Raw genomic sequence first — 50,256 nt, forward strand, 5'->3', positions numbered from 1 at the left:
GACCGGCCGGGGCAGGGCACGCTGGGCGACGAGGTGGAAGCCGGCGCTGAACGCGTTCGCGATCGCATTCGAAGGCCGTATCAACTAATGACCGCCAGACCAGATCCACCGTTTATCGGACACACCCGGCTCAGGCCTGCGAATCGGCGAAGTGTTCGCGCTCCGCCACTCCGATATCGACTTCGAACAGGGCGTCATCAAAGTGCGCGCGACACTGGCCGACGGCGGGACCTTGGGGACAACGCGGCAGCCGAAACTCGTGGCCCGCACCCGAGCGCGCCGTGTGCTGCTCTTACCGTTCGCACTCGCTGCGCTCGCGGAGGCGAAGGATGCCGCGGACGACCGAAGCCGTCGCGCCCCTGCGATTCAGAGCCGCGACGGTAGCTGGGTCGGCACACACACCTTCCGCCGTCAGTTGCGCGAGGTGCGGGTCGCCCCGACAGTGCGCGAAAGTCTCGCCCAGACTGGCCTCGACCCGAAGAAGCTCACCCCGCTAATGCTCAGCAGGACCGCGAGCACCCTCGGCGCGTGCAAACCAGGCCGCCTAAGGGACGCCCGGAGTCTCCTCGGCCACTCCGACGTCAACACCACCCGCCGACGCTACGCCGGAGTCGCCTCGATGACGGTGGACGAGTTGAGAATATTCGAGGCGCTCTTCGGCCAAGACACCGCCGTCGGCGCCCAGGACTGACAGACGTCCCCGCGGGGGCAACTCCCCAACCTGCGGGACAGCGCGACGGTACCCGTCGCGCTGTCCCGCAGGTTCACTTCCACGATTGAGAACTGAACTCCGGTCGAGCATCGCGGCGGCCACAATGCTCAATGGTCGACCAGTGATCACGCATCTCCGGAAACCGCGCAGAGAGTGGGCACGACCATGAACAAGCTCGTACCCCTGTCCGCCCTGCTGACGCCCGAGGCTCTGAGCGAAATGCTTGAGATGCCGGTCCGAACCTAAGAAGATCGGCACCGACGCAGGAGTTCGAATCGGCCCACGGCCGTTCGCCTTCAGCTCTGACGATAAGTGCTGCCTGAATGAGCCGATGCGATTCGCTATCCCGGCGAGCCTGCCGGGCGCTCGATCAGGGCCGCCGGGTAGAACCTACAATGCAAGGGCCGATGCCTCTCGGAGGAAGAGTTCGACCGACGTGGGCCTCGTGACAAGGCCGAACGCCGCCACCTTGCCGAGCGTCGATCACATCGCATCCGCGAGAGCCGGGACTGACCAGTAGCAACCGGTAGAGCGATTGGGCCCCGCACGGCCAACTGCCATTTTTGGCCCATTTATGGCCACAGACACCTCAGGACGCCTGATCGGAGAGGGTGGCGATTCCGCGAGATCCGCGTAATTTCGCAGGATTCGGAGGAAGAAACTGTAGCGGGAGCGGGGCTTGAACCCGCGACCTCACGAGTCTCAACCGGTGTATCCCTACTCATCCCGGCTTTGCTCTCTTATGCCGTCTGATCAGCCTCGAACGCGCGCACTGATGCTCGGTTCTTCCCTGTGATCGGTGTTACTTCCCTCTGATTCCGATGGGTATCCGATGGCCGCGCCCCCATCGCCTCCAGCAGATCGCGGACGTCGGGCGCGAGGGTTGTTCGCGGCAGGTAGTGCGCCTTGGTCACCCGTGAGTCGGCATGCCCCAGCAGCCCAGCGGCAAGCTCAGGATCCTTCACCAGCGCGGCTGCAGTCTTCCGGAACACGTGCGGGTGCACCCACTCGTACCCGGCCCGCATCTTGAAAGCGTCCCACCCCTTGCGGAAGTTGTTCGGGTCGCGGACCTTGGCTCGCGCTGACGCGAAGACGAGATCCGGATGCCGCGCCTCCAACTTCCGGATGCGAAGGCTCCGAGCGACGAACTCTGGCAGCGGAACCACGCGGCGAGACGAGGACGTCTTCGGGTGCTCCTGGATGATCATCCCGCGGCCCTTGACGAAGATCACTGTCGCGCGAATCGAGACGGTGGGCACTGGCGCGTCGAGGTCAAGATCGCGCCATCGGATCGCGAGCGCTTCCCCGATGCGCGCGCTCGTTCCGAGCATGAAGTCGACGCCGTGCGGGATGTCCCTAGCGACTGCATCCGCATCGGCGTACAGCTGCACGCGCATCGCCTGAACTGCGCTGAGGCTGAGCGCCTCGACCTCCTTCCTTTGCACCCGCACCGGCGCGACGTCTCGGATCGGGTTGGCTCCGAGCGCTCCGAGACGAGTGGCGAGGCCGAGCACGCCGGAGAGCACTGTCTTTGCGTGCTTCGCCGCGGAGGGACCGTGCGAGTTGGCGGTCGTCTTCAGGAATCGGTCGCACCGCGCGACGGAGACCTCTCTGAGTGCCAGCATGCCCATTCCCGGCAAGACCATGAGGTCGAGCACTTCTCGGTAGCGGCGCTCAGTGTTGTACGCCTTCGCGCCGGCGATCTCGTCCTGGAACCACTGCTCTGCGACAGTCTTGACCCGCGAGTCTGCATTGATGTCATCGCCGTGCACTCTCGCTCGCTCGAGCAGGGCTTCCTTGAGAGTGGTCTCCGCCTTAGCGCCAGAGGCGCCGGCACGCTCCACGATCCGCGTCACGCCGTCGTAATCGCGGAATCGCGCGTAGGCGACCCATTGCCGCGATGAGACTTCTTTTCGGCGGATGGCGCCCCAGGTGCCGATCGGCAGCGGCGGGCGAGCCATCATGCCACCTGCTCTCGATGCGCCCACTGGCCGGCACCCATCCGCGGACGTAGGTAGACCGTGTCGTCGATGCGCTGCAGCGTGCGTTGATAGGCCTCAACAAGCTCGAGCAAGACGTTGAGCTCCACCGCCATCGCCTCGGAGTGACCGTGATGGATGACCTCGGCGCGCTTGTACGACTCAATGTCGATCAGGTGGAGGGCAGCCCATTCGTCCGCACGTCGCTCCTGCTTGCGATTGACCGGCCCGAACATGCTAGGCACGTCGGCAAAGACAGCGTGAGCGCATTCGTGCGCCAGCACGGAACGGTGGGCGCGCTCCGGCAGTCCCATCTGCACTCGAATGAGCTGTCGACGATGGTCGTACTCGCCATCGCGATCCGGTGGCATCTGGACGTACTTGACCTTCACTCCCAGCGCGTCAAGCACCGCAAACGTCTGATTGGTCACGGCTCCTCCGGCAGGTGTCCATCGTCGCGCTTCGATCTTCTGTGCGCGGCCATCGCATTCTCACCGGAGGCAGGGACAGTGAAGTCCACCGCGACCACGTTGTTTGGGGTCTCAAGTGCGGCGCGCGTTCTCCGAGCCAGTTCGTACATCAGGTCTTTACCCGACCATCCGCTAACAAGCGAGGCGAGTGCGTCGACATCGTTTGTGTCGACGGCGCGCTTCCCGTTCGAGCGCTCGGATACGTAGCCCTCGTTCCGGCCGAGTCGCGTCGCCAGTTCAGCGCCCGTCACCTTGTTGGCTTTCATGAAGCCTCGGAACTCAGCGGAGAAGGCAACGGCGAAGTCGCTCATAGGTGGGAACTTGTCTGCCATAGCCATGATCTTGGCATATTCGCAACACTCTAGGCAATTGCCAATTCTTTGTTGCGGAGAACCTTGGGTTATGCAAAGCTTTGGATATGCCAAGCTCTCAGGATTCAGCGACGAAGTCGATCCGGCTACACCTCGCGGCACGCAATCGGCCCGCCTCCTGGCTGGCTGAGCGCCTCGGCGTTTCGCCGTTTTGGGTCAGCCGGCGGATGTCGGGCGCCACGACCTGGGATGTGGATGATCTCGACCGAATCGCAATCGTCTTCGAGACCTCGCTCGACGGGCTGTTGGCCGACGCAGAGGCCGTGGCGTGATGGGCCGACTTCTCAGCGTCACAGACATGGCCGCGCTGCTCGGCGTGTCCGTGAAGACCGTGTACCAGTGGCGTTCCCGGCCGATCCCCTACGGGCCGCCGGCGATCAAGGTCGGCAAGTACCTCCGCTGGAAGCCCGAGGTCGTCGAGGCATGGATCGACGCTCAGGAGCCGGAATCCAACGTCACCCCGATCCGACGGGGTGCCTGACAAAAGGACACGGCCCGGGGGCAACCGGGCCGCATCACACAAGAAAGGAGCCAACACCGTGGCTCAGAAGACAACGATACCCGCTGACACGCGAGCGACAGTGGTCGACTCGCTCCGCCTGGCCAGGGGCCGGGTGGAATCGGCCGAGTGGTACACGACCCACACCGAGTACAACGACCCGGTGATGGTCCGCTCTCTCGCACAGACCGCGATCTTCGCCCTCGAGGCCGTGATCGAGGCGATGCGAGAGCTGCCGTCGCCGCTAGAGGCATGGAACCTCACGATCGAGAAGGCCGCCAGCGAGGCCGCGGAGATCGAGCGCGAGGCTCTGGCGAAGGTCCGTGAGCAGCTCACGAACGTGCACGAGATCCGTCGACCTCTCGACGTGACGGAGCGCATCGAGGCGGTGGAGCTGTGAGCGCCGAGGTTATCGTCGCCGTCCCCGCTCCCGTAGCGGCGGTGGATCACGCCGCGAACGGTCGCTCGATCCTCGACGCGATGGGCGGAGTGGTGGCGTCCAACGAGGCGGAGTCCCGCTTCTGGGCGAACCGCAGTCGGAAGAAGCAGAAGTCGCTCACGTGGAGCCGGATGTCAGCCGCTGGTCGCGCCGAGCACATCGACACCTGCCCGGACACCTGTCGCACCTGTGAGGATCACCGCGCGTTCGGCGAGTGCCGCTCGTGCGGTGGGCACACGGAAGCGCTCGGCCCGGATGAGCTGTCCCGCTGCTGTGGTTCGCGGACGCTTCTCTCGCCTGAGGATCGGGGTGCGGCATGATCCCCGCGGACGGCGGTCACTCGCCGATCCCGGTGCCGTCGTGCGCTCCTGGTGAGCAGCAGATGAAGCTGTCGACGCCAGAGATCATCTGCGTCAAGACGGGCGGTTACACGCCGACGACGCCTCCGGGTGAGCCGACGGAGATCGTCATCCCCGAATGCCCGGACGGCATCCTGTCGCAGGACGCCGAGACGCTGCAGGTTACCTGTCATCCGCTGCCGGATGAGATCGCGGAGACCGGGCCGGGACCAGAGCTGGGCGGCATCGCGTTCCTCGCGATCCTCGCGATCGCCGCCGGCATCGCACTGCTGTGGAGTCGTTACGGCGACGCGGTGAAGCAGAGCCCCCTTGGGATGCTCCTGCGCCGCGTGTGGCCGATCGTCCGTGTCGTCGTCGCCTGGCTCTGCTTCGTCGCCGGCGTGCTGTACATCGCCGCGGACATAGTCATCCCTCCGCTCGAGCCGACTGGGCTGTTCCTCACGGGGCTCGTCGCGCTGGGCGTCTGGCTCTGGGGCATCGGCGCATTCCGCAGCGAATTCTGGATCACCCCCGACCCCAACCCGACTCGAAAGGACATGTCATGAGCACCGGCTACACGGTCGTCAACGTGAAGCCCGACACTCCCGAGTGGGAGCGGGAGCGGCGGAAGTCGGTCGGCGCGTCCGAGGTCCCGGCGGTCATGGGTCTCTCGTCGTACGGCAACACGCCCCTCGACGTGTACAAGCACAAGCTGGGCGTCGACCGCGCGTTCGATCCGCTGCTCGGCTGGATCGGCCACCAGTCGGAGCCGATCATCGAAGCCTGGGTGCACGAGTTCTCCGGCCTCGACGTCGAGCTCGCCCCTGGCTTCATGGCCCGCTCCAACGAGCACCCGTATCTGCATGCATCGTTCGATCGGATCTCGGGACAGCCGTTCATGACGTGGCAGTTCAAGACCGCACACCACTACGCCGGCCACCACTGGGACGAGGGCATCCCGACAGACATCCGCGTGCAGGTGCAGGCAGAAATGGCGGTCGCCGGGACCCCGCGCGCCGCGGTCGTCGTGTGGATCGGAGGTCGGGAGTTCCGCCTGTTCTGGGAGCCCCGCGACGACCGGTTCATCAACGAGCACCTCCTCCCCGCGGTGCAGCAGTTCTGGGACGGGAACGTGCGCGCGCATGTCGCCCCCGAGCCGCACACCCTCTCGGAGCTCAACGAGGTGTACATCACCACCGAGGTTCCGATCGAAGCATCCGAAGCCGCCATGGAAGCCGTGGAGCGGCGCGCGATCCTCGAGTCCGACATCGAGGCGATGCGGCAGGAGGCCGACGCGCTGAAGCTCGCGATCGGCAACTACATGGGCACCGCCGACACCCTCACCCACAAGGGGCGGAAGGTCCTGACCTTCAAGACGCAGAAGGGCCGCCAGTCGTTCGACGCCGCGGCGCTCAAGCGCGAGCACCCCGACCTCGCGGCGGCGTACACGTCGCAGGGTTCCCCGTTCCGAGTCATGCGAACCATCAAGCCAAAGGAGACCAGCAAGTGAACCTCTACCAGAAGTACCTCGCCGCCGACATGGTCACGAAGCGCGTCGAAAGCGTGGGCCTCACCGTCACCTACGTCATGTTCCATGACGACTACGCCAATCGCGGCACCTCCGGAGCAGCGATCGACCTGTCGATCGATTATCGCGACGCCAACGGCAAGTGGATGTCTGACGCCGACCGCGAAGCGAAGGTCAACGCGTTCCTCGAGCGCTACCCCGACACGGCAGTCACACGCAAGGCGGAATACGGCGGCAAGCCCGAAATGCTCGCGCGCGGCGTCACGTCGACCGGGATCGCCTGGGAGATCAACTTCCACTCCGGAACATGCGAGCGCGTCCAGGTCGGCACGAAGAAGGTTGAGCGGTTCGAGCCCGAGGCGCTCGCGAACCTCAAGAAGGTCACCGTCGACGAGCCGATCTACGAGTACGTCTGCGCAGACCCGATCGTCGCGGCGGGGCTGGTGGCAGCATGACCGACCTCTCCCAGGCCGCCGTCGCGGCCAAGAAGAACCCGACGATGAAGGATCTCGTCGAGGCGCAGCTGCCCGCGATCGAGAAGCAGCTCGGCGGGGCGATGAACTCGGCCGCGTTCGTCCGTGCCGTGCTCTCGGAGATCGGGAAGTCTCCCGATCTCATGGCCGCCGACCCGAAGACGCTCCTCGGCGGTGTGATGCTCGCCGCGCAGCTGCGCCTCGAGATCGGGTCCGGGCTCGGTGAGTTCTACCTCACGCCGCGGAAGGACAAGGGCCGGCAGATCTGCCTCCCGATCATCGGATACCAGGGCTTCATCAAGCTCGCGCTCCGCTCCGAGTTCGTGTCGAACGTGCAGGCGTTCCTCGTCCGCCGTGGCGACCAGTTCTCCTACGGCGCGAACGCCGAGCGGGGCATGTTCTACGACTGGGTCCCGCAGGACTTCGAGGAGACCAGGGACTGGATCGGCGTCGTCGCGACCGCCAAGATGCGGGCCGGCGGCACGACCTGGGTCTACCTCACCCGCACACAGGTCATCGACCGCCGCCCGTCCTACTGGCAGTCGACCCCGTGGAAGACCAACGAAGACGAGATGGTCAAGAAGACTGCGGTTCGCGCGCTCGCGAAGTTCCTTCCAAAGTCGACCGACCTGGGACGCGCGCTCGAAGCCGACGAAGCGAAGGTGCAGCAGCTGAAGGGGCTCGACGAGGTCGAGATCACCCGCGTCGACGACGAGCCCGAAGTCGTCGTCGTCCAGGAGGGCGACCCGCTGCAGCAGACCCCCGAAGAGATCGCGGAGGGGAACCGATGAGCGACTACGCGCAGACGGCCACCCCGGGCGTCTCAGTGAAGGTGTCGATCGACTGGACCGAGCTCGGCGCGCACATCGCGGACGCGAGTTCAGAGGAGCAGGCGACCTTCCTCGAGGCGTGGGCAAACACGATGTCGGTCTGGTTCGACGACGCGTACGAGATGCAGCTCGGCTACGTCGGCAACGAGATGAACGACCCCGATGCCGACTACTCCCTGCCCCACATTCGGCGACTTCTCGAGGGGATTCTCACCCGGATCTCCTCCTGACATAGACGGGGCTGATCCGTCTTGCTCACGGATCAGCCCCTGCACATCACATTCGACACCCCACCGTTCAAGCGAAGGACCGACAGATGCACACCCAGAGTGCCGCAGACGAGCGGCAGATACCAACCGTCTACCCCGAATCCCCGAACGTCCGCCGGACTGACCCGCTGACGTCGCACATCGCCGCCGACCGCGCAGTGAAGCGCATCCCCACCCTCCAGGCGATCGAGAAGGCGCTGCATGCCGCCGGTGAGCCGCTGACGGCCGACGAGATCTGGACGCGCCTCCGCACCGAGCACGGCTTCTTCTGCTCGCACGAGCGGGTCCGCACGGTCCTCAACGAGGGCTCCGGGCAGTCGGTGCGGGAGTCGGTGCGTTCGCACACGTTCGTCCGCCTCGACGAGACCCGGCCGTCTGACCTCGGAAACCCCGCGCACCTGTGGACGCTCGCGGAGGCCGCGGCATGAGCCCCTCGGTGATGTTCCCTCCCGCGGACGACGCGAGCGAGCGCGAGCACAACGCCTACGACGCCTGGTACGAGGCGCAGGAGTCCAAGCGGAAGGACTACGACGCATGAACGCCTACATCGAAGCGCCGGCGTACCTGCAGGTCGAGCCGGACTACAACCGATGGACGCCGCAGAACCGCCGCGACACGGCCGATGCGATCCAGGGCGGCCGCGTGGTCGCGATGACGCAGAATCGTCCCGCGAAGCCGAAGCCCGGCACGGTCGTCGTGAAGGTCGTCCTCCGAATCCCGAAGGCCTCGTTCGTCCCGCTTCGCCCGGAAGCGGTCGTCACCATCCCCGAGTCGATGACTGACGGCATTCCCGTCGAGGTAGAGGTCGCCGACCCGAGCGAGGTCGACTGATGCCACTCTCGTTCCCTCAGATGCGTCTCGTCGTCGTCAATGGTCGCGCGAAGCACAACGCCTGGTGTCGCACCTGCGAGCAGTGGGTGTGCGAGGAGCCGCAGAGCGTGAAGGCCGCGGTCGAGGAAGCTCGCCGCGCCCATGGGCCGGAGAAACTCTGCAGGCGCGCGGTGTCGCTCCGTGAGCAGCTGCAGGAGTACACGGACACGACGGCCGCCTATCATCGCGGCGAGGACGTGATCCCCGGCGACTGCTGGCGCGCCTGCCTCGCGTCGCTGCTCGAGGTGCCGATCGCCGATGTGCCGCACTTCGCGCACCTCTATCCCACCGAGGGGACGCTCGAGTGGTGGGACGCGTCGGTCGCGTGGGTGCGCGAGACGCTGCCGGGCTGGACGCTCGGATGCTGGCGGCGTCCGGAGGAGGGCTGGTTCCAGCGGTTCTACTCGGCTGACGAAGCCGCAAACGCGCCCGACCGGGTGATCCTGACAGCCGCGAGCCCGCGCGGAGCGTGGAACCACTCGGTGCTGGTCTCCGTGCGGACCGGCGAGCTCGCACACGACCCCTTCCCCGGCGGGACCGGTGTCGGCGAGGGCCCGTGGGATGTTGTCGGCCTCGCGCGCCTGGAGTGGCTGTCATGACCGCCCCGATCGTCCTCGCCGGCACGACGGACTCCGGCCGCCGCTACGTGCAGTTCTGGACCGAGGGCGAGCGGATCGCCGGGCGCGACGTCGCCTTCTGCCTCGCCGAAATGAACCTCGCACCCGAGTACGCTCCCCCGTTCCTCGAGATCCAGCAGTCCTGCCCGCCCGACACTGTCGACCAGGTGCTCGCCGCGTTCGCGATGTTCCGGTTCGGCGGCGACGTTGAACCGACGCACACCGTCGAGTGGGCGTTCGGTAAGCCGACGTTCACCCCGATCCCGACACCGGAGCCCGAGCCGGGCCTTCTCGCACTGCTCGAGGAGACAGTATGAGCGCCGTCGGATACCGGATGCCGTCCGTTCCGTGGAACGGACTGACTGTGACCGACCTGTTCTGCGGCGCTGGGGGCTCGTCCTCGGGGCTCGTCGAGGCGGGCTACAGAGTCGTCATCGCCGCGAACCACTGGGCGACGGCGATCGAGTCTCACCAGATCAACCACCCCGACACGGACCACTCGCAGGCCGACATCTCGCAGGTCAACCCGGCGTACTTCCCGAAGACCCACGTCCTGTGGGGATCGCCGGAGTGCACGAACCACTCGATCGCGAAGGGCATCAAGCGTCAGCGCCAGCAGGATCAGGCACTGTTCGAGCTCGACGGCACCCGCCCGCTGCCCGACGAAGCCGCAAACCGCTCACGGGCGACGATGTGGGACATCCCGCGATTCGCTGAGCACCACCGCTACATGGCGATCATCCTCGAGAACGTCGTCGACGCGTACCGGTGGGATCAGTTCGAGGCGTGGCAGATGGCGATGCGCGCGCTCGGCTACCGGATGCAGTTCGTCTGGCTGAACAGCATGCACGCGCAGATCGGCGGCCTGCCGGCCCCGCAGTCCCGTGACCGCATGTACATCGTGATGTGGCGTGAGGACCTCGCATCCGCTGAGCGCCCGGGGCCGAACGTGGGGAAGTGGACGCGGCCGATGGCGGTGTGCCCGACGCACGGCGAGGTGCAGGCGGTGCAGGCGTTCAAGAAGGCCGAGCAGTGGGGCCGCTATCGCGCGCAGTACCTCTACCGGTGCCCGCAGTGCTGGCAGGTCATCGAGCCGGGCTGGCTCGCCGCCGAGTCGATCATCGACTGGTCGCTCCCGGCACCCCGCATCGGCGATCGCGCGAAGCCCCTGGCCGAGAAGACCCGCGAGCGGATCCGGCGCGGAATCGAACGTCACTGGAAGCCGTTCGTCGCGGCGGCCGCGGGCAACACGTACGACGGGGTCACGACCGGGTCGGGCTATCTCCGCGCGTGGCCGACCGATCAGCCTCTCCCACTGCAGACAGGCACCGCCGAGCACGGTCTCGCCGTCCCGCCGCTGATCGTGCGCGGAGAGGGGAACGTCACGCCCGCGAAGCCGAGCACGGAGGCGCTGGGCGCGCTCACGGCGTCGGGGTCGATGTTCGTGGCGCAGCCGCTCATCGTGAACAACGTCAGCGGAGCTGATGCCTCGCGGTCGGAGCCGGTGTCGGAGGTGTTGCCCTCGATCGTCGCGGGCGGCACTCACGCCTCACTCCTGATCCCTGTTGAGGGGCGCGAGGGAAAGTCCGCGGCATCCGTCGCGGACCCGCTGCGCACACAGTCGACCCGCAACGAGACCGGGCTACTCGTCCCGCTTCGCAATCACGGGGTCGCAAAGCCGACGTCGCACCCGATCGACACGGTCTCGGCTGAGGGCAATCACCATGCCCTCGTCATGCGGAACAACGAGGGCGGCGCGGAGATGTCGACACCCGTGACCGAGCCGCTGCGCACGCTCACCACGGGCGGGCATCAGTCCCTCATCGAGCCGGGGGTGCCGATCTCGCTGGACGTCGACGATGCAGGATTTCGGATGCTCGAGCCGCACGAGATCCAGCTCGGTATGGGCTTCGCCGCGGACTATCACCTCGTCGGGTCGAAGCGCGACAAGGTGAAGCAGGCGGGCAACGCGGTCACGCCGCCCGCAGCGCGCGACCTCGGGCACGCGGTCGCCGAGTTCCTGCTGGCGGTGGCGACATGAGCGACATGCCGGACGGCGGCTGGTCCTTCTCTGGCGAGAAGGGCTGGTCCCTCGACCCGTCACAGCAGGAACGGGTGCGCCAGGTGAACATCGCCGCGATGGCGCGCGCCGACGAGCTGCAGAAGGGCTCCCCCACGTGCGCACTGTGTGGGCAGCGTGCTCTCGAGCTCGATGAGTTCGGGCTCTGCTCGAAGAACCGTGGCGAGCACAAGGAGTGGCGTGACGACGCGCTCAAGGCGGTGAGCTTCCGATGAGCCTCCTGATCACCGATGGCTTCGCCGCATGGCGGGAGTGCCGGCAGGCGTACGACGAGGTGCTGTACGCGAAGTACGAGCGGGCCGCGGCTGCGACCAACGACCGCCTCGTGAACGCGGAGGGCCGCAAGAAGGGCATCGACCCTCTGTCGCTGTTCATGGGCCCCGCGATCCGCGCCTACCGGTGGGCGTCCGAGGAGCTCATCGAGCACTGGGCGGAGCACCCGCGGATGCCGTTCGTCGAGTTCGAGCGGCAGTGGGCCGCGCAGAGGGAAGCGGAGATGTACCGATGAGCGACCTCGTCCCCGTCACCTGCTACTTCACCGCCGAGAGCTACCGGCGACTCGCGAAGATCGCGGAGAAGAACGGCACGCAGGTGCACCGCCTAATCGAACGCGACGTCGACCGCGCGCTGAATGGCGGACCCCGGCCGCCCGATGCGCCCCGCAAGTACCGGCAGCACTACTCCGAGGACATGCTCGAGGCGATACGCCACATGCACGCAGCGCAGATGACCGACGGGGCGATCGCGAAGAAGCTCGGCCTCAGTCAGGCGAACCTGTCTCGGCGGCTCCGAAAGATGGGGCTCCCGGCGCACGGCGCGAAGTCCGGCGGTCGCAAGAAGGCTGAGGCGGCGTCATGAGCGCGCCGTCCATCCAGGAGGAGCGGGAGATCACCCGCTTCGGGATGTTCGCCGCCGAAGAGCGCGAGACGTTCGACGAGCTCGTGAGCGACCTCGGCGACGTCGTGCCGTGCACTGCCGCGGCGTGCGAGTCACCCGCCCACTGGGCCGTCCTGATGCGGTGCTGCCGCCACCCGTTCCCGTTCTGCGACTTCCACGTCGCCGACCAAAAGCAGCGCGCGCTCGTGATCCTCGCCGCGATGAAGTCGCCGTACTGCGTGGAGTGCAAGACGTCGGTGAAGGGGAAGACCTACCGTGAGGTGTTCGAGGTGGTGCCGCTATGACCGCCCCGACTGCGAAGAACCGTGAGCTCATGTACGAGCGCGATCAGTTCTGCTGCGCCGCGTGCGGGCTGACCTACCAACTGACGCATCAGCATCGGCGGGCAACCGGCGCGGGCGGCTCGAAGGAACGCCCCACGCTCGACGACAGCCTCACGCTCTGCGCGACCTGCAACTGGAAGGCGGAGGCCGACGCGAAGTTCCAGCGACTCGCGCTGATCAACGGCTGGAAGGTCCGGAAGTGGGTCGACGACCCCGGACTTGTGCCGGTCTTCTACTCATTCGAGCAGGCCTGGTACCGGCTCGAAGGACCGCGGCGGGTGTGGATTCCCGCGGTCGTCGCCCTCGACATGATGCACGCCGTTTATGGCGAGCAGTACCTCGAATGGAGGAACAGCTGATGGTGTGGTTCAAGGTCGACGACGGGTTCCATGCGTCCCGCAAGGTCGTGTCGATCCCTCGCCGCCTCCGCTTCCCCGCGATCGGACTGTGGACCACCGCCGGTTCTTGGTCGGGCGCCGAGGAGCTCGACGGCCACGTGCCCGGCTACATGCTCGACGAGTGGGGTGCGACGCAGGAGCTCATCGACGCGCTGCTCGAGGCGGGGCTGTGGGAGGAAGCTGAGGACGGCATCCAGTTCGCGAACTGGGCCGAGTATCAGCCGACCCGCGAGGGGCTCGAGGAGAAGCGCGAGCAGGAGCGGCTCCGCAAGGCGGAGTGGCGTGCGAAGAAGGCCGCGAAAGAGGCCGCGCGTCCCGCTGGGACAGACGCGGGACAACCGCGTGACGCCTACGGGACGGACGTTCTTGTCCCGTCTATCCCGTCCCGACCCGACCCGACCCGTCCCGACCCGACCCTCTCTACCTCTGGCGAGGTAGAGAGCGCGCCGCCGGCGCCTCTCTCGCCGTTCTGCTCGAAGCACCCCCATGGCACCGAGAAGGCCTGCCGGGGCTGCGGGTCGGCGCGCATGGCATTCGAGGCGGCCCGCGTCGCTGCGAAGAACAAGCCGACGCCGATCGTCCGTCGCGAGGCGACGTGCCCGACGCACCCTGAGTGGCCGATGCCGTGCGAGAAGTGCGCAGCGCTCGCCGCGGAGGTGGCGTGATGGATCTCGAACCGTGGGCCGAGCGCGAGCGGACGCACTGGCGACAGTTGCACACCTTCGGCGGTTTCCTGTGGCCGGCGTCTGCTCTAGACCTCGACGAGGACTTCGACGCTTCGATCATCGTGCTGCGCGCCGAGAAGGCGACGGAGAAGGCGATGTCGGTCGAGGAGACGCTGCAGGAGCTCGAGTGGTTGCTGGACGGCGGCGTGCCGGCGGGGTTGGCGCTCGAGCAGGTGCACGGCTCGCTCGAGGCGCTGCAGAGGGCAGCGGAGCGCCGCGGCCGCCACGACCTCTCCCGGCGCATCGCACGGTCGACGGTGTCCGCGTGGGAGCTCCGCTGGGGTGCGAACGAGCGGAGGTCGGCGTGATCGAGTTCCTGGCTTCCACGGTCGCGTGCTTCCTCGGCACGGTCGGCCTTCTTCGGCTCGCGCATTGGGCGCTGAGCAACCCGAACAGCGAGAGGTGAACACCATGACAATTCCCGGACTCGAGAAGCCTGCGCCGAGGCGGACTGCGAAGGACATGCTCGACCTGCTCGACAAGCACTACGCGCCGCCGCCGTCGAAGCCTGCAGGTGGCCGGCTGATCTCCGAGATCCAGGCGCCGCACGGCCTGCGCCGTGCCGACGCGCTGTACCTGCCGATCACGACCGGCGGCCGGGGCACGATCATCGGTCACGAGATCAAGGTCAATCGAGCCGACGTGATGGCTGAGGTCGCCGACCCGCACAAGGCCGACGCGTGGATGCGGTACTGCAACCGCTGGTGGCTGGTGATCTCGAGCGCGTCGATCATCGAGGGCATCCCGATCCCGCCTGAGTGGGGCATCATGCTCCCGCCGAGCCGCAATCGATTCATGACGATCGTGCGGGACGCACCGAAGCTCGAGCCTGACCGCTCAATCCTCGCCGAGGCCTGGGGCACGATCTTCGCCCGTGTCGGGTACGCCGACGTCGCAGCCGAGGCGGACCGCGCGCACTGGCACAAGGAGGCCGATCGGCTCGGCGAGAAGGTTCGCGAGCAGTCGCGCGAGATCACTCGGCTCAGCCAGGTGCTCGGCGACGAGGGGCAGAGCGCGTACCGGTCGAACCGCTTGACAGTGACCAACGTGCTGACCGAGATCGACCGACTCGCCGAATACGGCGACGACACACCGAAGGCGTTCCGCGGGCTCGCATGGCAGCTCGACGCCGAGACCGTCGCCCGCGGCATACTCGCCGAGGTCGCAGGGCGTGATCGCCGCGACATCGCCGACGACATCGTGTCCGCGATACAGCGCGCCAACACTGTCGCAGAGCGCCTGAAGGCCGTGCTCGACGAGATCTCGACACCTCCGGGGGCCGCGGCATGACGATCCTCTGCATCACGAACACCGGCATCCCCGGCATCCGACGCTGCACGATCCGCGGCAAGCACGGCATCCTCTGCCCCGACCGGGAGGTGAACCGGGCGATCGCGGAGCATCAGGGTGCCGAGCTTGGCGAGCCGACATGCGGCGGATGCCTCCCCCGCAAGGCCGACCACGGCTTCCTCTGCAACTGGTGCTGGGAGCGTGTCGAGGCGGCGCAGCTGGAGTGGCCGCGGTTCGCTCGCCTCGTCGTCGAGACCGAGGGCCGCGCGGTGAGCGCCGAGGGCGGCGGCATCAAGGGCTCCACCCCGGACGGCTACACGAACCTGCCGCTGACGATGCTGCTGCTCGACGAGTGCACACGCCTCCTCCGCTCACGCGCCGGGGCGACACTCGACGCCTGGGTGCACACGGAGGCCGGCGCCCGCGACGCGATCATGTTCGCTCACTCCGCCGAGCGCGCATTCCGGTCCGTCGAGGTCGAGTCGAAGCCGCTGCAGCTCGAACGGGTTCGCTGCCCCCATTGCGGTCAACTCGCCCTCTTCGAGAACCGGAAGCGGAAGGTCCGCGGCGCGACGGTCGTCGAGTGCGAGAACTGCGGCGAGGAGCTCGACAAGATCCGCGACGACGCCGCCGAACGCTGGCACGGGTCGGAGGCGTGCGAGCACGGCCACCACGACCGCTGCCGGTCCCTGTCCTGCCCGTGCGACTGCCATCAGCGCACGAGCTCGCTGTACACCATCCAGACCCCCGCCCACCTCATCGAAAGGAACGCATCATGACCGCCAAGGTGATCCTCGAGCTCGCCGACGAAATCGCGAAGGGAGACTTCGAGGATCGTGGCTGGATGATCGACGCGCTCGATCGAGCTCGCGCAGCGCTCCTGACGATCGGAACCCCGCCCACGGGCGGGTGGGAGTACAGCATCGCCTATCCCCAGGGCGACGGCTGGACAACCGACGGTGCCGAGGTATTCGAAACGCACGACGCCGCCGAGGTAGAGCTCGATTCGGAGAGCTACCTCGCAGCCGACCGGATCGTCCGCCGTCGCCCCGCTGGCCCGTGGGAGGTGGTTCCCGATGGTCACGCAGGATGAGGACTACGCGATCCGCGAGGCGATCGACGCCGCGCGAGCGCGAGCAGCGACGCACGGTGGAGACGCCAACCACGCGGCAGAGGAGTGCCCTGAGTGCAAGGCAGGCGTCGACCTGCTCACCGAACGTGATGCCTACGATCTCGCTCAAGCGCTCTACCGCACGCTGTACGAAGCGGGTGTGTCGTTCGAATCGAACGATCTCATCCCGAAGCTCACTGCGACAGTCAGGGCTCTTGGCTTCCGTCGCGCTGGCCCCACCGCTGCGACCGAGTGGGAGTACGGCCGGACAGTCGAGGATCGGGTTGAGGTCTGGTCGAAGCTCGCGGATGCCGCGCACTTCGCGAACCTGTGGGGAGGAACGATCCTGCGCCGACGCAAGGCGGTCCCGGCTGGCGATTGGGAAACTGCGAGGGCCACCCTATGACCGCGTTCATGTGTGGCGGCACGCCGACGCCGGACGACCTCGCCAAGGTGCAGGAGTTCGCCGCCATCCTCTCGATCGAGGACGAGCACCTGCGCGCGCTCGCGACCATGGAATGGCAGGCCGACCAGTACCCCGAGTACCGGCGGGCGCTCGACGAGCACGCCAGCCGATGCTGCACGAAGTGCGGCACCCACTCGAACCCACACCAGGGATGCATCCTCCGATGAGCACCGACACCCTCGAAAAGACCACCACGACGACCGAGGCCGGCGAACACGACCTGTTCGCCCACTTTGCGAAGAAGACCGACATCGAACGCGCGGTCTTCGACGGAGTCGCCATCACAGCGCTATGCGGTAAGACGTGGCGACCGACCCGCGACTTCGCGAAGTTCCCCGTCTGCCCGACGTGCGCCGAGATCTACGGTTGCAACGCCTGCATGGTCAACGCCGGGAACCCGCGCTGCGCCGCACACGAGGGCCTGGTGCTGTGAAGGAATGGATCACGATCGCCGAGGCATCCGTGCTCGTCGGCCGCCACCGCTCCCGCATCTACGCCTGGATCGATCAGGGCCGCCTCGCGACCCGCGTGAACGCGCACGGCGTGACGGAGATTCTCGCGAAAGCAGTCCGGCGGATCGAGTCCGAAGTGAAGCGCGGACGGCCTCGCGGAACCCCGAATCGACGCTGAATCCCGTCCGCCGATATCTTCAGTGCATGGACTGGGGAATCTTCTGGGGTGCAGTCGGCGCCCTCGCTGCGGTTGCGAGCCTCGCGGGGCTCTACTTCGCCTGGCGGACCTACCGGCGGCAGTTCGCGAAGAGGGAGATTCGCTACACCGTCAAGTCAGTTCCACTCATCCGCGACGGCGCTGCTCACGCGAAGCTTCGAGTGATGCGCGGCGACGTCGAGCTCCAAGACCCGTACCTCCTCACAGTCGCGGTGGAGTCAGCGAGCCGCGCCGACATCGCCACATCCGCATTCGACGACGACAACCCGCTCGATTTCGAAGTGAACCCCCCAATGCTCGTCACTGACACGAGCACGACGACCAACTCAACTATCGGTTTCACGTGGGCAGATCAGGATATCGACGGCGGGGCCACGGTCGCCAGAATCGACCCCCAATTGATCCGAAAGCGCGCAACAGGAGCCTTCTCTGCGGTGACCGATGGGAGGCCGTCGGTAACGGTCCGCAGTCCGCTGATCGACATTCCTGTCGCCGAGATCAGAGCGGTGGATCGCACCGATCGCCGAGGCTTGGTAACCGTGGCTCTTATCGCCACGGCCCTTTCCCTCGCCCTGTCCGTTTCCGCCGTCGTGGCCGCGTTGCTCTAGCGCGAAACGCCGGCTGCGTCTTGGCGTTTATTCGCGAAACCCGCAACGATCATCTGTAGATGGTGGAGCACTGCGCCCACCCCGAGAACGTCAGAGCCCCGGCACCCTTCCCCCAGGCGCCGGGGCTCTTTCCGTCAGCGGATGGTGTCGAGCACGTCGACCTCTTCCTCATCCCACGTCTCCAGCAGCGCCGGAATCCCTGGGCCCGCGACGAACGTGATCCACTTCCCACCGCCAGCATTCAGCGAGATCGTCCCCGTCTCGTCCTCGATGCCTTCCAGTGCATCAGCCTGGTTCGCGGGAAGCTCGAACTTCTCGCCGCCATAGTGCAGCACCACGCGCTTTGCCATCTCAACCCCTCCTTCGCCGAGCCCCATGCGCGGGGCCTCCAGCCTATGGAGGGGCTCCGCCATTCTCCCGGCGTCTTCCCCAGGGCGCCGGGTCCTTCTGCCCCGCCGCCACACGCTCACAACTGACGCGCAAGCGCCGGCCCTCGCGGCACGGCCGTGCACTCGGAGCGACGATGGACGGCGGGCCACTCGTGAGAGGAGGTGCGCGATGACGCTCACCGCCAAGACCTGCGCATGCGGCGGTTCGATGATCCCCAGCCGGAACCCCGCGCTGCGCATCTGCACCCACTGCGACATGCCGGCGATCCACAAGGCAAGCACCTGCGAATCCTGCCGTCGCCTCAAGCTCACCCGCTGATGGCACTCGGCTTCCGCTGGCTCTGCATCGTCGGCATCCACTCCTGGCAGCAAGGCCTGGGCCCCGCCGTCAGCCCCTGGGCTCAACTGTGCCGCTACTGCAGAGAACCGAGACGCCGATGACCTGCGAACACTGCGGCTCCCGCACACTCCCCGGCCTCGTCTGCTGCGACGAACTCAGCAACGACCTCGACACCATCGACTGACACTCCGAACGCGGACAGGCGCCGCACGATCGAGGTGAACCATGGCCCAAGGTCGCCCGGTCGAGGCTGTCGTACGCGCACGCGCGATCAGGTTGATCGGCGAGGGCATGCCGCGGAACGCCATTGCCCGTGAGCTTGGTATCGCTCCGTCGTCGGTCTCCGGCATCGCGAAGGACGAGGGACTCACCTTCGATCGGGCCACTGCGACCGCGTCGGCGACGGCTGCTCGAGCACATGACCTGAAGGTCCGACGCCTCGAGCTCATCGACGAGCTGTTCGCGAAGGCCGCCGATCATCTGGTGGCGATCGATCAGCCGTTCCTGGCGTTCAACTTCGGCGGCAAAGAGAACACGTACGAGGAGCACACTCTCGACCGTGCGCCGACCGGTGACCTGCTGAACCTGCATCGAGCGGCGTCGCTCGCGCTCAAGGACGCCCGTGAGCTCATCCATGACGATGACGACGAGGGCGTCGCTGAGGCCGAGTCGATGCTGATGAACCTGATCCTCGAGCTCGGTCTGCACGAAGATGCCTAGCCCCACCGGAGCGATTGTCGGCCTGTACGTCGACTCACGACTGTTCGTCCTCGCCCCCGGCGACATGATCCGCACGCAGACCGGCCGATCGTACGAGGTCGTCGAAGCCCGCGTGCAGCAGCGCGGGAAGTGGGCAGGCATCCGCCAGCACCTTCGCGTCGTTGTCCTCGAGCACGACGCACCGGTCCGCGAAGACCAACGGGTGATGCCGATCAGGTGGTACCGCCGATGAGCGACGTCGACCAGGACGAGAAGTCCGACGTTCTCGGCCCGCAGCAGATGCGGTCGCTGCGTGAGTCGAAGGCTCGCGTGAACATCTTCGAGGGCGCGATCCGCTCGGGGAAGACGATCGTTAGCCTGCTGCGCTTCCTCATGGCGGTCCTGTTCGCCAAGGGCGGCGTGATCGTTGTGATCGCCCGCACACGCGACTCCGCGTACCGCAACGTGTTCGAGCCGCTGATGAATGCTGGCTTGTTCGGCCCGCTCGCTCGGCTCGTGCACTACACGGCCGGCGCTCCCACGGGCCGCATCCTCGGTCGCACTGTTCATGTGCTGGGCGCATCGGATGCGAAGTCCGAGAAGGTGCTCCGCGGTCTCACCGTCGCTCTCGCCTACGTCGACGAGGTCACGGTCATCCCGGAGGAGTTCTTCACCCAGCTGCTCGGCCGCATGAGCCCGCCCGGAGCGAAGCTCTTCGGCACCACGAACCCTGACAGCCCCGCACACTGGCTGAAGGTCAAGTTTCTCGACCGGATCGGCGCGGGTCTCGCCGGCTGGCGCTCCTGGCACTTCCAGCTCGACGACAACCCCGCACTCACCGAGGACTACAAGAACCAGATCAAGGCTGAGTTCACAGGCCTCTGGCACAAGCGGTTCGTTCAGGGCCTGTGGGTCGCCGCCGAGGGCGCCGTATTCGACATGTGGGACCCCGACATCCACACGATCCCGTGGGACAAGCTCCCCGAGATGCGCGAGCTGATCGCCGTCGCGCTCGACTACGGCACGACGAACCCGACCGCCGCGATCATCCTCGGCGTCTCGGCAGAGATCGACCGCCTCGGCCGCCCCACACCGCGCCTGTTCTTCGTCGACGAGTTCCGGCACGACTCGAAGGCTGCGCAGCAGAAGCTCACCGACGGCGAGCTCGGCCGTGCGTTCATGCTGTGGCTCAACGATCGACACCTGCCCGCCTCCACTCAGTCGAAGCTGGCGCCGCGGTTCACGATCATCGACCCGTCGGCCGCATCGTTCAAGGTGGAGCTGCGCAAGACGCACGGCATCACCTCGACCGACGCCGACAACGACGTGCTGTACGGTCTGCGCCTCATGGCATCCCTCATCGCCTCCGGCCACCTCCTCGTCGCCGCCCCGACCGACGCGAACCCGAACCGCGGATGCCCCGGCTTCATCAAGGAAGCACCCGGCTACGCGTGGGACCCGAAGGCCACCGAAAAGGGCGAAGACAAGCCGCTGAAGATCGCGGACCACAGCATCGACGCCGGCCGATACGACGTCACCACCACCGAGAACGTCTGGCGCCGCTACATCAAGCTCGCCGCCTGAGAGGAGCGTCATGGCTGACACCTGGCCTCCGGAACCGTTCGACATCGCGTTCGCTCGGTTCAAGGAGCTCGACGCCTGGTGGGCTGGTGACACGCAGACTCTCTCGGAGATCTACAGCGGCCGCGGCCCGCAGACGCACATCGTAAACGGGCGTTCGTTCCGTGGCGGCGTGCTCGGCACCCTGTCGAAGTGGTGGTGGGGTCAGCCTGTCGAGGTCGACGAGCAGCGCATGAAGATGCATCTGCCGCTCGCCGCCGACCTGTGCACGCTGTCTTCCGATCTGCTGTTCGGCGAGGCACCTCAGGTGCTTTTCCGTAAGCCGGACAGCGCGGAGACGCCGGCCGCTGACGCGGACGAGTCGAAGACGGTCACGAAGTGGCGTCACCAGGCTCAGGACCGTCTCGACGCGATCATCGGCACCGATGAGGCGCACGCTGAGATGCTGCTGCTCGGCGAGTACGCGGCTGCTCTCGGCGGCTCGTACTTCGCGGTCGCCTGGGACCCCACAGTCTCGGACCACGTCTTCCCGAAGGCGTACGCCGCAGACTGCGCGATCCCCACGTTCCGCTACGGTCGCCTCGCGTCTGTGCGCCTGTGGTCGGAGTATCGCGACGGCAACGAGGTGTTCCGTCTCGTCGAGACCCACGAGCCCGGCACGATCGAGTACGCACTGTACCGCGGCACGGAGAAGACGCTCGGCGCGCTCGTGCCGATCTCATCCCGCCCGGAGACGGCGCACTACGAGCAGCTGCGCAACGAGTCCGACCTCGCGGTGGCGATCGCCAACCCCGGCGCGCTGCCCCTGTCTGTGCGGATCGGTACCGGCTCGGACCGTCTCGCGGTCGTGTACATGCCGAACGCCCGCCCGGTGCGGGACTGGCGGAAGCTGGGCCCGCTCGCGAACCTCGGCCGCTCCGACCTCGACGGCATCCAGGATCTCCTGGACAAGGTCGACCAGGTGTGGTCGTCGCTGATGCGCGACGTCGACAACGGCCAGGGTCGTCTCATCATCGGTGAGGACGCGCTCGAGCTGTCCGGCAAGCCCGGCGAGGGCGCGAAGTTCGACACGTACCGTCAGGTGTTCACCGCTGTGGGTGCTGCGCTCGGGAAGTCGGCGGATGGTTCGGCCCTCGTCGACCAGGTGCAGTTCGACATTCGCGTGCAGGAGCACCTCGAGACGTTCGAGGGCCTGCTGCGCCGCATCGCCTCCACGATCGGCTACAGCGAATCGCACCTCGGCATTGACGACGGCCGCGGCGCCATGACCGCCACCGAAGTCACCGCAGACCTCAGCGACTCCGAGCGCACCCGCGACAAGAAGGCGCTGTACGCCCGCGCCGCACTGTCGAAGTGGGCTCTCGTCGCGCTGGAGATCGACAAGGCCGTGTTCGGCGGTGACGGTGACCTCGGCGACCTGACCGTCGCGCCCGACGTCGTCTTCGCTCCCGTGTCTCAGGCGGACCCGGAGAAGCTGACCCGCATCGCCGCGCTGCAGGAGGGCATCGCATCCCTCAAGGAGCGTGTCCGCACGATGCGCCCCGACTGGGATGAGGACGACCTCGACGCCGAGGTGAAGGCGATCCAGGACGAGAAGTCGGCAGCAGCCGCGCTCATCCCGGACCCCGGCACGTTCGACGGCGGCGACCAGAGCGACGACGAGATCGACCAGGCCAAGCAGTGAACGGTTCCGGCTCTCAGCGCTGGTACACGGACGCGCGCGGCCGCATCTGCACTGTCGCTTCGTTCGCTCACGGCGACTTCGACGAGTGTCCGCTATTCCGGGATCTCGCGCTCGCGCACAACGGACGGATCAGTTCGCAAGATCGGCGGTGAACCGTGGCGCTGTTCGTCCCGAACCCTGACGCGGAGTCCGTCGAGGAGATCATCGAGCAGCTGTCCGTCGAGCTCGCCCGCATGTACCGCGACGCTGAGGATGAGCTGATCCGCGAGATCGCGAAGCGCGCCGCCCGAGACATGCAGCTCGCATCGAAGCTGCCGACGGCGATCGCACCCGGCGGGCTGACGGTCGCCGAACGTCGCAGGCAGAACCGCATCCTCGCGGAACTCGCCGCACACCGCGCCGTCGCTGTCCGCGAGCTGCAGAGCCTCGCGGTCGCGACGCAGGAGCGTCTGCGCCTGTCGGGCATGGTGCAGCAGATCATCGAGCTCGCTGCCCGCGAGGGTGAAGCCGCGGCAGCCGCACAGCTCGGCTTCGCGTCTCGCGTGCCGGCGGCTGTTATTCCGCTGCCGTTCCTCGGCGGCGCTGCGGCGACGTCGGCGACGACACTCACCTCTGCAGGCTCGCAGGCGGTCGCCATGGTGGCTCTGTCGCTGCAGAACCGCCTCGATGTGCTGAACCAGCGGATCACCCGCTTCCCGCAGGACGCCTACCAGCGGATCATCGCCCTCCACTCGCCGAACACGCTCCTCGGCATCACGACGTCGCGCACGCAGCAGGCCGCCGCGGTGCAGCGGTTCCTCGCCGAGGGCATCCCCGCGTTCGTCGACCGCTCGGGCCGCCGCTGGACGATCGGCGCGTATGCGGAGATGGCCGGCCGGACGTCGGTGAACCGTGCGTACAACGACGCGGGTGTGTGGCGCATGCAGCAGTCGGGCGTGAACCTCGTCACTGTCGTACGCGGCCTCGACTCGTGCAAGAAGTGCGCGGCCTGGGCCGGGAAGATCCTCTCGACCGATGGCACACCCGCCGGGCCGGTGACGCTCCCCCACGCGACGAACGACAGCAGCGTGACCGTGCAGGTCGCCGCAACGGTCGACGGCGCCAGGAACGCAGGCTGGGGACATCCGAACTGCCGGTGTCGTCTCGTGCCGTACCTGCCCGGGCTCACCGTCCCGCAGGATGACACGACATACGACCCTGAGGCGGAGAAGGAACGCGCTGAGCAGCGTCGCCTCGAGCGGGAGATCCGCGCGGCGAAGCGCCTCGAAGCGACCGCACTCAACGACACCGACCGGGCACGCGCCGCCGCTGGTGTGCGCGAAGCGCAGGCGCAGATGCGGGAGTTCGTCCGCGACACCGGACGGCAGCGTCGCTCCTACCGCGAGCAGCTGCACTTCTCCGACGGCCGCGGCGGACCCATCCGCGCCACCCCAGCCCCGAAGCCGCCGGCACCGCGCACGAGCGTCGACATTCGCATCAAGAAGAACACCGACCTCGGCGCTGCTGTGTATGGTGCCCGCGCATCGATCGCCCGCGTCCACACGATCCCGACGGGCCTCCGGCATCTGCCCGTCGAGACGGCGCGACTCGCGCCCGGTGTGAACGGCGTCTATCGCGGTGGCGCATCACGCCTGCAGATGAGCATGAACGGCCCATCGCCGCGGCTGACGTTCGCGCACGAGATCGGCCACTACCTCGACCATCAGCTGCTGGGCACCACGACCCGCAACTTCGAGTCGCGGCTCATGACGGAGAACGTCACGCGCGATTGGCTCGCGAAGGTCACCGAGACCGCCTCGTATCGGGCGCTTGCGGCACTGAAGGCCGACCCGTTGACGCCGGCCGACATCGTCAAGCACATCGACTACCTGATGAGTCCCGTCGAGCTATGGGGCCGCTCGTACGCGCAGTACATCGCGACCCGCTCCGCCGACAAGGTGATGCTCGCGGAGCTCGCCGCGTTCCGCGCGAGCGAGTCGCCCTGGATCGTGTCGCGACAGTGGAGTACAACGGACTTCGAACCTGTCGCATCCGCGATCGACGAGATCTTCCGAGGGAAGGGGCTGCTGAAGTGATCACGCCGCTGTCCCTCGACGACGTCGAGACTGCCACCGATGCCGAGATCATCGCCGCCTTCATCCAGGACGGCGAGACCGAGGACAGCGCCCGCGCGCACCTCGCGGTGATCCGCGGCCAGCTTCCAGCCGACACGACCGTCGACTGATCCTCCCGCCCCGCGCTCCGCGGGGTCCACCTATGTCCGGGCGTCAACGCGGCTTCTGATCCACGGTTCACGGGGCCGTGGATGTGCTCCCCGCGAAGGCTGTCGATGACGTCCCCAGCGTCATGAGCGCGTGCACCTTTCCACGCGAGACACGACCTGCGCCCGGCCGCGACGCCACGTCACTCAACCGTGCCGCCTGGTAGCGCCGCCTCGAAGCGGTGAGTCAGACCGTCGCCCTCAATCCCCGTGTGCCGTCGACCCTGCGCGTCGGCACACGGCCCTCCGTCCTCACCGCAGGGGTGAGGCGCACCGATCCCGGCAGGCCCGGGGGAAGAAGCAGACCATGACCACCATCCAGCACACCGCGTTCGCGCGCCGCAACTGCGACGGCCTTGCGCTCACCCGACCGACCCGCTTCGACGTGGCCGGCATCCGATTCTTCGACGGTGAGAACGGCGCAGCGGGCGCCGGAGACGCCGCCGCACAAGCAGCGGCCGCGCAAGCAGCTGCAGCCGCGGCGAACGCCAACGCGAACAAGGACGGCGCGGCGAAGCCCCCGTGGGGTGACGACCCGACGAAGTTCGACCCCGACAAGGCGTGGAACCTGATCCAGAACGTCAAGGGCGACTTGGCGCAGGAGAAGGCGAAGCGCGACACGGCGATCGCCGACGCTGTCGCCGCGGCCGAGAAGAACATCCTCGGCAACATCGCGAAGGCGCTCGGCGGCGGCGAGCAGGTCGAGACCGACCCGGCGAAGCTGCAGGCGAGCGTCGCAGACCTCACATCGAAGGTCGGTGAGAAGGACACTGCTCTCACCGCAGCCGCCGCGCAGGTGAAGGCCGGTCAGGTCGCACTGCAGGTCGCGATCCTCGGCGCGCCGCTCGGCGCGAACATCCCACTTCTGCTCACCAACGAGCAGTTCAAGACCGCGATCGCGTCGGTAGAACCGACCGATCAGGCCGCCATCACGGCGGAGATCACCAAGGCGCTCCAGGCGAACGCCGCCCTCAAACAGCCCCCCGCCCGGTCAGGTGCCGGCGATCACACGGGCCCGACGGTGGAAACCCTCGAATCTCAGCTGAAGGCAGCCGAGGAAGCGAAGGACTTCTCCGCGACCATCCGCCTCAAGCGCGCCATCGCAGCGGCGAGACGCGCGCAAGGGGCATAGCCCGCCGCACCCGCGGCACAACCCAAGGAGGCCAGCATGGCTGGAATCACCGGGCAGGGGACCACCTACAACCTGCCCAACTTCGTCGGCGAGCTCTTCCAGGTGAGCCCGTCGGAGACGCCCATCCTCTCGACCATCGGTGGCCTCACCGGCGGCGAAGAGGTCAAGTCGGTCGAGTTCGAGTGGCAGGAGGAGGACCTCCGCAACTCGCAGGAGAACCGCTCCCGCCTCGAGGGCGCGAACGCCCAGACGTCGGACCACCGCGTCCGCCGCAACGTGAAGAACGTCGTCGAGATCCACCAGGAGACCGTCGAAGTGTCGTACACGAAGCAGGCGGCCACCGGCCAGACCTCGGGCGTGAACAACGACCAGACCAACCCGGTCACCAACGAGATGGACCACCAGCTCGAGCTCGCGCTCAAGGCGAAGGCCGTCGACATCGAGCTGTCGTTCCTCCTCGGGCGCAAGAACGTGCCCGTCGACAACACGACCGAGCGGCGCACCGGTGGCCTGATCGAGGCGATCTCCACCAACGTCATCGATCTCGGCACGGCGTACGCGTCGCTGTCGGCATCGACCGACACGGTCACGCACACGTCCACCCCGCTCGCGGACAACGACGCGATCCGCTTCACCTCGGTGGGCGCCTCGACGACCGTCCGCCTCGACCGGGTGTACTACGTCGTGCAGAAGTCGACGAACGCCTTCAAGGTCTCGGCCACGAAGGGCGGCGCGGCGATCACGATCGGCACCGCGACGGTCTCGGTGTCGAAGCTCATGGGTGGCGCCGCATCGGGTCCTGTGAAGGACACGTACGACGCGCTGTTCGAGAAGGTGTTCCAGTCCGGCGGACTGGGCAACGACACCGCCTCGATCGTCGTCGGCCCGCGCCAGAAGCGCAGCCTCTCCACTGCCTACGCGAAGGCGTTCGGTCAGTACCAGGAGCAGTCGCGCGAGGTCGGCGGCGTCAACCTCACGACGATCATGTCCGACTTCGGCGTGTTCAACGTGATCCTCAACCGGTGGATGCCGGCGGACGCGTTCATGGTCTCGACGCTGTCGCAGCTCAAGCCGAAGTTCCTCCGCGGCGAGAACGGCCACTTCTTCACCGAGCCTCTGGCGAAGATCGGCGCGTCGCACCGCGAGCAGCTCTACGGCGAGGTCGGCCTCGAGTGGGGCAACGAGCGCGCACACGGAATCATCCGCGGCCTGGCTGTGGACCCCGTCTGGGCGTAAGCCCTTCCCGGTGGGCCGGGGTCACACACGCCCCGGCCCACCAACCCCGCAGTACCCACGCGACAACCTGCAGGAGGTCATCATGTCGCTCACCATCAAGCACCCTGACGCCGACTTCACGGGCGAGCACTCCGGTCTCGTCTTCACGGACGGTGTCGCCGAGCTCGCCGCGCTCGAGGAGGAGGCTCGCGGGCCACTCCTGGACAACGGCTTCACCATCGAGGGCGAGGACGACGAGATCGTCACCGTCGAGGTGGTCGAGGTCGAGGCACCCACCGACAAGTGGACTCACGAGCAGATCGACGAGTTCGCGGCGAAGTTCGAGATCGACCTCGGCGACGCCACCAAGAAGGACGCCAAGCTCGCCGCGATCGCGAAGGTGATCGAGGAGCGCACCGCCGCCGCGGAAGCGTCCGGCACCCTTCAGTAGCTCGCAGGCTGTGGCGCGGCGTGATCCGCTCCGCCGCGCCACAGCACCACACGAGGGAGACATCATGCTGCACATCCAGCACCCGCGGCCAGAGCTCGGCCGCGTCGAGGCGTTTGGCCTCGAGTTCATCGACGGCACCGCGCGCGTCGAGGAGCTGCACCCCGAACGTGAGCTCGCGCTCCGTCAGCACGGCTTCACGGTCGAGACGTTCATCGATCTGACCACGCTGTCGAAGAAGGACCTTCTCGACATCGCCGAGACCGAGGGCATCGCTGTCCCGTCGAAGGCGACCAAGGAAGAGATCGTCGACATCCTCGCCGCCCGTCCCGCGCAGCCGATCCCCGGCAGCGTCGACAACGGCGACGGCAGCTTCACCGCACCGGGCCGCCAGGACTGACATGACGATCCGCGTATACGCGACCCCCGACGACTACAACGAGGTCGCCGAGGAGCCCGTCGAAGACACGACGCTGATCGCGAAGCGTCTTCGGTCGGCGTCGGTCGAGGTGGAGAAGCTCACCCGCCGCGCGTCGTACACGACCGACGAAGACGGCTTCCCCACCGACGAGACGATCTCGGACGCCTTCACCGAGGCGACGTGCGCGATCGTCGAGCACTGGCAGGACACCGACGACCCGCGCGGCGTGGATGCCGCGTCGGGCGCCGTGTCGATCCTGTCCGTGTCGCTCGGCACGACCTCGTCGGGCAAGAGCGGGCTCACCGAGCGGGACAAGCTCGCGCAGCGCATCGGCGACAAGGCGATCGACATCCTCACGAACGCCGGCCTCATTGGCTCAGCGGTCGCTCACTCGTAGGAGGACCGGATGCCGCGTCTACGCAGAAAGCACCTGCCGCACCGGGTCACCGTCACCCCGTTCCTTGGTGACGGCGCGGAGGGCGACCTGTGGGGCGCGCCGATCCCGGACGTGCCAGCGTACGCCGAGCAGAAAAGCCGCCTGAAGGTCGACCGGCGCTCCACCTCCGCAACATCCGGGCAGGAGATCACCTCGTCGACCACGGTCGTATTGCTCCCGGAGCATGACCTGCGGCCGCGGACCAAGGTGACCGTGTGGAAGGGCACCCCGCGGGAGCGCACATCCGAGGTGATCGATTCCGCTCTCGGCATGTACAACCACCGCACCCCGAATCACGTCGAGCTGTACCTCGAGTAGGAGGCCGCTGTGGGTGTTCGGATCAACGTCACGCTGCAGGGCGGATTCGCGGCGCTCGGCGACCAGCTCGCGGAGCGTGTCATGCGCGGCGAGGATCTCGCGGCGCAGCGACTCCTGACGCTCGCCGTCGACCGATCCCCCTGGGATATCGGCACACTCGCCGGCGCGCACTCCGTGGAACCAGCGAGCGACCCCGACGAGGGCGCTGCGCTCGTCGTCGACACGCCCTACGCGGCCCGCCTCCACGAGCACCCCGAGTACAACTTCTCCACCGACGAGAACCCGAACGCGCAGGGCAAGTGGGTGGAGAACGCTGCCATGGAGAATAAGACCGAACTCGGGCAGATCATCGCGAAGACGGCGCTCGATGGCTGACGCACCCGAGATCATCCTGAACCGCGCGATCGCGCAGCTGCTGCACACCGCCAATCTCGCCGTCTACCAGCCGACGGGGTCGATCCCCGCGAAGGGCATCCGCCTCGACGGCATCATGCCGACCATCGACGAGTTCACGCTCCTCACCGCGCTCCGGCCAATCCCCGACGGCCGCGCCGACATGGTCTACCGCACGCAGATCTACACGCGCCGCCAAGGCTCACCGAACGTCGCCCGCCAGTGGGCCGCCGACCTCCGCGCGGTCCTCGATCAGACCGAGTACACGCCGAACGTGCTCGGCATCTCGTGGGCGTGGGAGTTCTCCGCACTCGACTTCGACCCCGACACGCAGGGCCGCTCAGCGGTCGCAGCGACCTACCACTTCCGCGGCCGCCGGCCGTAGGAACCGCGCCGGAAGCGCCGGCATCCAACCAGAGGAGGACGGCCATGGCCGACACCACCATCTACGACACCATGGCGCCCTCGGTGGGTTCCGTGGCGCTCGCCCACCAGCGACTCATCCGACTCAAGGTGTCGGGCGTGTTCACGAACATCACGGGCGACGTGAACAACCTCGCCCTCAACCCGACGAAGATCACCGTCGCACGCGAGGTGTACGGCCAGAAGGGCCGCACCAGCGAGGACGTGATCGGCTACAACTACGCGCCGACGTTCGACGTCGAGGTCGTCCGCGATCCCGTCACGAAGCAGATCGTCGCAGCGCAGGCGTGGTTCAAGGATCTCGTCAACGCGGCGTTCTCCGAGGGCGAGGCGAACAAGCGCGAGTTCCAGCTGTTCACGGACGCGCTCGACGACACCATGCCGGTGCTGCAGGGCAAGTTCTCTGTCGCGTACTCGGAGGCGAACACCGGCTTCGCCGACAAGGGCGTCGTTCGGTTCACGCTCGCGAGCGATGGTGTCGTGCCGAAGATCACCTCGCCGCTCGCCGGCAGCCTGGTGCCGATCATCGAGTCGGCGTCGCCGTCGGGCCTCACGGTCGGCGACCTCATCCTCATCCGCGGCTACAAGTTCACGGGCGTCACGGCGATCACGATCGACTCGCAGAACGTGACGAAGATCCGCATCGAGGACGACAACACCCTCGTCGCGCTCATCCCCGCGTCCGTGTCGGGCGCCGCGGCGATCATCGTCACGAACGCGGCCGGCGCCTCGGCGTCGTTCCCCTATACAGCCGCCTAAGTCGGTGTCGGGGGTCTCTCGTACGCTCGCATGAGAGACCCCCGCACCTGCGTCAACAGGCCGGGGGCATGGCCGACTGGTTAGGAGTCGACGTGACCGATCGTACCCACTCTGAGTCCTGGCTGCCCGTACGAGGGTTCGAGGGTCGCTACGAGGTCTCAGACCTCGGCCGAGTCCGTTCGCTTCTGACCGACAGAGTCCTCAAAGCCACGTTCAGCCGCTACGCGACGGTGAGCCTACGACGCGACGGCCGCACTCTCACGTGCAACGTGCACACCCTCGTTGCACGCGCCTTCATCGGTGAATGCCCGCCCGGGCAACTCGTGCGCCACCGCGACGACGACCGCCGCAACAACGCCGCGCGGAACCTCGTGCACGGCACTCAGAGCGACAACATGTTCGATGCTGTCGCCAACGGGGTGCATCCGACTGCCTCGCAGACAATGTGCAAACGCGGTCATCCGTTCACCGACGAGAACACCTACCACGGCACCTACACCGCGACAGACGGTGCAAAGCGGCCGCGTCGCCAGTGCCGCACCTGCACCAACGCCCACCAGCGGGCGTACTCGATCCGAAAGGCCGCAGCGTGACCACCGCCACCAAAGTTGGCAGAGACCTCCACATCACCCCGTTCGAGGGGATGGACCCGATCGTGGTCCGTCCCCTCCCGGGGCGTGCAGGCGTCCAGATCACGAACACCTACCTCGGTGTCGCCGCAGGGCAGAACAAGGCCAAGGAGTGGACGGACGCGCTGATCATGGCCGTCGACGGCGCCCGCCAGAACTCGCTCACCGGACTCTGGGAGCCGGTCCCCGAGGCCGAGCAGCTCAACTACGCCCGCATCGGCAACGAGCTCTCCCAGGACGAAGCCGAAGCCGTCATCATGCCCGCGTTCTTCTGGCAGACCATCCTCGGCCTCGACGGCGTGAAAGCGTACATCGAGGGCGGTGAGGGTCTCTCAGGCACCCTAAAAGCGACGGGGGCGCTGTCGCGCCGGCTGGGGCTCTTGAGCCAGCCGACATCGCCCAGTTCGGTCTAGGCAGGCCCGACGAGAACGGCGTCTACCCGGAGTACTTCTACCCCAGGGAGTGGAAGGAGCAGCGCGCCGCTGCCCTGAAACGCGCTGCCGCCGCACCTGGCCCGCTCGACCTCACGGCCCGCGACCTGCTCGACCTCATCTGGCCGGAGCTGTTCGGCGAGGTGGAGCTCGACCTCGCGCAGTCGGGCCTGATCCCGGATCTCGATCAGACGCTCGACACCCGCCCCTGGCATTTCGTGCGCACGGCGCTCTACCGACTCCCCGACATCGACGGCACCTGGGTGCAGAAGGCGGTGAGGGATGTCGTTCGACGCCGGCGCGCTGATGTTCCGCATCCAGACGGTCGGGGCGAAGGTCGCCCAGGCGGAGCTGAAGCAGCTTGACGACCAGGTCAAGAACACCACGAAGTCCGCGAAGGAGTCGAAGAAGCCCCTCGACGAGCAGGCGAAGGCGACGGAGGAGGTCGGCAAGAAGTCTCTCACTGCCGCCCAAAAGCAGCGTCTGCAGGAGAAGGCTGCGCGCGAGCAGAAGCAGGCGGCGGAGGAGCAAGCCCGAGCGTTCAAGGAGCTCTCGGGGATTCTGATCGGGGCAGGCGTCGCAGTCACGGCGCTCGTCACCCTCTCCGTGGTGAAGTTCACGCAGTTCGACGCGCAGATGTCCAATGTTCGCGCGGCGACGATGTCGACTGCGGCGGAGCAGAAGCTTCTCGGCGAAGCAGCGCTGCAGGCGGGCGCTGACACCGCCTATTCGGCGACCGAGGCGGCGGCCGCGGAGGAGGAGCTCGCGAAGGCGGGCATGAGCGTGTCCGACATCGTCGGCGGCTCCCTCAACGGTGCACTCGCACTCGCCGCCGCCGGTCAGTTGCAGGTCGCCCGGTCCGCCGAGATCATGGCGACCACCCTCAAGCAATTCAAATTGCCTGCCGAGCAGGCCGCCCATGTGTCCGACATCCTCGCGGCTGGCGCCGGTAAGGCGCAGGGCTCCGTCGACGACCTGGCTCTCGCGCTACAGTACGTCGGGCCCGTGGCAGCTGGGCTGAACATCTCGCTCGAGGAGACGGGCGGCACGCTCGCCTACCTCGCATCGCAGGGCATCCTCGGCGAGAGGGCCGGCACCGGCCTCCGCGGCGTGCTCATGTCGCTCACGGCACCGTCGGCGATCGCCACCCGCACCATGGGCGAGTACGGCATTGAGATCTTCGACGCCGCAGGGAACATGAAGTCGATGGCGACGATCTCGCAGATCCTGCAGGACCGTCTCGGCGGCCTCACGGAAGCGGAGCGTTCCGCAGCCCTCGGCCGGATCTTCGGTAATGAGCAGATCACGACCGCCCGCATCCTGTACTCCGGCGGAGCGAAGGCGATCGACGAGTGGACCGACGCGGTCGACGACAGCGGATACGCCGCGGAGCAGGCCGCGATCAGGCAGGACAACCTCGCGGGCGACGTCGAGAAGCTCGGCGGCGCGTTCGAGACCGCGCTCATCAAGACCGGCTCAGGGGCGAATGACACTCTGCGCGAGATGGTCCAGACGATCACTGAGCTTGTCGACTGGTACGGGGAGCTGCCGGACGAGGTGCAGGCGACTGCGTTGGTCATCGGCGTGGCCGGAGCTGCCGTGTTGCTGTTCCAGGGCTCTGTCCTGGGGCTCACGGCGAAGTTCGCGGAGCTGAAGAAGACGCTCGACGCTGCAGACATCAGCCTGGGCCGGACCGCGCTCACTGGCGTAGGCGTCGGCATCGCACTCGCCGGAGTTATCACCGTCGTCTCCCTCCTCGCGCAGAAGCAGGCAGAGGCTCGGCAGCGCGCCGAGAGCTACGCGTCGGCGCTGAAGCAGGGTGCCGACTCTGTGCGGGAGTTTGTCGCCGCCGAGCTGGAGCTCCGGCAGAGCGCCCTCGGTCTTGAGTACGACTCTGCGTACGAGGCCGCCGAGAAGCTAGGCATCGGCGTCGACCTGGTCACCTCCGCAGCGGAGGGCAACGCGGCCGCGATGAAGCAGCTCAAGGAGGAGCTCGCAGCCGGGGGCTTCGGATCGGACGAGTTCAAAGCGAAGCTCGACGAGCTGGGCCTGACGCTCACGGAGTACTCGCTGCTGTCGACCACCGTCACTCAGGCGGTCGAGGGTCTGAACGAAGCTCGCGATCGCGGCACGAAAGCGAACGAGCGGGCCAACGAGGTCACCGAGGACGGTATCGATTCGTCCAAGACTGCCGCCGAGGCGTACATGACGACCTCGGATGCGGTGGGAGATCTCGAGGGCAGCCTGTCCGAGCTGATCGACACGATCTTCGAGGCGAATCGCTCCAATCTCGACACCCGCGAAGCGAACCGCCGACTCATCGAGTCGTTCTCCGAGTTCGACGCAGCCCTGGCTGAGCATGGGAACTCTCTCGATCTGAACACCGAGGCCGGTCGCGAGAACGAGGCGAACCTCGACGCCATCGCCGAAGCGGCGATGGACGCGGCGAAGGCGACGAGCGAGAGTGGTGGCGGGTACGAGGAGTACCGGGCTTCGCTGGAGTCCTCACGTCAGTCTCTGCTCGACCGCATCAACGACCTCGGCATCACAGGTCAGGCTGCGGAAGACCTCGCCGACAAGATCCTCGCCATTCCGACGGAGTCAGAGTGGAAGATGGTCGCGGAGGTCGACGAGGCCGCGACGAGGATCGAGCGCATCCAGAACGCGATCGCCGCGCTGAACGATAAGACGATCACGGTCACCGTCGCCCGCCCCGACGGGACACCGCTGTCCGACCAGCAGATCGCGAACCAGTTCGGCTTTGGTTCGGCGGACGGCAACCTCATTGAGTCGTACGCCAACGGCGGGGTTCGCGAGAACCACGTCGCGCAGATGGCGCGCGCCGGCGCTTGGCGGGTGTGGGCGGAGCCGGAGACCGGCGGTGAGACGTACGTCCCGCACGCGCCGTCGAAGCGTGCCCGCTCTGAGCAGATCATGTCCGAAACGGCGCGAATCTTCGGCGGCACGTACATTCCGGCGGGTGCCGCGCAGTACGCGAACGGCTCCCCCGTGAGCAGCGCACCGTCTCGCGCCCCTCAGCCGACAGTCGTCGAGGAACACATCCACTTGAACGTCGACGGCCGCGAGCTCATCGAGGTCATCCGCCGACATGACAGGAGCGTCTGAGTTGATCCGTTTGGGCCGCGTGGGCGATGGGGCCATTTTCGGGACGACGTCGTGGCAGGACCGAGGGTCTCGCGTCACGGTGGGCCTGGAGACGAAGGTCGGCGCGTTCGCTGATGCGGTGATTCTTCGTCAGCAGATCCTCGGGTACGTCGACAATCCCGACGAGCTGTTCCTCCCCTTGGTGTCCGACGAGGACTCCAGCCGTGACGGCTACTACCGGCTGCTGGGCGCATCGGTGACACCGCACGCTGCCGCCTACTTCGACGGCGTCGTGTACGCCGAGCTCGAGCTCGAGCGGGTGCTGAACTTTCAGGCGCCGCTGATCGAGATCGCGTCGGTGGGCGCGATCCGGACGAACGCGCACGGGATCACGACGGCCGCGCCCAGGTCGATCGGGTTCCCGAGCGGCGCGACGGACTTCGTCGAGCATGCGGCGAGTGGGTCCACGTTCATGCGGATCGAGGACCAGGATCGCGGCGCGGCATCGGTGCAGACAGGCTCGGCATCCCGGTTCGATGGGGCGTGCTCGTGGCTGTACATGTGCGAGCCGGAGGACTTCTACAACGGCGCGGCGACGATCCTGTTCACGGATGACCTGCTGTCGACCCCCGATGTCGTGCAGACGGGCCGCCCCGCGGGCGTGCATCTGGGCTCATCCGTGAAGCTGTCGAACGATCTGGTGACGTTCGAGTCGGCGATGACGAATCCGCTGTCTCCGCGATGGGTGTGGCGGATCACGGTAGCCGGTCTGCCGACAGTCGAGTTCTTCCCCACGGTCAACGACATCTACCTTCGGACGAAGTCCCTCGTGGTGCTGCGCAACAGTCCCGAGGCGGTCGCGATCCGTGTCCGCGCACACATTCAGGCATCGCCGACGATCATCCTCGGCAACGTCGAGGTGACGTTCAATCTGCGGCGCGGTGACCGGATGGTGTCCGCGCACATGGTGAGCTCCTACGGAGCGCCGAAGGTCGAGTCGACAATGGCGACATCGTCGCAGACGAACGGTGGCATCATCACCGCGGTCACGAGCGGGTCGGCGCTTTTCGCCTCACCAGTGGCGATCGGCGTCGCCTCGGGGAAGTTCAGTCCCACGTCCGTGAACCAGGAGTTCCCTCTCGGGTTCGGTGCCATGCTGTCCAGCTCCCCGGACACCGCCGCCGAGGCGATCGCGTCGTACTTCTGGGCGTCAGAGCAGCGGCAGTCGGTGGTCGTCCCGTGACAGTGCAGGAACGCCACATGGCGCCGGGGCGAGTCGACTTCACCCTGCGGGATGAGTCGCCGCGGCACGTCGTGGAGCTGTGCCGGCCGCTCGTGCAGGGGCAGGGGTTCGGGACGATCGTCGTCACCCCAACCCGGCTGCCGATGCGCGACGTCGGCACGGCTGCGATCCTCGCGAACGCGCGCTTCTCGGGTCGACTCACGGGCCGTGAACGGCGCACCCGCGTCTCCGGTGACGGCATCGTCGGCCAGCTCGGCACGGACAACAACCAGGGCACGGTCATCGCGCCGCTGAGCACACCGACGACGTTTGCGACGTGGGCGACGGCGCTGCTCCCGACCTACTTGAATGCGGGCATCACCCCAGCGGCTGGCGGCGGGTCCTACACGAAGGACTTCAAGGCGGTGACGGTGCGTGCCGCGCTCGACGAGGTGTGCGCGTTCTTCGGTGGCGAGTGGCGGGTGCGTCCGAACTTCACCCTCGACGTCGGCACGCGCGCGCAGTTGTTCGTCACGACCCCGAAGACGGTTGTCGTCTCCCGCCGCGGTGAGGGCAGTCGCGAGCTTCACCTCACGGGCCTCGTCGGCGACCTGTCGCTGTCGGAGGACCTCGAGGACTGGGAACGGTCGCGGATGCTGTACTACGGCTCCGGCACCACGTCCGTGGAGCAGGGCGGGTTGACGGTCGCCGCGGCCGACGTCCCGTTCCGGGAGCCGGACGGCACGAGCGCAGAGATCCGCCGCATCACCGAGGACAGCCAGATCACCGCCTCGGCGGACGCGCTCGGCCTCGCTACCGCTGAGTGGGGCAAGGTCCGCTACGGGCACCGCGAGTTCCGCGCGAGCGTGGACGCGTACGACGTCGGCATGCACGTCGGTGTCGGAGATTCCGTCTGGGTGTACGCGCCCGAGCAGGGTGTGTTCAACATCGCCAACCAGGTTCGCTATCGAGGCGGGGTGATCTTCCCCGAGTCGATCCGCTGTGTCGGCCGCACCTGGCCGATCCGCGAGGGCATGGGCATCTACTTCCGCCGCTGGGTCAACAACGGAACCACCACGTGGGGTGAGGACTGGGTCGACCTGTCGCCCTATGTGTTGCCCGAGACCGGTGACGCGACGCTCGAGCTGTTCGCCGTGCCGAGGAAGCTGAAGGTGGCGTGATGGGCGGATACGGAAACGGTCAGGTCCCGCTCGGGCAGCTCGTCTACATCGGCCCGGAGCACTACCTGCTGCCGGGTGTGAATGCGCACTGGCAGGGTCTTGTGGGTGAGGCCCGGGCATCGTACGGCGTGACGCTTCGGATCACGGGCGGGTGGAACGGCTATCGGCCGCTCGCCGCGCAAGAGCAGTACCTGCGCGACAACTACACCGCGCACGTCCTCCCCGTCGCCGGGTACGAGTACTACTGGGGCGGCCGCTGGTGGAAGCGGCGCCCGGGGAAGCCGAAGGCCGCGAAGCCGGGCACGTCGCCGCACGGTGCGTACGGTGCCGTCGACGTCGCCAACTGGCGCGACCTCGCCCGCACCGAGCGTGAGGCGTGGGCGATCTTCGCCGCGCTCTGCGCCAAGTGGCGGTTCGCGACCCAGCGGGTGCCGGGCGAGCTGTGGCACATCGAGTTCACGGGTGACCCGTGGGCGATCCCATCGTGGGCGGGCAGCGGCTCGAACACCTTCGAACCAAATCCAGAACCTGAACCACAGTCCGAGGAGGACGACGACATGCCGAAGAACTCGCTTGCGACGTACCGCAACGACACCACCAGCCCCAAGCCCACGTACACGGCACTCGTCTACAACGCGGGGTCGGGGTTCAACGTGGAGTTCACGAACGGCGCCAATGACACGCCGTTCACCGACGGCTATCTGGCGAACCTGCGCGCATCGCACGACACCGGCCCGGCGTTCGCGACGAGCAAGGGCGCGGCGGACGTCATCAAGGCTGCGTGCGCCAAAGTCCTGGCGGGCGGGTGAACCTCGACGCCCCACCCTGGCTCGTCGCGTGGCTCGACGCCGTCTCACTGTGGGACCTGATCCTCATCGTCGCCGCGGTCGTCGCCGCGGTGCTCTTCATCTACAAGAAGGGCTGGCGGACCGTCGTTGCACTCGCGCGAGGGATCATCCAGTCGGCTGCGATCCTCGTGTCGGTGCAGGGGCTTCCGTCGTTCATCGAGCGGTCGGACAACCGGCACGAGGAGCTCGCGAAGAAGGTCGACGGGATCTATCACGAGCTGCACCCGAACGGTGGCACGTCAATGAACGACGGGCTCAAGCGGGTCGAGAACACGACCGAGCGGCTCGAGCTCGGTGTCCGCGGGCTCTACGACCGGGTCGCCGAACTCACCGACTCAGATGAGCAGCTCCGCGCCGCTGACGCGAAGCTTCGCGCCGACCTCGAGTCCACGCTCAATCCCGAACCGCTCGAGGCGACCACCACCCGCCGCAGTCTCCGTGCAGCTCGCGAGCAGCAAACCATCACCGAGAACGACATCCCCAACTGACCAGGAGGTCATCGTGAAGAAGTTCCTCACGCCCATCCGCGACTGGTTCACCGCCGGCCGCCGCGTCGCGCTCTACGCCGTCGCTCTCGCGCTGCTCCCGCTCCTGCAGCGGCTCGGCGTCGTCGAGCAGTCCGCGATCGAGCCGTGGCTCATCATCATCCAGGCGGCGCTGCAGGTCCTCGCCGGTCTGCTGATGCTCGCGAACCTCACGTGGCAGGACGCCGCGACCTGGTTCCAGCGTGGCGGCCGCGCGGCGATCTACACGCTCGGCGGCTTCGTCGCCCCCGCTCTGACGACCCTGGGCTACTTCACGCCGGTGCAGGCGGAGAACGCACTGCAGACCCTCTCGGATGTGCTCGCGATTGCCGCGGCGCTCCTCGCGGCCCTGTACATCACGCCGTCGCCGACGCCCGCACGCGAGAACCCTGACGGCTCCTTCGACGTCACGTCGCTGCCCGACTTCTGATGCCATGACCCGCGAGCAGTGGGTCCTCCTCGATCTCGCACTGTGGGATCTGGATCTGCTGCTCGCGGTCACCATCGTCACCGTGTTCGTCCTCCGATCGTGAAGGAGAATCATGCCTGTCCCGAACTACGCCACCCCTGTCGAGGTGTACGCCGGCGACGGCTGGGCGCAGACCTTCCGGTTCAAGTCCAACGAGACCACCCCCGAGGACCTGTCGGCGTGGATCGACTGGAAGTCTCAGTGGCGAGCCGGCACCCGCACCGTCGACCTCGCCGTCGACACAAGCCACGCGGTCGCGGGCGAGATCACTGTCCGTGCGACGGGAGCCCAGACGCGAGAAATGGGCGGCGATGGGATCGCGGACATCCAGGCGGTCGAGACAGTCGACGATGACCCCAGAACGTTCGTGCGGTTCCGTACCGCGTGGCGGAACGACGTAACGCGATGAGCGAAGTCGTCGAGGTTCTCGTCGAAGCGCCTGTGGTCGAGGTCATCGCCACCCCCACAGTCATTGTCGAGGTGGCCACGGGACAGCGAGGCCCATCGGGCGGCTCGCCGGAAGCGATCGCCGCGGCCGTCGCCGACTACCTCGAGCAGAACCCACCCGCCGCTGGCGCGACGCACGCGCAGATGGTCCCGTCCGCGTCGTGGGTGATCCCGCACACGTTCGGCCGCATCCCCGCCGTGACGCTCTACGTCGACGGCGAGCAGGTCGAAGCCGACGTCACCGCCACCACGACAACCGTCACGGTCAGCTTCCCCACACCGACCACGGGCCTCGCGGTCCTGAACTGAGAGCAGGCACTCATGGCGAAGAAGTTCCTTACCGGGATCGACGTCGCGTCGCAGAAGATCACCAACCTCGCCGACGGCACCGCCCCCGCCGACGCGGTCACGAAGGCGCAGCTCGACGCGATCGCCCGCGGCCTGGACTGGAAGAACTCCGTCCGCGTCGCGACGACGGCGAACATCACCCTGTCGGGCACGCAGACCATCGACGGTGTCGCGCTCTCAGCGGCCGACCGGGTGCTGGTGAAGGATCAGTCGACGGGCGCAAACAACGGCATCTACGTCGTCGCAGCTGGCGCCTGGTCGCGCGCGGCGGACTTCGACGACAGCGTCGAGGTGACCGCGGCCGCATCGATCCCCGTCGAAGCGGGCACCGTCAACGGCGACAAGGTCTTCATCCTCACCACTGACGGTGCCATCACGGTCGGCACGACGGCGCTGACGTTCACCCAGCTCGGCGGATCCGGCGCGACCTACACGGCCGGCGACGGTCTCGACCTGTCCGGGTCGTCGTTCTCCGTCGACCTCAAGGCGGGCGGCGGTCTGACGATCGACGCGACCGAGCTCGCCGTTTCGATCGCCGATCTGCGGTCGCTGGGCGTCGCGGTGAAGTACGCCGTCAACGTCCCCAGCGGCTCGACGTCCGCGACCATCACCCACAGCCTCGGCACCCTCGACGTCACCGTCGCCGTGTACGAGATCTCCAGCGGCGTCGAGGTGGAATGCGACGTCGTGCTCACGTCGACGAGCGTCGTGACGCTGACGTTCGCGGTCGCGCCGACGACGAACCAGTACCGCGTCGTCGTCACGGGCTGAGCTCGTGGCACGGAAGCAGGTCGGTGCGGCAGCATCCGGGTCGACCGACGTCGTCACGGTCGCCGACATCGCCGCCGCCAAGCTCGTCACCGAGAGCGCGCAGACCGCGAACTACACCCTCGTCCTCGCCGACGGCGGCAACGCCGTGTCGATGTCGAACGCCTCCGCGCGGACCATCACGGTCCCCCCGAACTCGACCGCCGCGTTCCCGGTCGGCACGGTCATTGAGTTGCTGCGGCTCGGCTCCGGGGCGGTCACGGTCGTCGCGGGATCTGGTGTGACGATCCGCACCGCGGGCGGTCTTCTCGCTCTCCGTGCCCAGTACAGCGCCGCCTCGATCCGCAAGCGTGCGACGAATGAGTGGGTGCTGGTGGGTGACCTCGCGTGAGCCTCCTCCTCGCACGCCGTGGGGCGATCGCTGTGCGGTCGTCGCTCGGGAGCCCGCCGCTCGCTGAGTACCCCTTCAACGAGCAGACGGGCGTCGTGTCGGCGGACATGTCCGGCAACGCCGCACCGAACGCCGACGTCTTCGGCTGGTCAGCGAGCGGCGGGGACGGCGGCTCGGGCGGTGTCGTCACGAGCATCGCTGACGGGATCGCCGCGGGAGTCTGGGGATTGGGGCTTCCGGCTTCCACCTCCACATGGACAGTGCGCTGCTGGGCGCGCGCCGCGAACCTCACCGCACCGACGACCAGGTTCCTGTTCGCGGTCGCCGACGACGCCTACGCCGACATCTGGTGCGACCTCCGCGTCGACACCGCGGGCGTGCTGCGTGGTGTCGTGCAGAACCCGACCGGCTGGTCGACGCTCTACAACGGCAACTTCGGAACCGCCGACACCAACGGCCACAAGTTCGCGATCGTCCGCAACGGCACGTCCGTCCTGTTCTACCGAGACGGCACCCTTCTCGGAACCGCGACCGGCCTATCCCGCCCCCCACAGTCCACACTCGCGATCGAGATGGGCGGCAACGACGGCGGCTCCACCCTCGTCTACGCCGACAGCCTCCGTATCTTCGACCGCGCCCAGTCGGCCGCCGAAGGTGCTGCCTGGGACTCGATCACCCCCTGACCTGAAGGAGACACACATGGCCATCGGATTCTCACGCACGAAGCAGGACTTCGACCAGCGCGCCGGATCTATCGCGCTGCAACTGCGCGACACGCTCGCGCACGCCACCCGCTTCCGCGCACTACTCGACACCATGACCGAGCAGGACCTCATCAACCTCGGATACGACGCCAGCGAGGTCGCGATCCTGAAGTCGGCGTTCACCGACCTCGACAACCTCGGCAAGATCGCCAACGGACAGAGCACACAGGCGCAGGCTAACGACTTCTTCTTCTGGGCCAAGCAACTCGTCGGCGTCAACTGAGCTTCGGCTGCGCGGATGGGGGCGCTTCGTCGTTTCAGCGCCCCGCCTTCCTCGCTGCTCGAGCGAGGGCTCGGTGCTGGTGCCAGATCACCACTCGGTCGACGTAGGACCAGCTCTTGCTCCAAGCCCGTCGAGTCCAGCGTTTCTGAAAACGGAGCTCCCATCCCCACGGGGTGATGCGAGTGAGGTACCGGAGGCGGGAGCGGCGACCGTATCGCATGTCGATGACGATGGTCATATCTCGGCGATCGCGCCTCTTCGGGCGGCGGCCCACGCGACCTTTCAACCTCTCTTTACCGCCCATCGTCGAGGCGTCGATTCGAACGCGCCACTCGCTGACGGGTCCGAAGTCGACGGTTCCTTCGATCGGCTCTCCCATGGAGGTAAACCATGGGAGGTATTGCAGCATTGCCCCGCCACGCCCTTCGATCCACGCGCTGCATTGCAGTGCTGGCTCGCGCGCGACATTGATCCTCCAGCTGGGGAATCCCAGCCACGCGGGCTCAAGCTTCAACGCGACTTCGTACTCCTCCAGGGTGCCGCTGCTCCCGAGCACGGTTATCCGCCCGATCCGTGCAACGACCGAGTACCAGAAGCTCGCGAACGCGCCTACACCTGCGCCAGCAAGGAACACCATGATCGGCCAGACCCATCCGGCCCACACTTCGAGCATGCGATCACAATATGCTCACACCTGAAACGTACACACGAACCGCCCCTCTCCGGCATGAGCCACAGGCTCACAGCTGGGGAGGGGCGATTTCGGCGTGAGAACGCCTCTAGATCTCGTCCTCTTGCTTCGTCTCTTTCCCGCGGCGCGACAGGTTCCATCGAACGCCAGCGAGGAAGTTGAGGACCGGGTAGCTCAGGAACACGGTTCCTGCGATGTTGTTCTGGAAGACCCAGAAGGAGACCGCCGATCCAGCAAGGCAGATGACGAACAATGCGGGCTGGATGATCGCGGACCGCTTGTTGCTGTCGATCCCCGCCTGGACAACAAGGTCGCGACGCTTCGATTCATCCGTCCTCGGCGCCTCAGCCATGCGCATGATGCGTTCCTGCTGATCGGGCGAGTATTCGTGAAGATCCTTCGCCTGCGGAACGGGCCCCGAGAAGCTCTCGCCGAAGACCTGAACAGCCTCGCGAACCGCACCCTCAACAGCGCTCTCGACAGCGGTCTCGATGAGCTCCGCAACAACCTGCGGAGTGACGTGCTTTAGCTCGCCAGGCGAGTCTCCCTGATCGCGATCGAGCTCGCCGACACCTTCGTGATCGGCGTCGTCGGGATCGGCTCTTGGTTGTTCATCTGGTCGACCAGGTCCTGCATCTGCAGATCCGGGTTCAGCAGAACCGATCGGAGCCCCGACGGCACCGCGGGGATCTTCGGGAATGTCCGGCGATTCGTCCGGTTGGGTCGCATGATCGTCACTCAACTCGCCTCCCCAGGTTGAGAGCAGCGAGGGGGTTCGCGGCTCCTGATGTAACTATGACACAAGCCGGCTATGCGCAGGCTGTTGATTTCTGTCCTCTCTTCGGGGGACATTTGTCCGTTTCGTGACGGCGTTGCGCCACACGACAGTGTCGCGCCGCCCTCCCTGCGCTTCCCATTCGACGATCACGACCCGGTCGTTCCATCCGGCGGCGAACGCTTCGATGCGCGTCGCGGGACCGTCGGACCAGGACACCCACGCCCACACGGGCGGTTTGTCCTTCGACCACTCGATCGGCTGTGGACCGTACGCCTGCCGGGGGAGCGTGACGAGCCTGCCGCCGGCCGCGGCCTGCGCGATCTTCTCGTCGTTGAGCCGGTCGTAGTGCGCTTCGTAGCGGCGGTTCTTCGTCACCTCGGGCCGGGTTCCTTCCTCCGGCCGAGAGGATATCCAGGCTACCCGGTGGGCGCCGACATGATCAGGCGCGATCGGGTCGGGTGACCTCGACGCCGGATGCTTCCTCGATCTCCGCGACCGTGACACCGCCGGCGATTGCAGCGGCGATGGCATCGTCGAGCGCCTTGTGAGCGGCGTCGAGAGCGAGCTCGAGCGAGTCGACCGTGTGCGCCGTGTGCACCACGCTGAGCAGCAGTGGATTCATGACGGTCACGGTACCGCTACGACCTCCACGGACGTATGCTCAACGACGAACGCCCCCCATGGCGAAACACCTGGGAGGGCCCGTTCTTCTGATGTCAGGTCGTGTAGCAGGTGATGTCGCGGCCGATCAGGTTGCCCTCCGTCACGGTCGCAACTCGGTCAGCGCCGCTTCGCGCCAGGCACTCGCGCACCTGCAGGATCCACCAGTCGGCGGCGCTCTCCCGGTCGAACACGGCAGACTCGCGAGACTCAACCTCCGCCTTGTCCTCAGCGAGGGTGGCCTCGGCAGCTTCAAGAGCTGCCTCGCGCTCCGCCAGTTCGTCACCGGCGCCCCGCATCTCTTCCTCCAGTTGCTCGTAACGCTCCTCCGCAGCGTCCCGCCCAGACTGTGCCGCGCTGAGCCCCGTCTCCGCGCGCTCGAGCTCCTGCTCGATGCCGTCGGCATACTCGTTGGCCGACATCAGCCGTGGTGCGAAGACGAGCGACGTGAGACCGATCCCGATGACGAGCGCTACGACGCCGACCGCGATGTACTTCGTCATCGGCTCCGTCAACCACTTCGGCCAGCGAGGCGGACGCACTTCGTCCACAGTCGGCTTGGTCGTTTGAACATCCTTGATCTCGGTCCCCATGGGCGCGAGCATATCGGCGGCAGCACCTGAGGCACGAGCGTAGATGTCGGATGCCGCATGCAGGATGATGCGATGGGGACTGGGGAGTTGCTCGACTTCGAGCGCGCATGGCCACGTCACAGCACACGCAAGGAGACGGCGATCCGCGATCGAGGGCTCACGCCGGCACGGTACTACCTGCTCCTGCAGCGCGCGGCCGCGTCACTCGAAGGGCAGGAGCACGATGCCATAACCGCTCATCGCGTGAGTCGTCGCGGGTGGCGACAATTGGGCCCATGATGCAGCCGGACTCCGAGAGGTTTGACGAGCTCACGTCGCGCGCTTACGTCCGCGAAGGTCGACCTCCGACCATGGATGAGTGCATTGCGGAAGCGCTAGCGATCTACGTTCGCTCGTGGTACTCGGACCGCTGCATTTGGTGCGGGTCAGAGCGATCGGTTGGGAGTGGACCGGCCGCCTGCGACTGCGGATCTACCGCCGCTCACGCATCTTCTCTACCTTCGCCTGGAACAGGCGATCATCGATGAGAGCGTTCCTCACCGCCATCTTGATCACGAAGTACAGGACGACCAGCCCCAGTGCGCCCAAGATTACGGTCGCGATGATGTAGCTCCACAGATCCATGCCTGCATCCTATTGCGCGGAAAACGATGGGTAAGCGATGGGATGCGGCGATCGGAAGGCCCGACCTCCCAGTGTTTTGTAGCGGGAGCGGGGCTTGAACCCGCGACCTCACGAGTCTCAACCGGTGTATCCCTACTCATCCCGGCTTTGCTCTCTTATGCCGTCTGATCAGCCTCGAACGCGCGCACTGATGCTCGGTTCTTCCCTGTGATCGGTGTTACTTCCCTCTGATTCCGATGGGTATCCGATGGCCGCGCCCCCATCGCCTCCAGCAGATCGCGGACGTCGGGCGCGAGGGTTGTTCGCGGCAGGTAGTGCGCCTTGGTCACCCGTGAGTCGGCATGCCCCAGCAGCCCAGCGGCAAGCTCAGGATCCTTCACCAGCGCGGCTGCAGTCTTCCGGAACACGTGCGGGTGCACCCACTCGTACCCGGCCCGCATCTTGAAAGCGTCCCACCCCTTGCGGAAGTTGTTCGGGTCGCGGACCTTGGCTCGCGCTGACGCGAAGACGAGATCCGGATGCCGCGCCTCCAACTTCCGGATGCGAAGGCTCCGAGCGACGAACTCTGGCAGCGGAACCACGCGGCGAGACGAGGACGTCTTCGGGTGCTCCTGGATGATCATCCCGCGGCCCTTGACGAAGATCACTGTCGCGCGAATCGAGACGGTGGGCACTGGCGCGTCGAGGTCAAGATCGCGCCATCGGATCGCGAGCGCTTCCCCGATGCGCGCGCTCGTTCCGAGCATGAAGTCGACGCCGTGCGGGATGTCCCTAGCGACTGCATCCGCATCGGCGTACAGCTGCACGCGCATCGCCTGAACTGCGCTGAGGCTGAGCGCCTCGACCTCCTTCCTTTGCACCCGCACCGGCGCGACGTCTCGGATCGGGTTGGCTCCGAGCGCTCCGAGACGAGTGGCGAGGCCGAGCACGCCGGAGAGCACTGTCTTTGCGTGCTTCGCCGCGGAGGGACCGTGCGAGTTGGCGGTCGTCTTCAGGAATCGGTCGCACCGCGCGACGGAGACCTCTCTGAGTGCCAGCATGCCCATTCCCGGCAAGACCATGAGGTCGAGCACTTCTCGGTAGCGGCGCTCAGTGTTGTACGCCTTCGCGCCGGCGATCTCGTCCTGGAACCACTGCTCTGCGACAGTCTTGACCCGCGAGTCTGCATTGATGTCATCGCCGTGCACTCTCGCTCGCTCGAGCAGGGCTTCCTTGAGAGTGGTCTCCGCCTTAGCGCCAGAGGCGCCGGCACGCTCCACGATCCGCGTCACGCCGTCGTAATCGCGGAATCGCGCGTAGGCGACCCATTGCCGCGATGAGACTTCTTTTCGGCGGATGGCGCCCCAGGTGCCGATCGGCAGCGGCGGGCGAGCCATCATGCCACCTGCTCTCGATGCGCCCACTGGCCGGCACCCATCCGCGGACGTAGGTAGACCGTGTCGTCGATGCGCTGCAGCGTGCGTTGATAGGCCTCAACAAGCTCGAGCAAGACGTTGAGCTCCACCGCCATCGCCTCGGAGTGACCGTGATGGATGACCTCGGCGCGCTTGTACGACTCAATGTCGATCAGGTGGAGGGCAGCCCATTCGTCCGCACGTCGCTCCTGCTTGCGATTGACCGGCCCGAACATGCTAGGCACGTCGGCAAAGACAGCGTGAGCGCATTCGTGCGCCAGCACGGAACGGTGGGCGCGCTCCGGCAGTCCCATCTGCACTCGAATGAGCTGTCGACGATGGTCGTACTCGCCATCGCGATCCGGTGGCATCTGGACGTACTTGACCTTCACTCCCAGCGCGTCAAGCACCGCAAACGTCTGATTGGTCACGGCTCCTCCGGCAGGTGTCCATCGTCGCGCTTCGATCTTCTGTGCGCGGCCATCGCATTCTCACCGGAGGCAGGGACAGTGAAGTCCACCGCGACCACGTTGTTTGGGGTCTCAAGTGCGGCGCGCGTTCTCCGAGCCAGTTCGTACATCAGGTCTTTACCCGACCATCCGCTAACAAGCGAGGCGAGTGCGTCGACATCGTTTGTGTCGACGGCGCGCTTCCCGTTCGAGCGCTCGGATACGTAGCCCTCGTTCCGGCCGAGTCGCGTCGCCAGTTCAGCGCCCGTCACCTTGTTGGCTTTCATGAAGCCTCGGAACTCAGCGGAGAAGGCAACGGCGAAGTCGCTCATAGGTGGGAACTTGTCTGCCATAGCCATGATCTTGGCATATTCGCAACACTCTAGGCAATTGCCAATTCTTTGTTGCGGAGAACCTTGGGTTATGCAAAGCTTTGGATATGCCAAGCTCTCAGGATTCAGCGACGAAGTCGATCCGGCTACACCTCGCGGCACGCAATCGGCCCGCCTCCTGGCTGGCTGAGCGCCTCGGCGTTTCGCCGTTTTGGGTCAGCCGGCGGATGTCGGGCGCCACGACCTGGGATGTGGATGATCTCGACCGAATCGCAATCGTCTTCGAGACCTCGCTCGACGGGCTGTTGGCCGACGCAGAGGCCGTGGCGTGATGGGCCGACTTCTCAGCGTCACAGACATGGCCGCGCTGCTCGGCGTGTCCGTGAAGACCGTGTACCAGTGGCGTTCCCGGCCGATCCCCTACGGGCCGCCGGCGATCAAGGTCGGCAAGTACCTCCGCTGGAAGCCCGAGGTCGTCGAGGCATGGATCGACGCTCAGGAGCCGGAATCCAACGTCACCCCGATCCGACGGGGTGCCTGACAAAAGGACACGGCCCGGGGGCAACCGGGCCGCATCACACAAGAAAGGAGCCAACACCGTGGCTCAGAAGACAACGATACCCGCTGACACGCGAGCGACAGTGGTCGACTCGCTCCGCCTGGCCAGGGGCCGGGTGGAATCGGCCGAGTGGTACACGACCCACACCGAGTACAACGACCCGGTGATGGTCCGCTCTCTCGCACAGACCGCGATCTTCGCCCTCGAGGCCGTGATCGAGGCGATGCGAGAGCTGCCGTCGCCGCTAGAGGCATGGAACCTCACGATCGAGAAGGCCGCCAGCGAGGCCGCGGAGATCGAGCGCGAGGCTCTGGCGAAGGTCCGTGAGCAGCTCACGAACGTGCACGAGATCCGTCGACCTCTCGACGTGACGGAGCGCATCGAGGCGGTGGAGCTGTGAGCGCCGAGGTTATCGTCGCCGTCCCCGCTCCCGTAGCGGCGGTGGATCACGCCGCGAACGGTCGCTCGATCCTCGACGCGATGGGCGGAGTGGTGGCGTCCAACGAGGCGGAGTCCCGCTTCTGGGCGAACCGCAGTCGGAAGAAGCAGAAGTCGCTCACGTGGAGCCGGATGTCAGCCGCTGGTCGCGCCGAGCACATCGACACCTGCCCGGACACCTGTCGCACCTGTGAGGATCACCGCGCGTTCGGCGAGTGCCGCTCGTGCGGTGGGCACACGGAAGCGCTCGGCCCGGATGAGCTGTCCCGCTGCTGTGGTTCGCGGACGCTTCTCTCGCCTGAGGATCGGGGTGCGGCATGATCCCCGCGGACGGCGGTCACTCGCCGATCCCGGTGCCGTCGTGCGCTCCTGGTGAGCAGCAGATGAAGCTGTCGACGCCAGAGATCATCTGCGTCAAGACGGGCGGTTACACGCCGACGACGCCTCCGGGTGAGCCGACGGAGATCGTCATCCCCGAATGCCCGGACGGCATCCTGTCGCAGGACGCCGAGACGCTGCAGGTTACCTGTCATCCGCTGCCGGATGAGATCGCGGAGACCGGGCCGGGACCAGAGCTGGGCGGCATCGCGTTCCTCGCGATCCTCGCGATCGCCGCCGGCATCGCACTGCTGTGGAGTCGTTACGGCGACGCGGTGAAGCAGAGCCCCCTTGGGATGCTCCTGCGCCGCGTGTGGCCGATCGTCCGTGTCGTCGTCGCCTGGCTCTGCTTCGTCGCCGGCGTGCTGTACATCGCCGCGGACATAGTCATCCCTCCGCTCGAGCCGACTGGGCTGTTCCTCACGGGGCTCGTCGCGCTGGGCGTCTGGCTCTGGGGCATCGGCGCATTCCGCAGCGAATTCTGGATCACCCCCGACCCCAACCCGACTCGAAAGGACATGTCATGAGCACCGGCTACACGGTCGTCAACGTGAAGCCCGACACTCCCGAGTGGGAGCGGGAGCGGCGGAAGTCGGTCGGCGCGTCCGAGGTCCCGGCGGTCATGGGTCTCTCGTCGTACGGCAACACGCCCCTCGACGTGTACAAGCACAAGCTGGGCGTCGACCGCGCGTTCGATCCGCTGCTCGGCTGGATCGGCCACCAGTCGGAGCCGATCATCGAAGCCTGGGTGCACGAGTTCTCCGGCCTCGACGTCGAGCTCGCCCCTGGCTTCATGGCCCGCTCCAACGAGCACCCGTATCTGCATGCATCGTTCGATCGGATCTCGGGACAGCCGTTCATGACGTGGCAGTTCAAGACCGCACACCACTACGCCGGCCACCACTGGGACGAGGGCATCCCGACAGACATCCGCGTGCAGGTGCAGGCAGAAATGGCGGTCGCCGGGACCCCGCGCGCCGCGGTCGTCGTGTGGATCGGAGGTCGGGAGTTCCGCCTGTTCTGGGAGCCCCGCGACGACCGGTTCATCAACGAGCACCTCCTCCCCGCGGTGCAGCAGTTCTGGGACGGGAACGTGCGCGCGCATGTCGCCCCCGAGCCGCACACCCTCTCGGAGCTCAACGAGGTGTACATCACCACCGAGGTTCCGATCGAAGCATCCGAAGCCGCCATGGAAGCCGTGGAGCGGCGCGCGATCCTCGAGTCCGACATCGAGGCGATGCGGCAGGAGGCCGACGCGCTGAAGCTCGCGATCGGCAACTACATGGGCACCGCCGACACCCTCACCCACAAGGGGCGGAAGGTCCTGACCTTCAAGACGCAGAAGGGCCGCCAGTCGTTCGACGCCGCGGCGCTCAAGCGCGAGCACCCCGACCTCGCGGCGGCGTACACGTCGCAGGGTTCCCCGTTCCGAGTCATGCGAACCATCAAGCCAAAGGAGACCAGCAAGTGAACCTCTACCAGAAGTACCTCGCCGCCGACATGGTCACGAAGCGCGTCGAAAGCGTGGGCCTCACCGTCACCTACGTCAT

81 protein-coding genes (1 of these 81 only partly in view) are annotated in these 50,256 nt (G+C 66.9%); 67 read left to right on the forward strand and 14 right to left on the reverse strand.

Annotated features, from left to right (window positions below):
- Positions 1-142 precede the first annotated feature (142 nt).
- Positions 143-691: a tyrosine-type recombinase/integrase gene (locus MA876_RS00005; RefSeq protein ID WP_308221642.1), complete on the forward strand. Its 549-nt coding sequence runs from the start codon at positions 143-145 to the stop codon at positions 689-691.
- Between the two features lie 761 nt (positions 692-1,452).
- On the opposite strand, the gene MA876_RS19185 is transcribed toward MA876_RS00005, so the two are convergent.
- The 3 genes from MA876_RS19185 to MA876_RS00020 all read right to left on the reverse strand — a co-directional run bounded on the left by MA876_RS19185 (position 1,453) and on the right by MA876_RS00020 (position 3,493).
- Positions 1,453-2,568 carry a tyrosine-type recombinase/integrase gene (locus MA876_RS19185; RefSeq protein ID WP_248144908.1) on the reverse strand — a complete coding sequence of 372 codons (1,116 nt, stop codon included), beginning with the start codon at positions 2,566-2,568 and terminating at the stop codon, positions 1,453-1,455.
- A 104-nt stretch (positions 2,569-2,672) separates the two neighbouring features.
- Positions 2,673-3,122, reverse strand: coding sequence for an ImmA/IrrE family metallo-endopeptidase (locus tag MA876_RS00015; protein WP_248144910.1), 450 nt, complete (start codon positions 3,120-3,122; stop codon positions 2,673-2,675).
- On the reverse strand, positions 3,119-3,493 hold the full coding sequence (locus MA876_RS00020) for a hypothetical protein (RefSeq protein ID WP_248144912.1): 375 nt from the start codon (positions 3,491-3,493) through the stop codon (positions 3,119-3,121). The genes MA876_RS00015 and MA876_RS00020 overlap by 4 nt, the downstream gene beginning before the upstream one ends.
- 86 nt (positions 3,494-3,579) lie before the next feature.
- On the opposite strand from MA876_RS00020, the gene MA876_RS00025 reads away from it, so the two are divergent.
- The 29 genes from MA876_RS00025 to MA876_RS00165 all read left to right on the forward strand — a co-directional run bounded on the left by MA876_RS00025 (position 3,580) and on the right by MA876_RS00165 (position 17,962).
- On the forward strand, positions 3,580-3,804 hold the full coding sequence (locus MA876_RS00025; protein ID WP_248144914.1) for a helix-turn-helix domain-containing protein: 225 nt from the start codon (positions 3,580-3,582) through the stop codon (positions 3,802-3,804).
- Positions 3,804-4,013 carry a helix-turn-helix transcriptional regulator gene (locus MA876_RS00030; RefSeq protein WP_275561502.1) on the forward strand — a complete coding sequence of 70 codons (210 nt, stop codon included), beginning with the start codon at positions 3,804-3,806 and terminating at the stop codon, positions 4,011-4,013. The genes MA876_RS00025 and MA876_RS00030 overlap by 1 nt, the downstream gene beginning before the upstream one ends.
- A 58-nt stretch (positions 4,014-4,071) precedes the next feature.
- Positions 4,072-4,431 (forward strand): hypothetical protein, encoded by a 360-nt coding sequence (locus MA876_RS00035; RefSeq protein ID WP_248144918.1) that lies wholly within the window; start codon positions 4,072-4,074, stop codon positions 4,429-4,431.
- Positions 4,428-4,790, forward strand: coding sequence for a hypothetical protein (locus MA876_RS00040; RefSeq protein ID WP_248144920.1), 363 nt, complete (start codon positions 4,428-4,430; stop codon positions 4,788-4,790). The genes MA876_RS00035 and MA876_RS00040 overlap by 4 nt, the downstream gene beginning before the upstream one ends.
- The gene (locus tag MA876_RS00045) at positions 4,787-5,374 is read left to right on the forward strand and encodes a hypothetical protein (RefSeq protein WP_248144922.1); all 588 of its coding nucleotides are present in this window, start codon (positions 4,787-4,789) and stop codon (positions 5,372-5,374) included. The genes MA876_RS00040 and MA876_RS00045 overlap by 4 nt, the downstream gene beginning before the upstream one ends.
- Entirely contained in the window at positions 5,371-6,318 is a 948-nt protein-coding gene (locus tag MA876_RS00050; RefSeq protein ID WP_248144923.1) for a YqaJ viral recombinase family nuclease, read from the forward strand. The genes MA876_RS00045 and MA876_RS00050 overlap by 4 nt, the downstream gene beginning before the upstream one ends.
- Entirely contained in the window at positions 6,315-6,791 is a 477-nt protein-coding gene (locus MA876_RS00055) for a hypothetical protein (protein ID WP_248144924.1), read from the forward strand. Before MA876_RS00050 ends, MA876_RS00055 begins: the two co-directional genes overlap by 4 nt.
- The gene (locus MA876_RS00060; protein WP_248144925.1) at positions 6,788-7,600 is read left to right on the forward strand and encodes a recombinase RecT; all 813 of its coding nucleotides are present in this window, start codon (positions 6,788-6,790) and stop codon (positions 7,598-7,600) included. The genes MA876_RS00055 and MA876_RS00060 overlap by 4 nt, the downstream gene beginning before the upstream one ends.
- Positions 7,597-7,869 (forward strand): hypothetical protein, encoded by a 273-nt coding sequence (locus MA876_RS00065; protein ID WP_248144926.1) that lies wholly within the window; start codon positions 7,597-7,599, stop codon positions 7,867-7,869. The genes MA876_RS00060 and MA876_RS00065 overlap by 4 nt, the downstream gene beginning before the upstream one ends.
- Before the next feature lie 86 nt (positions 7,870-7,955).
- On the forward strand, positions 7,956-8,336 hold the full coding sequence (locus tag MA876_RS00070) for a hypothetical protein (protein WP_248144927.1): 381 nt from the start codon (positions 7,956-7,958) through the stop codon (positions 8,334-8,336).
- A 106-nt stretch (positions 8,337-8,442) separates the two neighbouring features.
- A complete protein-coding gene (locus tag MA876_RS00075) occupies positions 8,443-8,739 on the forward strand; it encodes a hypothetical protein (protein ID WP_248144928.1) in 297 nt (98 codons plus the stop codon).
- Positions 8,739-9,377, forward strand: a complete 639-nt coding sequence (locus MA876_RS00080; RefSeq protein WP_248144929.1) for a hypothetical protein — start codon at positions 8,739-8,741, stop codon at positions 9,375-9,377. Before MA876_RS00075 ends, MA876_RS00080 begins: the two co-directional genes overlap by 1 nt.
- On the forward strand, positions 9,374-9,712 hold the full coding sequence (locus MA876_RS00085; RefSeq protein ID WP_248144931.1) for a hypothetical protein: 339 nt from the start codon (positions 9,374-9,376) through the stop codon (positions 9,710-9,712). Before MA876_RS00080 ends, MA876_RS00085 begins: the two co-directional genes overlap by 4 nt.
- Positions 9,709-11,436 (forward strand): DNA cytosine methyltransferase, encoded by a 1,728-nt coding sequence (locus tag MA876_RS00090; protein WP_248144933.1) that lies wholly within the window; start codon positions 9,709-9,711, stop codon positions 11,434-11,436. The genes MA876_RS00085 and MA876_RS00090 overlap by 4 nt, the downstream gene beginning before the upstream one ends.
- Positions 11,433-11,690: a hypothetical protein gene (locus MA876_RS00095; RefSeq protein ID WP_248144935.1), complete on the forward strand. Its 258-nt coding sequence runs from the start codon at positions 11,433-11,435 to the stop codon at positions 11,688-11,690. Before MA876_RS00090 ends, MA876_RS00095 begins: the two co-directional genes overlap by 4 nt.
- Positions 11,687-11,983 carry a hypothetical protein gene (locus MA876_RS00100; protein WP_248144937.1) on the forward strand — a complete coding sequence of 99 codons (297 nt, stop codon included), beginning with the start codon at positions 11,687-11,689 and terminating at the stop codon, positions 11,981-11,983. Before MA876_RS00095 ends, MA876_RS00100 begins: the two co-directional genes overlap by 4 nt.
- Positions 11,980-12,333, forward strand: coding sequence for a hypothetical protein (locus MA876_RS00105; RefSeq protein ID WP_248144939.1), 354 nt, complete (start codon positions 11,980-11,982; stop codon positions 12,331-12,333). The genes MA876_RS00100 and MA876_RS00105 overlap by 4 nt, the downstream gene beginning before the upstream one ends.
- On the forward strand, positions 12,330-12,656 hold the full coding sequence (locus MA876_RS00110) for a hypothetical protein (RefSeq protein WP_248144942.1): 327 nt from the start codon (positions 12,330-12,332) through the stop codon (positions 12,654-12,656). Before MA876_RS00105 ends, MA876_RS00110 begins: the two co-directional genes overlap by 4 nt.
- Positions 12,653-13,054: a hypothetical protein gene (locus MA876_RS00115; RefSeq protein WP_248144944.1), complete on the forward strand. Its 402-nt coding sequence runs from the start codon at positions 12,653-12,655 to the stop codon at positions 13,052-13,054. The genes MA876_RS00110 and MA876_RS00115 overlap by 4 nt, the downstream gene beginning before the upstream one ends.
- Positions 13,039-13,758, forward strand: a complete 720-nt coding sequence (locus tag MA876_RS00120; protein WP_248144946.1) for a hypothetical protein — start codon at positions 13,039-13,041, stop codon at positions 13,756-13,758. The genes MA876_RS00115 and MA876_RS00120 overlap by 16 nt, the downstream gene beginning before the upstream one ends.
- A complete protein-coding gene (locus MA876_RS00125; RefSeq protein ID WP_248144948.1) occupies positions 13,758-14,126 on the forward strand; it encodes a hypothetical protein in 369 nt (122 codons plus the stop codon). Before MA876_RS00120 ends, MA876_RS00125 begins: the two co-directional genes overlap by 1 nt.
- 103 nt (positions 14,127-14,229) lie before the next feature.
- Positions 14,230-15,108 carry a hypothetical protein gene (locus MA876_RS00130; RefSeq protein ID WP_248144950.1) on the forward strand — a complete coding sequence of 293 codons (879 nt, stop codon included), beginning with the start codon at positions 14,230-14,232 and terminating at the stop codon, positions 15,106-15,108.
- Positions 15,105-15,887, forward strand: coding sequence for a hypothetical protein (locus tag MA876_RS00135; RefSeq protein ID WP_248144952.1), 783 nt, complete (start codon positions 15,105-15,107; stop codon positions 15,885-15,887). The genes MA876_RS00130 and MA876_RS00135 overlap by 4 nt, the downstream gene beginning before the upstream one ends.
- Positions 15,884-16,201 (forward strand): hypothetical protein, encoded by a 318-nt coding sequence (locus MA876_RS00140; protein WP_248144954.1) that lies wholly within the window; start codon positions 15,884-15,886, stop codon positions 16,199-16,201. The genes MA876_RS00135 and MA876_RS00140 overlap by 4 nt, the downstream gene beginning before the upstream one ends.
- On the forward strand, positions 16,185-16,625 hold the full coding sequence (locus MA876_RS00145) for a hypothetical protein (protein ID WP_248144956.1): 441 nt from the start codon (positions 16,185-16,187) through the stop codon (positions 16,623-16,625). Before MA876_RS00140 ends, MA876_RS00145 begins: the two co-directional genes overlap by 17 nt.
- Entirely contained in the window at positions 16,622-16,852 is a 231-nt protein-coding gene (locus MA876_RS00150; protein WP_248144958.1) for a hypothetical protein, read from the forward strand. Before MA876_RS00145 ends, MA876_RS00150 begins: the two co-directional genes overlap by 4 nt.
- Complete coding sequence (locus tag MA876_RS00155) at positions 16,849-17,118, forward strand: DUF3039 domain-containing protein (RefSeq protein WP_248144960.1); 270 nt, start codon at positions 16,849-16,851, stop codon at positions 17,116-17,118. The genes MA876_RS00150 and MA876_RS00155 overlap by 4 nt, the downstream gene beginning before the upstream one ends.
- Positions 17,115-17,315, forward strand: a complete 201-nt coding sequence (locus tag MA876_RS00160; RefSeq protein ID WP_248144962.1) for a hypothetical protein — start codon at positions 17,115-17,117, stop codon at positions 17,313-17,315. The genes MA876_RS00155 and MA876_RS00160 overlap by 4 nt, the downstream gene beginning before the upstream one ends.
- A gap of 26 nt (positions 17,316-17,341) precedes the next feature.
- Complete coding sequence (locus tag MA876_RS00165; RefSeq protein ID WP_248144964.1) at positions 17,342-17,962, forward strand: hypothetical protein; 621 nt, start codon at positions 17,342-17,344, stop codon at positions 17,960-17,962.
- A gap of 134 nt (positions 17,963-18,096) precedes the next feature.
- On the opposite strand, the gene MA876_RS00170 is transcribed toward MA876_RS00165, so the two are convergent.
- On the reverse strand, positions 18,097-18,339 hold the full coding sequence (locus MA876_RS00170; protein ID WP_248144966.1) for a hypothetical protein: 243 nt from the start codon (positions 18,337-18,339) through the stop codon (positions 18,097-18,099).
- 181 nt (positions 18,340-18,520) lie between these two features.
- On the opposite strand from MA876_RS00170, the gene MA876_RS00175 reads away from it, so the two are divergent.
- Together MA876_RS00175 and MA876_RS00180 are read left to right on the forward strand one after the other, a co-directional pair.
- The gene (locus MA876_RS00175) at positions 18,521-18,670 is read left to right on the forward strand and encodes a hypothetical protein (protein ID WP_248144968.1); all 150 of its coding nucleotides are present in this window, start codon (positions 18,521-18,523) and stop codon (positions 18,668-18,670) included.
- A gap of 246 nt (positions 18,671-18,916) precedes the next feature.
- Positions 18,917-19,411 carry a helix-turn-helix domain-containing protein gene (locus MA876_RS00180; protein ID WP_248144970.1) on the forward strand — a complete coding sequence of 165 codons (495 nt, stop codon included), beginning with the start codon at positions 18,917-18,919 and terminating at the stop codon, positions 19,409-19,411.
- Positions 19,412-19,445: 34 nt separating this feature from the next.
- Here MA876_RS00180 and MA876_RS00185 read toward each other — a convergent pair whose 3' ends face one another.
- Positions 19,446-19,610 carry a hypothetical protein gene (locus MA876_RS00185; protein ID WP_248144972.1) on the reverse strand — a complete coding sequence of 55 codons (165 nt, stop codon included), beginning with the start codon at positions 19,608-19,610 and terminating at the stop codon, positions 19,446-19,448.
- Positions 19,611-19,639: 29 nt separating this feature from the next.
- On the opposite strand from MA876_RS00185, the gene MA876_RS00190 reads away from it, so the two are divergent.
- The 27 genes from MA876_RS00190 to MA876_RS00320 all read left to right on the forward strand — a co-directional run bounded on the left by MA876_RS00190 (position 19,640) and on the right by MA876_RS00320 (position 41,810).
- Complete coding sequence (locus MA876_RS00190; RefSeq protein ID WP_248144974.1) at positions 19,640-20,974, forward strand: PBSX family phage terminase large subunit; 1,335 nt, start codon at positions 19,640-19,642, stop codon at positions 20,972-20,974.
- A 10-nt stretch (positions 20,975-20,984) separates the two neighbouring features.
- Complete coding sequence (locus MA876_RS00195; protein ID WP_248144976.1) at positions 20,985-22,655, forward strand: phage portal protein; 1,671 nt, start codon at positions 20,985-20,987, stop codon at positions 22,653-22,655.
- A 155-nt stretch (positions 22,656-22,810) separates the two neighbouring features.
- Positions 22,811-24,730, forward strand: coding sequence for a phage minor capsid protein (locus MA876_RS00200; protein ID WP_248144978.1), 1,920 nt, complete (start codon positions 22,811-22,813; stop codon positions 24,728-24,730).
- A complete protein-coding gene (locus MA876_RS00205) occupies positions 24,727-24,879 on the forward strand; it encodes a hypothetical protein (protein ID WP_248144980.1) in 153 nt (50 codons plus the stop codon). Before MA876_RS00200 ends, MA876_RS00205 begins: the two co-directional genes overlap by 4 nt.
- Before the next feature lie 343 nt (positions 24,880-25,222).
- Positions 25,223-26,047, forward strand: coding sequence for a hypothetical protein (locus tag MA876_RS00210; RefSeq protein ID WP_248144982.1), 825 nt, complete (start codon positions 25,223-25,225; stop codon positions 26,045-26,047).
- A gap of 36 nt (positions 26,048-26,083) precedes the next feature.
- Entirely contained in the window at positions 26,084-27,283 is a 1,200-nt protein-coding gene (locus MA876_RS00215) for an SU10 major capsid protein (RefSeq protein ID WP_248144984.1), read from the forward strand.
- A gap of 82 nt (positions 27,284-27,365) precedes the next feature.
- The gene (locus tag MA876_RS00220; RefSeq protein ID WP_248144986.1) at positions 27,366-27,713 is read left to right on the forward strand and encodes a hypothetical protein; all 348 of its coding nucleotides are present in this window, start codon (positions 27,366-27,368) and stop codon (positions 27,711-27,713) included.
- A gap of 64 nt (positions 27,714-27,777) precedes the next feature.
- Positions 27,778-28,110: a Rho termination factor N-terminal domain-containing protein gene (locus tag MA876_RS00225; RefSeq protein WP_248144988.1), complete on the forward strand. Its 333-nt coding sequence runs from the start codon at positions 27,778-27,780 to the stop codon at positions 28,108-28,110.
- A 1-nt stretch (position 28,111) separates the two neighbouring features.
- On the forward strand, positions 28,112-28,528 hold the full coding sequence (locus MA876_RS00230; protein ID WP_248144990.1) for a hypothetical protein: 417 nt from the start codon (positions 28,112-28,114) through the stop codon (positions 28,526-28,528).
- 9 nt (positions 28,529-28,537) lie between these two features.
- A complete protein-coding gene (locus MA876_RS00235; RefSeq protein ID WP_248144992.1) occupies positions 28,538-28,885 on the forward strand; it encodes a hypothetical protein in 348 nt (115 codons plus the stop codon).
- A 9-nt stretch (positions 28,886-28,894) separates the two neighbouring features.
- Positions 28,895-29,260, forward strand: coding sequence for a hypothetical protein (locus MA876_RS00240; RefSeq protein ID WP_248145000.1), 366 nt, complete (start codon positions 28,895-28,897; stop codon positions 29,258-29,260).
- Positions 29,253-29,663 carry a hypothetical protein gene (locus tag MA876_RS00245; protein WP_248145001.1) on the forward strand — a complete coding sequence of 137 codons (411 nt, stop codon included), beginning with the start codon at positions 29,253-29,255 and terminating at the stop codon, positions 29,661-29,663. Before MA876_RS00240 ends, MA876_RS00245 begins: the two co-directional genes overlap by 8 nt.
- A gap of 44 nt (positions 29,664-29,707) precedes the next feature.
- Positions 29,708-30,460 carry an IPT/TIG domain-containing protein gene (locus tag MA876_RS00250; protein ID WP_248145004.1) on the forward strand — a complete coding sequence of 251 codons (753 nt, stop codon included), beginning with the start codon at positions 29,708-29,710 and terminating at the stop codon, positions 30,458-30,460.
- Positions 30,461-30,552: 92 nt separating this feature from the next.
- Positions 30,553-31,053: an NUMOD4 motif-containing HNH endonuclease gene (locus MA876_RS00255; protein WP_248145006.1), complete on the forward strand. Its 501-nt coding sequence runs from the start codon at positions 30,553-30,555 to the stop codon at positions 31,051-31,053.
- Positions 31,050-31,502 carry a hypothetical protein gene (locus MA876_RS00260; RefSeq protein WP_248145008.1) on the forward strand — a complete coding sequence of 151 codons (453 nt, stop codon included), beginning with the start codon at positions 31,050-31,052 and terminating at the stop codon, positions 31,500-31,502. The genes MA876_RS00255 and MA876_RS00260 overlap by 4 nt, the downstream gene beginning before the upstream one ends.
- Before the next feature lie 300 nt (positions 31,503-31,802).
- On the forward strand, positions 31,803-34,646 hold the full coding sequence (locus tag MA876_RS00265) for a phage tail tape measure protein (RefSeq protein ID WP_248145010.1): 2,844 nt from the start codon (positions 31,803-31,805) through the stop codon (positions 34,644-34,646).
- Positions 34,647-34,764: 118 nt separating this feature from the next.
- The gene (locus tag MA876_RS00270; RefSeq protein ID WP_248145012.1) at positions 34,765-35,868 is read left to right on the forward strand and encodes a hypothetical protein; all 1,104 of its coding nucleotides are present in this window, start codon (positions 34,765-34,767) and stop codon (positions 35,866-35,868) included.
- Positions 35,869-35,885: 17 nt separating this feature from the next.
- Complete coding sequence (locus tag MA876_RS00275) at positions 35,886-37,028, forward strand: hypothetical protein (RefSeq protein WP_248145014.1); 1,143 nt, start codon at positions 35,886-35,888, stop codon at positions 37,026-37,028.
- Positions 37,028-37,837 carry a M15 family metallopeptidase domain-containing protein gene (locus MA876_RS00280; protein ID WP_248145016.1) on the forward strand — a complete coding sequence of 270 codons (810 nt, stop codon included), beginning with the start codon at positions 37,028-37,030 and terminating at the stop codon, positions 37,835-37,837. The genes MA876_RS00275 and MA876_RS00280 overlap by 1 nt, the downstream gene beginning before the upstream one ends.
- Positions 37,834-38,364, forward strand: a complete 531-nt coding sequence (locus MA876_RS00285; RefSeq protein WP_248145018.1) for a hypothetical protein — start codon at positions 37,834-37,836, stop codon at positions 38,362-38,364. The genes MA876_RS00280 and MA876_RS00285 overlap by 4 nt, the downstream gene beginning before the upstream one ends.
- A gap of 13 nt (positions 38,365-38,377) precedes the next feature.
- On the forward strand, positions 38,378-38,830 hold the full coding sequence (locus MA876_RS00290; RefSeq protein WP_248145020.1) for a hypothetical protein: 453 nt from the start codon (positions 38,378-38,380) through the stop codon (positions 38,828-38,830).
- A gap of 112 nt (positions 38,831-38,942) precedes the next feature.
- On the forward strand, positions 38,943-39,278 hold the full coding sequence (locus MA876_RS00295) for a hypothetical protein (protein WP_248145022.1): 336 nt from the start codon (positions 38,943-38,945) through the stop codon (positions 39,276-39,278).
- On the forward strand, positions 39,275-39,625 hold the full coding sequence (locus MA876_RS00300; RefSeq protein ID WP_248145024.1) for a hypothetical protein: 351 nt from the start codon (positions 39,275-39,277) through the stop codon (positions 39,623-39,625). The genes MA876_RS00295 and MA876_RS00300 overlap by 4 nt, the downstream gene beginning before the upstream one ends.
- Before the next feature lie 12 nt (positions 39,626-39,637).
- Entirely contained in the window at positions 39,638-40,435 is a 798-nt protein-coding gene (locus MA876_RS00305; protein WP_248145026.1) for a hypothetical protein, read from the forward strand.
- 4 nt (positions 40,436-40,439) lie between these two features.
- Entirely contained in the window at positions 40,440-40,823 is a 384-nt protein-coding gene (locus MA876_RS00310) for a hypothetical protein (protein WP_248145027.1), read from the forward strand.
- Complete coding sequence (locus MA876_RS00315; RefSeq protein WP_248145030.1) at positions 40,820-41,506, forward strand: LamG-like jellyroll fold domain-containing protein; 687 nt, start codon at positions 40,820-40,822, stop codon at positions 41,504-41,506. Before MA876_RS00310 ends, MA876_RS00315 begins: the two co-directional genes overlap by 4 nt.
- A 16-nt stretch (positions 41,507-41,522) precedes the next feature.
- Positions 41,523-41,810, forward strand: coding sequence for a hypothetical protein (locus MA876_RS00320; RefSeq protein ID WP_248145031.1), 288 nt, complete (start codon positions 41,523-41,525; stop codon positions 41,808-41,810).
- A 34-nt stretch (positions 41,811-41,844) separates the two neighbouring features.
- Here the strand turns inward: MA876_RS00320 and MA876_RS00325 are convergent, their stop codons facing one another.
- From MA876_RS00325 to MA876_RS00345, 5 genes are all read right to left on the reverse strand, one after another.
- A complete protein-coding gene (locus MA876_RS00325) occupies positions 41,845-42,483 on the reverse strand; it encodes a hypothetical protein (RefSeq protein ID WP_248145033.1) in 639 nt (212 codons plus the stop codon).
- A gap of 106 nt (positions 42,484-42,589) precedes the next feature.
- Complete coding sequence (locus MA876_RS00330; RefSeq protein WP_248145035.1) at positions 42,590-43,243, reverse strand: hypothetical protein; 654 nt, start codon at positions 43,241-43,243, stop codon at positions 42,590-42,592.
- Between the two features lie 51 nt (positions 43,244-43,294).
- Positions 43,295-43,654, reverse strand: coding sequence for a hypothetical protein (locus MA876_RS00335; RefSeq protein WP_248145037.1), 360 nt, complete (start codon positions 43,652-43,654; stop codon positions 43,295-43,297).
- 64 nt (positions 43,655-43,718) lie between these two features.
- Positions 43,719-43,901, reverse strand: a complete 183-nt coding sequence (locus MA876_RS00340; RefSeq protein WP_248145039.1) for a hypothetical protein — start codon at positions 43,899-43,901, stop codon at positions 43,719-43,721.
- Positions 43,902-43,995: 94 nt separating this feature from the next.
- Positions 43,996-44,532 (reverse strand): hypothetical protein, encoded by a 537-nt coding sequence (locus tag MA876_RS00345; RefSeq protein WP_248145042.1) that lies wholly within the window; start codon positions 44,530-44,532, stop codon positions 43,996-43,998.
- A 72-nt stretch (positions 44,533-44,604) separates the two neighbouring features.
- On the opposite strand from MA876_RS00345, the gene MA876_RS00350 reads away from it, so the two are divergent.
- Positions 44,605-44,811, forward strand: a complete 207-nt coding sequence (locus MA876_RS00350; RefSeq protein WP_248145043.1) for a DUF3263 domain-containing protein — start codon at positions 44,605-44,607, stop codon at positions 44,809-44,811.
- A gap of 192 nt (positions 44,812-45,003) precedes the next feature.
- Here MA876_RS00350 and MA876_RS00355 read toward each other — a convergent pair whose 3' ends face one another.
- From MA876_RS00355 to MA876_RS00370, 4 genes are all read right to left on the reverse strand, one after another.
- Positions 45,004-45,156 (reverse strand): hypothetical protein, encoded by a 153-nt coding sequence (locus MA876_RS00355; RefSeq protein ID WP_248145045.1) that lies wholly within the window; start codon positions 45,154-45,156, stop codon positions 45,004-45,006.
- Between the two features lie 155 nt (positions 45,157-45,311).
- Positions 45,312-46,427 (reverse strand): tyrosine-type recombinase/integrase, encoded by a 1,116-nt coding sequence (locus MA876_RS19190; RefSeq protein ID WP_248144908.1) that lies wholly within the window; start codon positions 46,425-46,427, stop codon positions 45,312-45,314.
- A gap of 104 nt (positions 46,428-46,531) precedes the next feature.
- The gene (locus tag MA876_RS00365) at positions 46,532-46,981 is read right to left on the reverse strand and encodes an ImmA/IrrE family metallo-endopeptidase (protein ID WP_248144910.1); all 450 of its coding nucleotides are present in this window, start codon (positions 46,979-46,981) and stop codon (positions 46,532-46,534) included.
- Positions 46,978-47,352, reverse strand: a complete 375-nt coding sequence (locus MA876_RS00370; protein WP_248144912.1) for a hypothetical protein — start codon at positions 47,350-47,352, stop codon at positions 46,978-46,980. Before MA876_RS00370 ends, MA876_RS00365 begins: the two co-directional genes overlap by 4 nt.
- 86 nt (positions 47,353-47,438) lie before the next feature.
- On the opposite strand from MA876_RS00370, the gene MA876_RS00375 reads away from it, so the two are divergent.
- The 7 genes in view from MA876_RS00375 to MA876_RS00405 are tightly spaced (at most 58 nt apart) and all read left to right on the forward strand, a layout consistent with a single transcriptional unit that may run on beyond the window.
- Complete coding sequence (locus MA876_RS00375; protein ID WP_248144914.1) at positions 47,439-47,663, forward strand: helix-turn-helix domain-containing protein; 225 nt, start codon at positions 47,439-47,441, stop codon at positions 47,661-47,663.
- The gene (locus MA876_RS00380; RefSeq protein ID WP_275561502.1) at positions 47,663-47,872 is read left to right on the forward strand and encodes a helix-turn-helix transcriptional regulator; all 210 of its coding nucleotides are present in this window, start codon (positions 47,663-47,665) and stop codon (positions 47,870-47,872) included. The genes MA876_RS00375 and MA876_RS00380 overlap by 1 nt, the downstream gene beginning before the upstream one ends.
- A gap of 58 nt (positions 47,873-47,930) precedes the next feature.
- Positions 47,931-48,290: a hypothetical protein gene (locus MA876_RS00385; protein ID WP_248144918.1), complete on the forward strand. Its 360-nt coding sequence runs from the start codon at positions 47,931-47,933 to the stop codon at positions 48,288-48,290.
- The gene (locus MA876_RS00390; protein ID WP_248144920.1) at positions 48,287-48,649 is read left to right on the forward strand and encodes a hypothetical protein; all 363 of its coding nucleotides are present in this window, start codon (positions 48,287-48,289) and stop codon (positions 48,647-48,649) included. The genes MA876_RS00385 and MA876_RS00390 overlap by 4 nt, the downstream gene beginning before the upstream one ends.
- The gene (locus MA876_RS00395) at positions 48,646-49,233 is read left to right on the forward strand and encodes a hypothetical protein (protein ID WP_248144922.1); all 588 of its coding nucleotides are present in this window, start codon (positions 48,646-48,648) and stop codon (positions 49,231-49,233) included. The genes MA876_RS00390 and MA876_RS00395 overlap by 4 nt, the downstream gene beginning before the upstream one ends.
- Positions 49,230-50,177 (forward strand): YqaJ viral recombinase family nuclease, encoded by a 948-nt coding sequence (locus tag MA876_RS00400; RefSeq protein ID WP_248144923.1) that lies wholly within the window; start codon positions 49,230-49,232, stop codon positions 50,175-50,177. Before MA876_RS00395 ends, MA876_RS00400 begins: the two co-directional genes overlap by 4 nt.
- On the forward strand, positions 50,174-50,256 hold the beginning of the coding sequence (locus MA876_RS00405; protein ID WP_248144924.1) for a hypothetical protein. It continues 394 nt past the right edge of the window; 83 of the gene's 477 nt are visible here — the first part of the coding sequence; its start codon is at positions 50,174-50,176; the stop codon falls past the right edge of the window. The genes MA876_RS00400 and MA876_RS00405 overlap by 4 nt, the downstream gene beginning before the upstream one ends.

This window comes from Microbacterium aoyamense (genome assembly GCF_023155855.1).
Classification (GTDB): Bacteria; Actinomycetota; Actinomycetes; order Actinomycetales; family Microbacteriaceae; genus Microbacterium; species Microbacterium aoyamense.

What these genes read in the sequence shown, in the direction of transcription:
- MA876_RS00305 (WP_248145026.1), top strand. Translation starts at nt 39,638, where the DNA reads ATGGCGAAGAAGTTCCTTACCGGGATCGACGTCGCGTCGCAGAAGATC.
- MA876_RS00340 (WP_248145039.1), bottom strand. Translation starts at nt 43,901, where the DNA reads ATGAATCCACTGCTGCTCAGCGTGGTGCACACGGCGCACACGGTCGAC.
- MA876_RS00060 (WP_248144925.1), top strand. Translation starts at nt 6,788, where the DNA reads ATGACCGACCTCTCCCAGGCCGCCGTCGCGGCCAAGAAGAACCCGACG.
- MA876_RS00220 (WP_248144986.1), top strand. Translation starts at nt 27,366, where the DNA reads ATGTCGCTCACCATCAAGCACCCTGACGCCGACTTCACGGGCGAGCAC.
- MA876_RS00090 (WP_248144933.1), top strand. Translation starts at nt 9,709, where the DNA reads ATGAGCGCCGTCGGATACCGGATGCCGTCCGTTCCGTGGAACGGACTG.
- MA876_RS00300 (WP_248145024.1), top strand. Translation starts at nt 39,275, where the DNA reads ATGAGCGAAGTCGTCGAGGTTCTCGTCGAAGCGCCTGTGGTCGAGGTC.
- MA876_RS00230 (WP_248144990.1), top strand. Translation starts at nt 28,112, where the DNA reads ATGACGATCCGCGTATACGCGACCCCCGACGACTACAACGAGGTCGCC.
- MA876_RS00180 (WP_248144970.1), top strand. Translation starts at nt 18,917, where the DNA reads ATGGCCCAAGGTCGCCCGGTCGAGGCTGTCGTACGCGCACGCGCGATC.
- MA876_RS00350 (WP_248145043.1), top strand. Translation starts at nt 44,605, where the DNA reads ATGGGGACTGGGGAGTTGCTCGACTTCGAGCGCGCATGGCCACGTCAC.
- MA876_RS00210 (WP_248144982.1), top strand. Translation starts at nt 25,223, where the DNA reads ATGACCACCATCCAGCACACCGCGTTCGCGCGCCGCAACTGCGACGGC.
- MA876_RS00080 (WP_248144929.1), top strand. Translation starts at nt 8,739, where the DNA reads ATGCCACTCTCGTTCCCTCAGATGCGTCTCGTCGTCGTCAATGGTCGC.
- MA876_RS00165 (WP_248144964.1), top strand. Translation starts at nt 17,342, where the DNA reads ATGGACTGGGGAATCTTCTGGGGTGCAGTCGGCGCCCTCGCTGCGGTT.
- MA876_RS00280 (WP_248145016.1), top strand. Translation starts at nt 37,028, where the DNA reads ATGGGCGGATACGGAAACGGTCAGGTCCCGCTCGGGCAGCTCGTCTAC.
- MA876_RS00170 (WP_248144966.1), bottom strand. Translation starts at nt 18,339, where the DNA reads ATGGGGCTCGGCGAAGGAGGGGTTGAGATGGCAAAGCGCGTGGTGCTG.
- MA876_RS00245 (WP_248145001.1), top strand. Translation starts at nt 29,253, where the DNA reads ATGGCTGACGCACCCGAGATCATCCTGAACCGCGCGATCGCGCAGCTG.
- MA876_RS00380 (WP_275561502.1), top strand. Translation starts at nt 47,663, where the DNA reads ATGGGCCGACTTCTCAGCGTCACAGACATGGCCGCGCTGCTCGGCGTG.
- MA876_RS00125 (WP_248144948.1), top strand. Translation starts at nt 13,758, where the DNA reads ATGGATCTCGAACCGTGGGCCGAGCGCGAGCGGACGCACTGGCGACAG.
- MA876_RS00135 (WP_248144952.1), top strand. Translation starts at nt 15,105, where the DNA reads ATGACGATCCTCTGCATCACGAACACCGGCATCCCCGGCATCCGACGC.
- MA876_RS00065 (WP_248144926.1), top strand. Translation starts at nt 7,597, where the DNA reads ATGAGCGACTACGCGCAGACGGCCACCCCGGGCGTCTCAGTGAAGGTG.
- MA876_RS00140 (WP_248144954.1), top strand. Translation starts at nt 15,884, where the DNA reads ATGACCGCCAAGGTGATCCTCGAGCTCGCCGACGAAATCGCGAAGGGA.
- MA876_RS00225 (WP_248144988.1), top strand. Translation starts at nt 27,778, where the DNA reads ATGCTGCACATCCAGCACCCGCGGCCAGAGCTCGGCCGCGTCGAGGCG.
- MA876_RS00235 (WP_248144992.1), top strand. Translation starts at nt 28,538, where the DNA reads ATGCCGCGTCTACGCAGAAAGCACCTGCCGCACCGGGTCACCGTCACC.
- MA876_RS00105 (WP_248144939.1), top strand. Translation starts at nt 11,980, where the DNA reads ATGAGCGACCTCGTCCCCGTCACCTGCTACTTCACCGCCGAGAGCTAC.
- MA876_RS00295 (WP_248145022.1), top strand. Translation starts at nt 38,943, where the DNA reads ATGCCTGTCCCGAACTACGCCACCCCTGTCGAGGTGTACGCCGGCGAC.
- MA876_RS00395 (WP_248144922.1), top strand. Translation starts at nt 48,646, where the DNA reads ATGATCCCCGCGGACGGCGGTCACTCGCCGATCCCGGTGCCGTCGTGC.
- MA876_RS00020 (WP_248144912.1), bottom strand. Translation starts at nt 3,493, where the DNA reads ATGGCAGACAAGTTCCCACCTATGAGCGACTTCGCCGTTGCCTTCTCC.
- MA876_RS00130 (WP_248144950.1), top strand. Translation starts at nt 14,230, where the DNA reads ATGACAATTCCCGGACTCGAGAAGCCTGCGCCGAGGCGGACTGCGAAG.
- MA876_RS00355 (WP_248145045.1), bottom strand. Translation starts at nt 45,156, where the DNA reads ATGGATCTGTGGAGCTACATCATCGCGACCGTAATCTTGGGCGCACTG.
- MA876_RS00095 (WP_248144935.1), top strand. Translation starts at nt 11,433, where the DNA reads ATGAGCGACATGCCGGACGGCGGCTGGTCCTTCTCTGGCGAGAAGGGC.
- MA876_RS00320 (WP_248145031.1), top strand. Translation starts at nt 41,523, where the DNA reads ATGGCCATCGGATTCTCACGCACGAAGCAGGACTTCGACCAGCGCGCC.
- MA876_RS00045 (WP_248144922.1), top strand. Translation starts at nt 4,787, where the DNA reads ATGATCCCCGCGGACGGCGGTCACTCGCCGATCCCGGTGCCGTCGTGC.
- MA876_RS00150 (WP_248144958.1), top strand. Translation starts at nt 16,622, where the DNA reads ATGACCGCGTTCATGTGTGGCGGCACGCCGACGCCGGACGACCTCGCC.
- MA876_RS00345 (WP_248145042.1), bottom strand. Translation starts at nt 44,532, where the DNA reads ATGGGGACCGAGATCAAGGATGTTCAAACGACCAAGCCGACTGTGGAC.
- MA876_RS00100 (WP_248144937.1), top strand. Translation starts at nt 11,687, where the DNA reads ATGAGCCTCCTGATCACCGATGGCTTCGCCGCATGGCGGGAGTGCCGG.
- MA876_RS00030 (WP_275561502.1), top strand. Translation starts at nt 3,804, where the DNA reads ATGGGCCGACTTCTCAGCGTCACAGACATGGCCGCGCTGCTCGGCGTG.
- MA876_RS00085 (WP_248144931.1), top strand. Translation starts at nt 9,374, where the DNA reads ATGACCGCCCCGATCGTCCTCGCCGGCACGACGGACTCCGGCCGCCGC.
- MA876_RS00195 (WP_248144976.1), top strand. Translation starts at nt 20,985, where the DNA reads ATGGCTGACACCTGGCCTCCGGAACCGTTCGACATCGCGTTCGCTCGG.
- MA876_RS00400 (WP_248144923.1), top strand. Translation starts at nt 49,230, where the DNA reads ATGAGCACCGGCTACACGGTCGTCAACGTGAAGCCCGACACTCCCGAG.
- MA876_RS00215 (WP_248144984.1), top strand. Translation starts at nt 26,084, where the DNA reads ATGGCTGGAATCACCGGGCAGGGGACCACCTACAACCTGCCCAACTTC.
- MA876_RS00325 (WP_248145033.1), bottom strand. Translation starts at nt 42,483, where the DNA reads ATGCTCGAAGTGTGGGCCGGATGGGTCTGGCCGATCATGGTGTTCCTT.
- MA876_RS00370 (WP_248144912.1), bottom strand. Translation starts at nt 47,352, where the DNA reads ATGGCAGACAAGTTCCCACCTATGAGCGACTTCGCCGTTGCCTTCTCC.
- MA876_RS00025 (WP_248144914.1), top strand. Translation starts at nt 3,580, where the DNA reads ATGCCAAGCTCTCAGGATTCAGCGACGAAGTCGATCCGGCTACACCTC.
- MA876_RS00110 (WP_248144942.1), top strand. Translation starts at nt 12,330, where the DNA reads ATGAGCGCGCCGTCCATCCAGGAGGAGCGGGAGATCACCCGCTTCGGG.
- MA876_RS00050 (WP_248144923.1), top strand. Translation starts at nt 5,371, where the DNA reads ATGAGCACCGGCTACACGGTCGTCAACGTGAAGCCCGACACTCCCGAG.
- MA876_RS00070 (WP_248144927.1), top strand. Translation starts at nt 7,956, where the DNA reads ATGCACACCCAGAGTGCCGCAGACGAGCGGCAGATACCAACCGTCTAC.
- MA876_RS00145 (WP_248144956.1), top strand. Translation starts at nt 16,185, where the DNA reads ATGGTCACGCAGGATGAGGACTACGCGATCCGCGAGGCGATCGACGCC.
- MA876_RS00175 (WP_248144968.1), top strand. Translation starts at nt 18,521, where the DNA reads ATGACGCTCACCGCCAAGACCTGCGCATGCGGCGGTTCGATGATCCCC.
- MA876_RS00120 (WP_248144946.1), top strand. Translation starts at nt 13,039, where the DNA reads ATGGAGGAACAGCTGATGGTGTGGTTCAAGGTCGACGACGGGTTCCAT.
- MA876_RS00155 (WP_248144960.1), top strand. Translation starts at nt 16,849, where the DNA reads ATGAGCACCGACACCCTCGAAAAGACCACCACGACGACCGAGGCCGGC.
- MA876_RS00190 (WP_248144974.1), top strand. Translation starts at nt 19,640, where the DNA reads ATGAGCGACGTCGACCAGGACGAGAAGTCCGACGTTCTCGGCCCGCAG.
- MA876_RS00265 (WP_248145010.1), top strand. Translation starts at nt 31,803, where the DNA reads ATGTCGTTCGACGCCGGCGCGCTGATGTTCCGCATCCAGACGGTCGGG.
- MA876_RS00075 (WP_248144928.1), top strand. Translation starts at nt 8,443, where the DNA reads ATGAACGCCTACATCGAAGCGCCGGCGTACCTGCAGGTCGAGCCGGAC.
- MA876_RS00275 (WP_248145014.1), top strand. Translation starts at nt 35,886, where the DNA reads ATGGCGCCGGGGCGAGTCGACTTCACCCTGCGGGATGAGTCGCCGCGG.
- MA876_RS00250 (WP_248145004.1), top strand. Translation starts at nt 29,708, where the DNA reads ATGGCCGACACCACCATCTACGACACCATGGCGCCCTCGGTGGGTTCC.
- MA876_RS00115 (WP_248144944.1), top strand. Translation starts at nt 12,653, where the DNA reads ATGACCGCCCCGACTGCGAAGAACCGTGAGCTCATGTACGAGCGCGAT.
- MA876_RS00375 (WP_248144914.1), top strand. Translation starts at nt 47,439, where the DNA reads ATGCCAAGCTCTCAGGATTCAGCGACGAAGTCGATCCGGCTACACCTC.